This is a genomic window from Actinoplanes sp. NPDC051405, assembly GCF_055586185.1.
Genome location: NZ_JBVJIR010000036.1, coordinates 1 through 45960, shown reverse-complemented (window position 1 = coordinate 45960; position 45960 = coordinate 1). Strand labels below are relative to the sequence as shown.

Annotated in this window: 41 protein-coding genes and 1 pseudogene; 23 read left to right on the top strand and 19 right to left on the bottom strand. The window is 73.1% G+C overall.

The genetic code is table 11. The annotated features are described in order from the left end of the window. Nucleotides 1-398 precede the first annotated feature (398 nt). Complete coding sequence (locus ACZ6S4_RS43650; protein WP_465480525.1) at nt 399-989, bottom strand: carbonic anhydrase; 591 nt, start codon at nt 987-989, stop codon at nt 399-401. 308 nt (nt 990-1297) lie between these two features. Between ACZ6S4_RS43650 and ACZ6S4_RS43645 the strand changes: the two genes are divergently transcribed. Together ACZ6S4_RS43645 and ACZ6S4_RS43640 are read left to right on the top strand one after the other, a co-directional pair. Further along, a complete protein-coding gene (locus tag ACZ6S4_RS43645) occupies nt 1298-2242 on the top strand; it encodes an alpha/beta fold hydrolase (RefSeq protein ID WP_465480524.1) in 945 nt (314 codons plus the stop codon). Nucleotides 2243-2378: 136 nt separating this feature from the next. Continuing rightward, nucleotides 2379-4502 carry a HelD family protein gene (locus tag ACZ6S4_RS43640; protein ID WP_465480523.1) on the top strand — a complete coding sequence of 708 codons (2124 nt, stop codon included), beginning with the start codon at nt 2379-2381 and terminating at the stop codon, nt 4500-4502. Here the strand turns inward: ACZ6S4_RS43640 and ACZ6S4_RS43635 are convergent. After that, entirely contained in the window at nt 4499-5422 is a 924-nt protein-coding gene (locus ACZ6S4_RS43635) for an SMP-30/gluconolactonase/LRE family protein (RefSeq protein WP_465480522.1), read from the bottom strand. The two genes, ACZ6S4_RS43640 and ACZ6S4_RS43635, sit on opposite strands and share 4 nt — an antisense overlap. Nucleotides 5423-5557: 135 nt before the next feature. Between ACZ6S4_RS43635 and ACZ6S4_RS43630 the strand changes: the two genes are divergently transcribed. From ACZ6S4_RS43630 to surE, 6 genes and pseudogenes are all read left to right on the top strand, one after another. Further along, entirely contained in the window at nt 5558-6472 is a 915-nt protein-coding gene (locus ACZ6S4_RS43630; protein ID WP_465480521.1) for a cation diffusion facilitator family transporter, read from the top strand. A gap of 76 nt (nt 6473-6548) precedes the next feature. After that, entirely contained in the window at nt 6549-6860 is a 312-nt protein-coding gene (locus tag ACZ6S4_RS43625; protein WP_465480520.1) for a hypothetical protein, read from the top strand. A 44-nt stretch (nt 6861-6904) separates the two neighbouring features. Continuing rightward, entirely contained in the window at nt 6905-7921 is a 1017-nt protein-coding gene (locus tag ACZ6S4_RS43620; RefSeq protein ID WP_465480519.1) for a methyltransferase, read from the top strand. Nucleotides 7922-8023: 102 nt separating this feature from the next. Further along, nucleotides 8024-8287, top strand: a pseudogene (locus tag ACZ6S4_RS43615) (zinc-binding dehydrogenase); the annotation flags it as partial. Nucleotides 8288-8533: 246 nt separating this feature from the next. Beyond that, nucleotides 8534-9454, top strand: a complete 921-nt coding sequence (locus tag ACZ6S4_RS43610; protein WP_465480527.1) for a 1-phosphofructokinase family hexose kinase — start codon at nt 8534-8536, stop codon at nt 9452-9454. Then, a complete protein-coding gene (gene surE, locus ACZ6S4_RS43605; RefSeq protein ID WP_451915252.1) occupies nt 9451-10296 on the top strand; it encodes a 5'/3'-nucleotidase SurE in 846 nt (281 codons plus the stop codon). Before ACZ6S4_RS43610 ends, surE begins: the two co-directional genes overlap by 4 nt. A gap of 4 nt (nt 10297-10300) precedes the next feature. On the opposite strand, the gene ACZ6S4_RS43600 is transcribed toward surE, so the two are convergent. Together ACZ6S4_RS43600 and ACZ6S4_RS43595 are read right to left on the bottom strand one after the other, a co-directional pair. Next, nucleotides 10301-11536, bottom strand: a complete 1236-nt coding sequence (locus ACZ6S4_RS43600) for a serine/threonine-protein kinase (protein ID WP_465480518.1) — start codon at nt 11534-11536, stop codon at nt 10301-10303. Between the two features lie 76 nt (nt 11537-11612). Further along, on the bottom strand, nt 11613-11981 hold the full coding sequence (locus ACZ6S4_RS43595) for an STAS domain-containing protein (RefSeq protein WP_465480517.1): 369 nt from the start codon (nt 11979-11981) through the stop codon (nt 11613-11615). A 343-nt stretch (nt 11982-12324) separates the two neighbouring features. Between ACZ6S4_RS43595 and ACZ6S4_RS43590 the strand changes: the two genes are divergently transcribed. From ACZ6S4_RS43590 to ACZ6S4_RS43580, 3 genes are all read left to right on the top strand, one after another. Next, the gene (locus ACZ6S4_RS43590) at nt 12325-12822 is read left to right on the top strand and encodes a hypothetical protein (RefSeq protein WP_451915255.1); all 498 of its coding nucleotides are present in this window, start codon (nt 12325-12327) and stop codon (nt 12820-12822) included. 81 nt (nt 12823-12903) lie between these two features. Next, on the top strand, nt 12904-13479 hold the full coding sequence (locus tag ACZ6S4_RS43585; protein ID WP_465480516.1) for a YdeI/OmpD-associated family protein: 576 nt from the start codon (nt 12904-12906) through the stop codon (nt 13477-13479). A gap of 137 nt (nt 13480-13616) precedes the next feature. Next, entirely contained in the window at nt 13617-15170 is a 1554-nt protein-coding gene (locus ACZ6S4_RS43580) for a serine/threonine-protein kinase (RefSeq protein WP_465480515.1), read from the top strand. A gap of 15 nt (nt 15171-15185) precedes the next feature. On the opposite strand, the gene ACZ6S4_RS43575 is transcribed toward ACZ6S4_RS43580, so the two are convergent. Continuing rightward, nucleotides 15186-15515 (bottom strand): nucleoside triphosphate pyrophosphohydrolase family protein, encoded by a 330-nt coding sequence (locus ACZ6S4_RS43575; protein ID WP_465480514.1) that lies wholly within the window; start codon nt 15513-15515, stop codon nt 15186-15188. Nucleotides 15516-15542: 27 nt separating this feature from the next. Then, entirely contained in the window at nt 15543-16835 is a 1293-nt protein-coding gene (locus ACZ6S4_RS43570; RefSeq protein ID WP_465480513.1) for a vanadium-dependent haloperoxidase, read from the bottom strand. Between the two features lie 171 nt (nt 16836-17006). Between ACZ6S4_RS43570 and ACZ6S4_RS43565 the strand changes: the two genes are divergently transcribed. Beyond that, nucleotides 17007-18011 carry a hypothetical protein gene (locus ACZ6S4_RS43565; protein ID WP_465480512.1) on the top strand — a complete coding sequence of 335 codons (1005 nt, stop codon included), beginning with the start codon at nt 17007-17009 and terminating at the stop codon, nt 18009-18011. Nucleotides 18012-18217: 206 nt separating this feature from the next. Here the strand turns inward: ACZ6S4_RS43565 and ACZ6S4_RS43560 are convergent, their stop codons facing one another. Beyond that, complete coding sequence (locus tag ACZ6S4_RS43560; RefSeq protein WP_465480511.1) at nt 18218-20020, bottom strand: bifunctional metallophosphatase/5'-nucleotidase; 1803 nt, start codon at nt 20018-20020, stop codon at nt 18218-18220. Nucleotides 20021-20162: 142 nt separating this feature from the next. Here ACZ6S4_RS43560 and ACZ6S4_RS43555 point away from each other — a divergent pair, with 142 nt between their 5' ends. From ACZ6S4_RS43555 to ACZ6S4_RS43535, 5 genes are read left to right on the top strand one after another with little or no spacing between them, the layout of a single operon-like run. Next, the gene (locus ACZ6S4_RS43555) at nt 20163-20999 is read left to right on the top strand and encodes a hypothetical protein (RefSeq protein ID WP_465480510.1); all 837 of its coding nucleotides are present in this window, start codon (nt 20163-20165) and stop codon (nt 20997-20999) included. Next, entirely contained in the window at nt 20996-21577 is a 582-nt protein-coding gene (locus tag ACZ6S4_RS43550; RefSeq protein ID WP_465480509.1) for a DUF4129 domain-containing protein, read from the top strand. The genes ACZ6S4_RS43555 and ACZ6S4_RS43550 overlap by 4 nt, the downstream gene beginning before the upstream one ends. Continuing rightward, on the top strand, nt 21574-22914 hold the full coding sequence (locus ACZ6S4_RS43545) for a DUF4350 domain-containing protein (protein WP_465480508.1): 1341 nt from the start codon (nt 21574-21576) through the stop codon (nt 22912-22914). The genes ACZ6S4_RS43550 and ACZ6S4_RS43545 overlap by 4 nt, the downstream gene beginning before the upstream one ends. Beyond that, nucleotides 22911-23885 carry an AAA family ATPase gene (locus tag ACZ6S4_RS43540; protein WP_465480507.1) on the top strand — a complete coding sequence of 325 codons (975 nt, stop codon included), beginning with the start codon at nt 22911-22913 and terminating at the stop codon, nt 23883-23885. Before ACZ6S4_RS43545 ends, ACZ6S4_RS43540 begins: the two co-directional genes overlap by 4 nt. Nucleotides 23886-23892: 7 nt before the next feature. Beyond that, entirely contained in the window at nt 23893-25212 is a 1320-nt protein-coding gene (locus ACZ6S4_RS43535; RefSeq protein ID WP_465480506.1) for a DUF58 domain-containing protein, read from the top strand. A gap of 4 nt (nt 25213-25216) precedes the next feature. On the opposite strand, the gene ACZ6S4_RS43530 is transcribed toward ACZ6S4_RS43535, so the two are convergent. Continuing rightward, nucleotides 25217-25633 (bottom strand): hypothetical protein, encoded by a 417-nt coding sequence (locus ACZ6S4_RS43530; RefSeq protein ID WP_465480505.1) that lies wholly within the window; start codon nt 25631-25633, stop codon nt 25217-25219. Between the two features lie 4 nt (nt 25634-25637). Then, a complete protein-coding gene (locus ACZ6S4_RS43525) occupies nt 25638-26633 on the bottom strand; it encodes a stage II sporulation protein M (protein ID WP_465480504.1) in 996 nt (331 codons plus the stop codon). Between the two features lie 40 nt (nt 26634-26673). On the opposite strand from ACZ6S4_RS43525, the gene ACZ6S4_RS43520 reads away from it, so the two are divergent. After that, complete coding sequence (locus ACZ6S4_RS43520) at nt 26674-27624, top strand: RDD family protein (RefSeq protein WP_465480503.1); 951 nt, start codon at nt 26674-26676, stop codon at nt 27622-27624. On the opposite strand, the gene argS is transcribed toward ACZ6S4_RS43520, so the two are convergent. Further along, nucleotides 27621-29279: an arginine--tRNA ligase gene (gene argS / locus ACZ6S4_RS43515; protein ID WP_465480502.1), complete on the bottom strand. Its 1659-nt coding sequence runs from the start codon at nt 29277-29279 to the stop codon at nt 27621-27623. The genes ACZ6S4_RS43520 and argS overlap by 4 nt on opposite strands. Before the next feature lie 195 nt (nt 29280-29474). On the opposite strand from argS, the gene dhaL reads away from it, so the two are divergent. Both dhaL and ACZ6S4_RS43505 read left to right on the top strand, forming a co-directional pair. Continuing rightward, on the top strand, nt 29475-31175 hold the full coding sequence (gene dhaL, locus ACZ6S4_RS43510) for a dihydroxyacetone kinase subunit DhaL (protein ID WP_465480501.1): 1701 nt from the start codon (nt 29475-29477) through the stop codon (nt 31173-31175). Beyond that, nucleotides 31172-31591 carry a protein-tyrosine phosphatase family protein gene (locus ACZ6S4_RS43505; protein WP_465480500.1) on the top strand — a complete coding sequence of 140 codons (420 nt, stop codon included), beginning with the start codon at nt 31172-31174 and terminating at the stop codon, nt 31589-31591. Before dhaL ends, ACZ6S4_RS43505 begins: the two co-directional genes overlap by 4 nt. Nucleotides 31592-31675: 84 nt before the next feature. Here ACZ6S4_RS43505 and ACZ6S4_RS43500 read toward each other — a convergent pair whose 3' ends face one another. Beyond that, complete coding sequence (locus ACZ6S4_RS43500; RefSeq protein ID WP_465480499.1) at nt 31676-33736, bottom strand: methyl-accepting chemotaxis protein; 2061 nt, start codon at nt 33734-33736, stop codon at nt 31676-31678. Nucleotides 33737-33978: 242 nt separating this feature from the next. On the opposite strand from ACZ6S4_RS43500, the gene ACZ6S4_RS43495 reads away from it, so the two are divergent. Continuing rightward, nucleotides 33979-35205 (top strand): aminotransferase class I/II-fold pyridoxal phosphate-dependent enzyme, encoded by a 1227-nt coding sequence (locus ACZ6S4_RS43495; RefSeq protein ID WP_465480526.1) that lies wholly within the window; start codon nt 33979-33981, stop codon nt 35203-35205. A 15-nt stretch (nt 35206-35220) separates the two neighbouring features. On the opposite strand, the gene ACZ6S4_RS43490 is transcribed toward ACZ6S4_RS43495, so the two are convergent. From ACZ6S4_RS43490 to ACZ6S4_RS43470, 5 genes are all read right to left on the bottom strand, one after another. Further along, nucleotides 35221-36030: a class I SAM-dependent methyltransferase gene (locus tag ACZ6S4_RS43490; protein WP_465480498.1), complete on the bottom strand. Its 810-nt coding sequence runs from the start codon at nt 36028-36030 to the stop codon at nt 35221-35223. Nucleotides 36031-36090: 60 nt separating this feature from the next. Next, nucleotides 36091-38664, bottom strand: a complete 2574-nt coding sequence (locus tag ACZ6S4_RS43485; RefSeq protein WP_465480497.1) for an AAA family ATPase — start codon at nt 38662-38664, stop codon at nt 36091-36093. A 110-nt stretch (nt 38665-38774) separates the two neighbouring features. Further along, a complete protein-coding gene (locus ACZ6S4_RS43480) occupies nt 38775-39980 on the bottom strand; it encodes a sensor domain-containing phosphodiesterase (RefSeq protein WP_465480496.1) in 1206 nt (401 codons plus the stop codon). A gap of 33 nt (nt 39981-40013) precedes the next feature. Then, nucleotides 40014-40931: a phosphotransferase enzyme family protein gene (locus tag ACZ6S4_RS43475; protein ID WP_465480495.1), complete on the bottom strand. Its 918-nt coding sequence runs from the start codon at nt 40929-40931 to the stop codon at nt 40014-40016. A gap of 40 nt (nt 40932-40971) precedes the next feature. Further along, on the bottom strand, nt 40972-41952 hold the full coding sequence (locus tag ACZ6S4_RS43470) for a helix-turn-helix transcriptional regulator (protein WP_465480494.1): 981 nt from the start codon (nt 41950-41952) through the stop codon (nt 40972-40974). Nucleotides 41953-42014: 62 nt separating this feature from the next. Between ACZ6S4_RS43470 and ACZ6S4_RS43465 the strand changes: the two genes are divergently transcribed. Next, entirely contained in the window at nt 42015-42416 is a 402-nt protein-coding gene (locus ACZ6S4_RS43465; RefSeq protein ID WP_465480493.1) for a VOC family protein, read from the top strand. Here the strand turns inward: ACZ6S4_RS43465 and ACZ6S4_RS43460 are convergent. The 3 genes from ACZ6S4_RS43460 to ACZ6S4_RS43450 form a co-directional block, all read right to left on the bottom strand. Beyond that, a complete protein-coding gene (locus ACZ6S4_RS43460; RefSeq protein WP_465480492.1) occupies nt 42413-43234 on the bottom strand; it encodes a TrmH family RNA methyltransferase in 822 nt (273 codons plus the stop codon). The two genes, ACZ6S4_RS43465 and ACZ6S4_RS43460, sit on opposite strands and share 4 nt — an antisense overlap. Nucleotides 43235-43261: 27 nt before the next feature. Beyond that, nucleotides 43262-44806: an aldehyde dehydrogenase family protein gene (locus ACZ6S4_RS43455; RefSeq protein ID WP_465480491.1), complete on the bottom strand. Its 1545-nt coding sequence runs from the start codon at nt 44804-44806 to the stop codon at nt 43262-43264. 103 nt (nt 44807-44909) lie between these two features. Then, nucleotides 44910-45284 carry a VOC family protein gene (locus ACZ6S4_RS43450; RefSeq protein ID WP_465480490.1) on the bottom strand — a complete coding sequence of 125 codons (375 nt, stop codon included), beginning with the start codon at nt 45282-45284 and terminating at the stop codon, nt 44910-44912. Between the two features lie 54 nt (nt 45285-45338). Between ACZ6S4_RS43450 and ACZ6S4_RS43445 the strand changes: the two genes are divergently transcribed. Further along, nucleotides 45339-45960 (top strand): dihydrofolate reductase family protein (locus ACZ6S4_RS43445; RefSeq protein ID WP_465480489.1); only part of this gene is annotated, 622 nt, incomplete at its 3' end.

Genomic DNA, 45960 nt, shown 5'->3' with positions numbered 1-45960 from the left:
CCAAGGCCGCGGACGGGCACGGCCGGGGTGAGCCCGGCCAAGGCCGCGGGCGGGCACGACTCGGATCAGCCCGGCCAAGGCCGCGGACGGGCACGGCCGGGGTGAGCCCGGCCAAGGCCGCGGGCGGGCACGACTCGGATCAGCCCGGCCAAGGCCGCGGACGGGCACGACTCGGATCAGCCCGGCCAAGGCCGCGGACGGGCACGACTCGGATCAGCCCGGCCAAGCCCGCGGACGGGCACGACTCGGATCAGCCCGGCCAAGCCGCAGGCAGGCACGGCCGGGATGAGCCCAGCCAAGCCGCAGGCAGGCACGACCAGGATGAGTTCGGCCAGGCCGCAGGCACGGCCAGGCGTTGCTCCAGGCCGCCGCCGAGCGCGCCCGGAACGGCAGCCCAGTCAGCTGAGCAGTTCGACCAGGCCGGTGTCGAGGTCGTAGACCGCCCCCGCGACCCCCACCTTGCCCGCCGCAATCGCCGCCGGCACCCCCGCCACGTCCTGCATCCGCTGCACCGTCCGCGCCACGTGGGCCCGCATGGCCTTGGCCGTCACCTCGGGGTCGTCCAGCCCGACCGCCCGCACCGCAGGCTCGATCTCGTCCACCAGATACCCCACGTCCCCGTCCGGGCGGTCCCCCGCGCGCAGGGCGGTCACCGTAGCGTCCACCGCCCCGCACCGAACGTGACCCAGCACCATGATCAACGGCACGTTGAGCGCCGACACGGCGAAGCCGACCGAGCCGAGCACCGCGCGGTCGACCACGTGGCCGCCGGAGCGGACCACGCAGATCGAGCCGAAGGTCTGGTCGAAGATCGCTTCCAGCGGCACCCGGGAGTCGATGCAGCCCAGCACCACGGCATGCGGGAGCTGTCCACCGGACGCCGCCGCCGCCGCCGACACATCGTGGCCGTGCAGGGGCCGGCCGCTGACGAACCGGCGGTTGCCGGCGATCAGCTCCGCGAGCGCGTCGTCCGGCCGCACGATCCGCACCGGCGCTTCCAGCCGGTCAGTGCTGAGTGGGCCGGCCGGGACCGCTCCGACCATGGTCGATGGACTCGGGGCGGCTGCCGGGGGCACCGGCGCTGCCTGTTCCGCAGGTGAGGAAGCCGTCATGGCTCTGATTCTCTACGAGTGACCAGCCGGGGACAGCCTGTGCGAGGCAGATCACGTCGCTCCGCCCACCGACTGGGACGGGCCGGTCGGCGCAAGATCTTCCATAGGTCTGGCAATTCAGTCTTTCGCGCGTGATGCTTATTACCCGTGGGTACAACGGGGCCGTGCGAATCACGGAGGTGCCCATGTCCGAGCGTTCGGAGCTCACCCTCGCCGATGGCGTACGGCTGCATGTCGAGACCAGTGGCCCGGCCGACGCGCCGGTGACCGTGGTGCTTCTGCACGGCTGGTGTCTCGACCGGCGGACCTGGCATCACCAGAGCAAGGCGCTCGAGCAGGTCGACGCCCGGGTCGTCGCGTACGACGCGCGGGGGCACGGCCGTTCCTCCCCGACCCGGCTGCGCTCGGCCACGCTGGCCCAGCTCGGTGACGATCTCGCCGAGGTGCTCCGTGAGTACGCCCCGTCCGGGCCGATCGTGCTGGTCGGGCACTCGCTGGGCGGCATGACGATCATGGAGTTCGCCGACTCGTATCCGCGGGAGTTCGCCGGGCGGGTGGCCGGGCTGGTTTTCGTCTCGACCACCGCCGAGGGCGCCACCCACACCTGTTACGGCCTGCCCACCACCATCACGCCGGTCCTGCGGGCCGCCGAGGAGGCCGGTGCCGGTCTGCTGGCCCGGCTCGGTGCCTGGCGGCCGCACAACGCGATGCTGCCCGTGCTGCGTCCGACCGTGCGCTGGCTGCTCTTCGGCGACGACCACGAGCCCGGCGACCTGGAGGTCACCATGTCGGCGTTCGGGCGCGCCTCGCTGCGGTCCATCGGCGGTTTCCGGGCCTCGGTCGGTGCCCAGCACCGGCTGGACACCCTGGCCGCGCTCGGTGACGTGCCCGCCGCCGCGCTGGTCGGCGACCGGGACCGGCTCACTCCGCCACCTTGTGCCGAGTCGATCGCCGGGGCCCTGGCGGGCACCGAGCTGACCGTCTTCGAGGGCGCCGGCCACATGCTCATGATGGAACGCCCGGCCGAGGTCTCCGCCGCTCTGCTCGCCGTCGTCGACCGCGCGGCGAAGAGCACCCCGAGCCGCGCGCCGGCCCGCGCCCGGCGCACCGGCTACGACCAGGCGGCGTGATCGAGGCCGATCGAGCCGCCACGGGCGTGCCGCCGTCGACGCAGGTGCCGCAACAGGAGTAAGTTCGATTGCCCCCTGGCGCCGGTGCCGGGCGGCGGCAAGAGCACGCGGAGCACCAGCGGGGAGCACAACGGACTTGAGCGACGCCACCGTCCTGCAGCAGGAGATCGCCGTCGAGCAGCAGCACGTCGACCGGGTGTACGCCCGGCTCGCCGACCTGCGCCAGGACGCGTCCCGAGCCGAGAAGGAGGGCTATCAGCTCGCCGGCGTCGGCACCTTCGGCGCCCTGGTCGAGCGGGACGCCATGGTGTTCCACCGGGCCCGCCGCCGGCACGCCCTGGACGCCGAGTACGAGGGCCTGGTCTTCGGCCGCCTGGACCTGACCAGCGGCGCCGTGCACTACGTGGGCCGGATGGGCATCCGCGACGAGGAGTCGCAGTCGCTCGTCGTGGACTGGCGTGCGCCCGCCGCGGCTGCCTTCTACCGGGCCACGCCGGCCGACCCGCTGGGGGTGGTGCGGCGCCGGATGATCCAGTCGGCGCGCGAGCGGGTCACCAACATCGAGGACGACCTGCTCGACCCGGAGGCCGCGCCCGCCGACATGCGGGTGGTCGGTGACGGCGCCTTGCTGGCCAGTCTCTCCAAGGCCACCGGCCGGGGCATGCGCGACATCGTCGCCACCATCCAGCGCGAGCAGGACGACGCGATCCGCTCCCCCGCCTCCGGTGTGACCATCGTCACCGGGGGTCCCGGCACGGGCAAGACAGCGGTGGCGCTGCACCGGGCGGCGTACCTGCTCTATTCCGACCGCAGCCGGTTCGCCGGCGGCGGCATCCTGGTGGTCGGCCCGTCCGGGGTGTTCGTCGACTACATCGCCACGGTGCTGCCGTCGCTGGGCGAGGACACCGCGACGCTGCGTTCGCTCGGTTCGCTGGTCGCCGGGTACGACGCCACCCGCACCGACCCGACCGCGGTGGCCGCGCTCAAGGGCTCGCTGCGGATGCGCCGGGTGCTGGAGCGCGCCTCGCACGACGCGGTGCCGGGCGCCCCGACCGAGCTGCGGCTGCTCTACCGCGGTGCCCTGCTGCGCCTGGACGCCGCCGACCTGGAGCGCATCCGGCGCAAGGCGCTGCCGCGGGGTGCCCGCCGCAACGAGGTCCGCGGCACCGGCTTCGACCGGATCTTCGACGCGCTGTGGACGCAGGCCAAGGGCTCGGTCAAGACGCTGCCGGAGAAGCAGGAGTTCGAGGCGGAGCTGGCCGACCGCACCGACTTCCGGGACTTCCTGCGGGCGTGGTGGCCACGGTTCACCCCGATGCGGGTGCTGCGCTGGCTGGCCGAGCCCGCCCGGCTGCGGGGGTACGCCAACGGACTGCTCTCGCGGGAGGAGATCGCGCTGCTGCAGGGCTCGTTCGACGGGCTGGCCGAGCACGGGCCGACGATCGCCGACGTGGCGCTGCTGGACGAGCTGGACGAGCTGATGGGCCGTCCGCGGCAGCCGGCGAAGAAGAACCGCAACCCGTTCCACGTCCGCGACGGGGTGCAGGAGGTCAGCACGTACGCCGACCGCCAGTCGCTGAGCCGCGCGCAGATCGTCCGCGACGAGGACTACCGCGACTACGCCCACGTGGTGGTGGACGAGGCGCAGGACGTGACCCCGATGCAGTGGCGGATGATCGGCCGGCGCGGCGCGTACGCGTCCTGGACGATCGTCGGCGACCCGGCGCAGACCGCCTGGTCCGGCGACGCCGAGGAGCTGGACCGGGCACGCGACCGGGCGCTGGGCTCGCGGCGCCGCAACACGTACTCGCTGACCACGAACTACCGCAACTCGTCGGAGATCTTCGCGGTCGCCGCCCGGGTCATCCGCACGATCATGCCGGACCTGCCGCTGCCCTCGGCGGTGCGCAGCACCGGGGTGGAGCCGGTGGACCTGGTCGTTGGGGCGGCACAGCTGCCGGAGGCGGTCCGCGAGGCGGCCGAGAAGCACCTCTCCGACGTCGACGGCACGATCGGCGTGATCACGCCGGTGCTGCGCCGCGACGAGATGGCCGGGTGGGTGGCCGGGCTGCCCGAGCGGATCCAGGTGGTCACGGCGTTGCAGGCCAAGGGCATGGAGTACGACGCGGTGGTGCTGGTCGAGCCGGCCGAGATCGCGGTCGACGCCAGCGGCACCCGGACCCTGTACGTGGCCTTGTCGCGGGCCACCCAGCGCCTGACGACGGTGGGGACCCGCGACTGGCACGGTACGGCTCGTTAGGGGCGCTTGACCCCGACCGCGGTGTATTCGGTCTCCGGCGTGGCCGGCGTGGTGAAGCGGGCGTTCGGCAGGTAGAAGTACTTGCCGTACTCCGCGATGGTGGTGGGCACGTCGAAGCGCGGGTCGGTGGTGCGGCTGACCACCGTGCCCTTGGTGGCGCGCTTGTCGAGCTGGATCCGGGTGATCACGTTGAGCCTGTTCTGCACCACGTAGAGGGTGCTGCCACGCAGCCACAGGCCGTCACCGTTGGGCACGGACTCACCGCCGAGGTCGATCTCGGTGGTGCGTCCGCTGTACGACGTACGGAAAAGCTTGCCGGTGTTGGACTGCACGATGATCAGCCCCCGGCGGTCGGGAGTCGGCGCGATGCCGTTGGCGTTGTTGCCGGTCTGGTAGGTGATGTCGCCGGTCAGCGGCACGCGGACCGCCTCGGCGGGCAGCTTGCCGTGCCGGCCCAGCGGCAGCTTGAACAGCACCGGGTTGGCGGAGTCGGTGTACCAGGCGGCGCCGCCGGTCAGGGTCACATCGTTGATGAACGACGGGACGGTCTGCAGCGTGTAGGACTTCAGCACCGCGCCGGTGGCGGCGTTGATCACGCGGGCGTTGCCGCCGTTGCCGCCGGCGACGAAGAGCCGCCCGCGGTCGTCGATCTTGAGGCCGAGCGACTGCGTGCCGGGGCCCTGGCTGATGACCTCACCCCGGCCGGTGCGCAGGCTGGCCCGGTAGATGTCACCGTCGACCCGGGACCCGAAGTACGCGTACGGGGCCTTGCCGATCGCGATGCCCTCGGGCTGGAAGCCGTTCGGCAGCTGGATGGTGGACTGCAGGGAGCCGCCGCGGTGGGCGGCCTCGGCGGGAGCGGCGCCGAGCACCACGGCCAGGGCGGCCGTGGTGACGAGTGCGAGAGTGCCTCTGGACAAGGGGTGATTCCTTCCAGGCGGGAACTTTCTGGCACCCCTCTGTACCCACGGAATGGCATTCAAGTTCAAGTTGCATACATAGCGATGTGAACATATATTGGCCGAGGCTCAGCGCGGCGACGGAAGGTAGGGCTCATGGGAGCCGGGCACGACCACGGAGGCCAGGCCTTGCGCGCCGGCGAGCGGCACCGCACCCGCCTGTGGTGGGCGGGCGGGCTGCTGGCCGCGTTCATGCTGGTCGAGGCGGCGGCCGCGCTGTCCACCGGCTCGCTGGCCCTGCTCTCCGACGCCGGGCACATGTTCACCGACGTGCTCGGCATCGCCATGGCCCTGGCCGCCATCCACGCCGCCGGCCGGGCCGCCACCGACTCCCAGCGCACCTTCGGGCTCTACCGGCTCGAAGTGCTGGCCGCCCTGGCCAATGCCCTGCTGCTGACCGGCGTCGCGATCTACGTGCTCATCGAGGCCGTGCGGCGCTTCTCCGATCCCCCGCACGTGCCGGCCGGCGCGATGCTGATCGTGGCGACCGGTGGTCTGCTGATCAACATCGTCGCCTTCCTGCTGCTGCGGGCCGGGGCCAAGGAAAGCCTCAACGTCCGCGGGGCGTATCTGGAGGTGCTCGGCGACCTGCTGGGCTCGGCGGGCGTCATCGTCGCGGCCGCGATCATCGCGGTCACCGGCTGGTCGTACGCGGACCCGATCGTGGCCGTGGTCGTGGCCCTGTCGATCCTGCCCCGTACCTTCGCCCTGGGTCGCGCCGCGGTCCGCATCCTCGTGCAGGCCGCCCCCGAACGCCTGGACGTGGGCGACGTACGGTCGCGGCTGGCCGCCGTACCGGGCGTCTGCGACGTCCATGATCTGCACGTCTGGACATTGACCTCGGGCATGGATGTCGCCTCGGCCCACCTGAGCCTGGAGCCCACCGCCGAGCTCGGCACGGTGCTGGCCACCGCCCGCGAGGCTCTCCACCACGACTTCGCCATCGATCACGCGACATTGCAGGTCGAACCGGTCGGGGCGGGTGGCCCGTGCACCCCGGCGGGTTGGTAGCAAGCCGTTCGAAGCACTCCGGAAAGGCGCCCGGCTCCCTACACTCTTTGTGACGCCAACCACAGAGGGGATCGCCATGACGCAATCCGTCATCCACCAGCCCCGGGTGGCCTGGGAGGCCGCCCGCGCATTCGTCCGGATGGCCGCCGGGCCGGGCTACGACGCGTACGCGGGCCAGGTGCTCAGCCGCCTCGGCACCGAGATGTACGGCGAGCTGGCCAACACCCGCCAGCGCCTGCTCGAGGCGTCGGTGCAGAGCAGCGACAGCGACCGGTTCACCGCCGACATCGAGGCCGGCCGCTGGCGGGTCCGCCTGGAGGACCTGCTGCGCAACGACCCGTCGCTGGTCACGCCGCTGCGCGAGCTGACCGAGGCCGCCGCCCGATAACTACCCGGGCGCGCCACGAGCGCCCCTTTGCCATGATCTGCGTCATGTTGACGCCGACACCCCTGATGGACCTCGTCACCGGCTTCTGGAGTTTCAAGACTTTCGCCGCCGCCGTCGAGCTCGACCTGTTCACCCGGCTCGCGGGCGGCCGCACCCTGACCGTTGCCGCCGCCGAGCAGGAACTGGGCCTGCCCGATCGCCCGGCCGACCTGCTGCTCACCGCCTGCGCCTCGCTCGGGCTGCTGGAACGGGCCGGCGACGGCTACCGCAACACCGCGCTGGCCGAGGAGTTCCTGGTCCGCGGCAAGCCGTACTACTTCGGCGGGCAGGTCACCTACTGCGACCACCGCACCTATCTGCCGTGGCACCGCATCGGCGAGGCGCTGCGCACCGACCGGCCGCTGACCTGGGATCCGGACACCCAGGAGTCGATGTTCACGACCGCGGACCCGCAACTGCTGGCCACGTTCTGGGAGGCGATGTACTCCACGTCGATCTTCACCGCGCGGGCGCTGGGCGGTGCGGTGGACCTGGCCGGGCGGCAGCGGCTGCTGGACGTGGGTGGCGGCTCCGGGGCGTACCCGATCGAGCTCTGCCGGCAGCAGCCGGACCTGACCGCCACCGTGCTGGATCTCCCGCATGTCGTCGAGATCGCCGCGGGCAAGATCGAGCTGGCCGGGCTGGCCGACCGGATCACCACCCGGGCCGGCGACTTCCTCGCCGACGCCGCACTGCCCGGCGGCCACGACACCGTGCTGTTCAGCATGATCCTGCACGACTGGGACGAGGCGACCAACCGGGAGTTGCTGGCCAAGGCCTACACGGCCCTGCCGGCCGGCGGCCTGGTGATCATCTCCGAGCTGCTGCTCGACGCGGACCGCACCGGACCCGCACCGGCCGCCCTGATGGGGATGAACATGCTGGTCGAGACCGTGGGCGGCCGAAATTACTCGGACGCGGAGTATGCCGACTGGCTGACCGGCGCGGGCTTCGGCCAGGTCCGGACGGCCCGCTTCGACGCGCCGGGAGCCAACGGGGCGGTGCTCGGCGTCAAGCCGTGAGCAGCACCTCACCGACCAGCCGCAGACCGGCACGGACGTGACGGCGGCTACGCCGAGATCGTGTACGCGCGCACCAGCGGGCTGGACCGCGTACCGGACGGAATGCCGGCCGCCGGGATCGCGCCGCTGCTCCGCGCCGGACTGACCACCCTCTCCGCGCTGCGGCAGATCGACGCGCGGCCCGGCGCGCTCGTGGCCGTGCAGGGCATCGGCGGTCTCGGCCACCTCGCCGTGCAGTACGCCGCCCGGCTCGGCTACCGGGTCGTGGCGGTCGCCCGCGGCACCGGCAAGGAGAAACTGGCCCGTGAGCTGGGGGCGGACGAGGACATCGACAGCACGGCCGCGGACCCGGGGGCGGCGCTGCGGGCGCTCGGCGGGGCAGCCGCGATCATCGCCACCGCCGCCAGCGGGTCGTCGATGACCGCGCTGGTGCCCGGCCTCACCGGCACGGCCATCGACAACGAGGACAACCTGGCGTTCAGCCGGCGGCACGCGGATGCTGGCCGGCGGCGCCCGGTTCCGCCTGGTCCTGGACGTGACCGCCTAAATCAGCGATCACGCCCGCGGCGCGGGCCCGTCCGCAAGACTGTGCTCATGAGCCACAAAGGCGTCATGGTTTTCGTGCCTGCGCCCCAGCTGACCGTGACGCTCGAGCAGCAGCACGACAAGGCGGAGCTGCACGTGCACCCGGGCGGGCAGGGCGTCTGGCAGGCCCGGATGATCACGCTGCTGGGGGCGCAGGTCACCCTCTGCTCGGCCACCGGCGGCGAGGTCGGACGGGTGCTGGAGCCGCTGTTGAAGTTCCACGGCGTGACGCTGAAGACGATCAAGCGCGACTCCGGCACCGGCTGGTACGTCCACGACCGGCGCAGCGGCCAGCGCCAGGAGCTGGCCGAGGACCCGGGCCAGCCGTTGTCGCGGCACGAGATGGACGAGCTCTACAGCCTCGCGCTCGCCGAAGGGCTGCGGGCGGGCATCGCCGTGCTCAGCGGGCCCGCCCACCCGTCGGTCGTGCCCGCCGACATCTACCGGCGGCTCGCCACCGACCTGGGCGCCAACGGCTGCAAGGTCATCGTCGACCTGTCCGCGGCCCACCTCGCCGCCGCGCTCGAAGCACGCCCGCACGTGGTCAAGGTCAGCCACGAGGAACTCATCCGCGACGGCATGGTCAAGGACGGCACCACCGAGTCGCTGACCCGCGCGCTGCACAAGCTGCACGACGACGGGGCCGAGATGGCTCTCGTCTCGCGGGCCGACGAAGGCGCGCTGGCGCTGATCGAGGACCAGGTGTACGAGGTCGACATGCCGAAGATGATCGCCGCCGAGTCCCGCGGGGCCGGCGACTCGATGACCGCCGGCGTCGCGGCGGTGCTCGCCCAGGGCGGCACGCTGTGTGACGCCGTACGCACGGGCGCCGCGGCCGGCGCCCTCAACGTGACCCGCCACGGGCTCGGCACCGGGCGCATCGACGCCGTCCAGGTGCTGACCGAGCGGGTGAGACTGACGCCCGTCGACACGAAGGTGCCGGTATGACGACGCCACGGATCCTGATCACCAACGACGACGGGATCGACGCTCCCGGGCTGCGCCACCTGGCCCGGGCCGCCGCCCGCCAGGGCCTCGACATCGTGGTCGCGGCGCCGCTGACCGAGGCCAGCGGCACCAGCGCCGCCATGACGGCGGTGGAGAAGAACGGCAAGATCGTGGTGTCGCAGCGGGAGCTGCCCGGGGTGCGCAACGTGCCCGCGTACGCGGTGGCGGCCTCCCCCGCCTTCATCGTGCTGCTCGCCCTGCGCGACGCCTTCGGCCCGCCGCCGCAGATCGTCCTGTCCGGCATCAACCGCGGCGCCAACGCGGGCGCCGCGGTCGTGCACTCCGGCACGGTCGGCGCCACCCTGACGGCCTCGCACGCGGGACTGCACGGCCTCGCCGTCTCGCTGGACGTGCTCTCCCCGGCCAACGGCACCGCGGCCAGCGGCGGCCAGGCCATCGCCGACCTGGAACACGCCGACGACGAGAACCGGCACTGGGACAGCGCCGCCGGCCTGGCGATGAAACTGCTGCCCACGCTGACCCACACCCCGCCGGGCACGGTGCTCAACCTGAACGTGCCGGACCTGCACGTGGACGGCATCCGCGGGCTGCGCCGGGCCACCCTGGCCAGATTCGGTCAGGTGCAGATGAGCATCGCGGAGGCCGGCGAGGGCTTCGTCCGCACCGCGGTGCAGGCCGCCGACGAGCCGCTGGAACCGGGCACCGACCTGGCGGCGCTGGCCGAAGGCTTCGCGGTGGTCACCCCGATCCGGTCACCGGCCGAGGCCACCGACGTGAAATTCAACCTCGAGTCGATCGTCGTGCAGACGCCCGCGATCTGACGCCTCAGTTGACCGAGGGCTCGGGCAGGGTGACGCCGTCCAGGATCCGCCAGAGGTCCAGCGCGACGTCGACGCTCGGTGGGCGGTCCTCGGGGCGCTTCGCCATGCAGGCGCGGACCAGATCCCGCAGCTTGGGCGGCAGGCCGGGGATGGCCAGGACGGGCGTCGGCGCGAGGTGACCGACCCGGCCGGCGGCCACGATCATGGCCGCGACCGCCGGAGGGTACGGGGAACGGCCGGTCAGCATCTCGTAGAGCAGCACGCCGAGGGTGTAGACGTCGTCGGCGGGGCGGGCGAACGCTGTCTTCGGGTGTGAGGGCAGGGCGTTCGCGTCGCCGCCGCGGTCGAGGCCGCCGCGCTTCGGGCCTTCGTGCCGCGGGCCGATGCTCTCCAGGCCGTCGCGGCTCAGGCCGTCGCGGCCCAAGCTCCCGCGGCCCAGGCTGCCGTGGTCGGAGCGGTCGCGGCTCAGGCCGTCGCGGCCCAAGCTCCCGCGGCCCAGGCTGCCGCGGTCCGAGCCGCCGCAGTCCGGGTCGCCGCGGTCGAAGCCGCCGCGGTCCGGGTCACCGTGCCTTGCCGATCCTCGGGCCAGGTCTCCGTGACGGGCGACACCGTGATCCGGACCACCATGCCTGGGGCCACCGTGCTTGGGGCCGCCGCCGTGGACTGACGCGCCGCGGGTGGGCGACTCGCGGGAGGGGCTGCGGCGGATCACGACCGGGTGGGCGCCGGAGTCGCCGGTGCGCAGCGCGGCCGTGGCCAGGCCGAAGTCGATGATCTTGATGCCGGCCGGGCTGACCATGATGTTGCGGGCGGTCAGGTCACGGTGCACCACGCCCCGCCGGTGCGCCACGGCCAGCACGTCAGCGGCTGTAGCAGCGATCCGGACGGCCTCCGGCCATTCCAGCCGCCCCCGGGCCAGCCGCTCGGTGAGCGGCACCCCGGCCAGCAGTTCCAGCACCACGTACGGCACCACACTGCCGTCGGGCAGCGGCGCCTCGCCGTACTCGAAGACCCGCGGCACGCTCGGGTGGCGCAGCCGGTCGGTGATCAGCGCCTCGCGCCGGACGTCCTCGCGGGCCTGCACGTCGTCGGCCAGGCTCGGGGCCAGCACTTTCACTGCCAGCTTGCGACCCTGGCGGGCGTCGACGGCCGAGTAGACGGTCGAGACACCGCCCTGGCCGATGGCGCCGATCAGCACATATCGCCGGAGGATGGCGGTGCCCATCGGAAGTTTCGCCACGCAGGGCACTATCCCCTACCGCCGAGCACCCGGACAAGCCGCCTCAGGAAGGCTTAACTCCCATGATCACTCGCGGTCAGGCACCGGACACGAGGGGCTGATGTGAAGGCTCTTCACAATCCGCGCACGGCTGCGGTGCGCCGAAGAGGCCGAGCAGGCCGGTGACCCAGAGCTGGCGGTGCGCGAACCGGCTGGGACGCGTGACGACCAGCTTGACGCCGCTGACGCTGGCCAGCTGGAACGCCGCGACCAGGGCACTGATGCCGACGGAATCGATGAAGGTCACGCCGTGCATGTCGAGCTCGATGCGCTCGGGACGCCCGGCGGCGAGCTGACCCGCCACCGCGTCCTTGATCTCGTACGCGTTCTCGACGTCGATCTCACCCGCCGGGGAGATCTCCACCACCCCTGCGGGGAGTGTCGACGTCGTTATCGACAGCGTCACGCCACTACCTCCACCCGCCCGGGATGCCCCGAGCGTCTTCTCCTCTGCACGACGGCGGCCGTACCTGATGCCGCTGTCGTCGGGGGCGGCGATGACTACCCCCGGTCGGGTTCGGTGAAACTGCCCGAACCGTAGTGCGTGAACCTGGCAGGCACCTGTGTGCCCCGTGTGAACCGACGCAAGCGTACCCAGCGACGTCCACCGTTTTATCCGACGTGACGCTGTCCACATCCGACTGACGTCGCCCGTTCACCGGTACGTTTGCCTTTCGTGGCGCTTGGGCACGTTCGACAAGTCGACGACCCACCCGCCGGCACCGGCGATCGCAGGAGGTACCGAGGAGATGCTCTCTCGTAAGAACACTGCCGAGCGCACAGCCGCGCAGGCCTGGGACTACTTGTCGTCCGCGATGGCGGGCGCCGGCGAGAGCGCCAAGGACGCCGGCAAGCACACCGCCGACCTGGCGAGCGCCAAGGCGGCAGTCGCCGCGGCCACCGCCACCAAGCTCGCTGACAAGGCGAGCAAGCAGAGCGGCAAGCTCGCCGGCAAGGCCGGCAAGAAGAGCAGCAAGCTGGCCGACAAGGCCGCCGCCAAGCTCGCCGAGGTGAGCGACGAGGCGTACGAGCGCGCCAACCTGGCCGCGAACGCGCTGGCCGGCCGCAAGCCGGGCCTGCCCTGGGGCCTGCTCATCGGCGCCGGCCTGCTCGGCGTCGCGCTGGGCTGGGCCGCGGCGACCACCGCCCGGGCCGCGCTGGAGCGCCAGGCGGAGAACGAGCAGCTGGAGTTGGCCGAGTCCGAGCCCGACGCGGTGGTAGTAGTCACACCGACCTACGACAACTGACCGGCGGCGGCCGCCGGACGGAGCCCTTTGCCGCCCGGCGGTCGCTGTTTTCTGTCGGACCCCGCGCCTAGGCTCTTCGTCATGGAGCCCGTCTTCTTCGCCGACGCCGCCGAGCTGCGTGGCTGGTTCCTGAAGCATCACGCCGACGCGCCCGAGCTGCTGGTGGGCTACTACAAGAAGCACACCGGCAAGCCCACGGTGCGGCACACCGAGGCGATCGAGCAGGCGCTGTGCTTCGGCTGGATCGACAGCATCGGGCGCCGCATCGACGACGAGCGCTACCAGGTCCGGTTCACCCCGCGGCGCAAGGGCAGCGTGTGGAGCGCGGTCAACGTGGCCAAGATCGCCGAGCTGACCGCGGCGGGGCTGATGCATCCGGCCGGGCTGCACGCCTTCGAGTCCCTCAAGCCCGAACGGGTAGCGGTGTATTCGTACGAGCAGCCCGCCGACGCGGTGCTCGACGCTGAGCAGACTGCCCGGTTCGAGAGCGAGGAGGCGGCATGGAAATGGTTCTCGGCGCAGCCCGCGTCCTACCGCCGGGCCGCCGTGCACTGGGTGGTCGGCGCCAAACGGCCGGAAACCCGGCAGCGGCGCCTCGATCAGCTGATCACCGACTCCGCGGCGGGCCGGACGGTGCCGCCGCTGACCCGCCGATGAGCCGGCACCACCCCCGCCGGCAACCGACCGACCTCGCCTGGAGGTGACGTGAATCTGTACAGTTGGCCCCGGCTCGCAGCCGGGCCCCCGTTCCGCGTCATCCGTCCGTGGCGACACCCGAGTAGATAGGTCCGCTGGTGCTCAGTTCGGGAAGTCTCCTGGACAACCGCTACCGGTTGGACGAGCGCATCGCCACGGGTGGCATGGGTGACGTGTGGCGCGGCACCGACGTGGTGCTCGGCCGCACGATCGCCGTCAAAGTGCTGCGCAGCGCCATGCTGTCCGACCCGGAGTTCGCCGCCCGCTTCTACGGCGAGGCGCGGATGATGGCTGCCTTCCGGCACCCCGGCGTCGTCGAGGTGTACGACTACAGCGCCGGTGACGCCAACGACGAGGACAACTGCGCGTACCTCGTGATGGCGTACGTCGACGGCGAGCCGCTCTCGGCCCGGCTCAAGGAGCAGGGCCGCCTGGGTGTCGCCGAGACCATGTCGATCGTGGCGCAGGCGGCCGAGGCCCTGCACGCCGCCCACGAGAACGGCACCGTGCACCGCGACGTCAAGCCGGGCAACCTGATCGTCAAGCCCAACGGCACGGTGATCCTGGTCGACTTCGGCGTGGCCCGCTCCGCTGCCGTGACCAGCGTGACCGGCCTCAACGCCATCGTCGGCACGGCGCTGTACATGGCGCCCGAGCAGGTCGCCAAGGGCAATGTCACCCCGGCCACCGACGTGTACGCGCTGGGCGCGGTCGCATACCACTGCCTGGCCGGCCACCCGCCGTTCGACGGTGACAACGCTCTGCAGGTGGCGCTGCGCCACCTGGAGGACGACCCGGAGCCGCTGCCGGAGACCACCGTGCCGCCGGCCGTCCGCGAGCTGATCAGCCGGGCGATGGCCAAGCACCCGGAGGACCGCTTCGCCGACGCGGCCGAGTTCGCCGCGGCCGCACTGGCCGCCGCGGGCACGCTCGACTGGCGCTCGCAGACCGGCACGTCCATGACGGGCACGGCCCTGCGCCGCCCGACGATGCACGGCCCGTCGACCACCGGCACAGCGTTGGGTGGCGCCGGCCTGGCCGGCGCTGGAATGGGCGGTGCGGGTCTGACCGGCACGGGCCTGGGACAGACCGGCACGTCGATGAGCGGCACCTCGCTGACCAGGCCGATGAGCCCGGCCGCACCCCGCCGCACCATGCCGGGCCAGCGCAACCTGCTCGAAGCCGCGCCCCCGGTGCAGGCCCCGCCCCGCAAGCGCGGCCGGACGAAGAACGAGCTCGCCGTCCTGCTCACCGTGATCGGCCTGTTCATCCTGGCCGGCGGTCTGGCCCTGGCGATCGCTCTGCAGAGCGGCGACGCCGACGCGGACCAGAAGCCGAACACCATCGTGCCGACCGAGTCGGCCTCAGCCGACGACGAGACCGAAGCGCCGGTGGAGCCGACCAAGACGACCGAGGCTCCCCGTCCGGTGAACCCGCCGGCCAACACCCAGAAGCCCACTCAGAAGCCGTCCGTCAGCAAGTCGGTGTCGACGTCGGCCTCGACATCCACCTCCGCGACCCCTGACAAGACGACAACGCCACCCGTGACCGAGCCGGCCACCACCACCCCGGCGGCGCCCACGACCACGCCGCCACCGCCGGAAGGTGGCGGCGGCGGCGAGGACGGCGGCGGCACGGGCACCGGCAACTGACGAGGCGGACCCCGCTCAGCGATCGTCGCCGCTGCCGCTCAGCACGCCGCGGTCCTGCCGGCTGGCCAGTTTGGCCAGGTTGGCCTTCGCGATGTCGTCCAGTGCGAGGTCGAGGTAGTCGGCCAGCACCGCGACGTACCAGAGCACGTCACCGAGTTCCTTGGCGATGTCGTCCCGGTCGATCCGGGACTCGTCGCTGTCCAGGTCGCGGACCCACTTCTTGAACTTCTCGGCGACCTCCCCGGATTCGCCGACCAGGCCGAGGACCAGGTGGAGCAGCTCGTTCTTCTTGTCGCGGGGAGCGGCGGTGCGGAGGGCGCCGCGCTGGTACTCGTCCAGGTCCATGGTGGGTCATTATGGCCACCCCGGCGATCAGCGCGGACAAGAGCCGACGTGGGTGCTCCCATGGACCCGCAGCAACCGCGTGGCCAGCACCTCATCCGCAATGCCCCGGCCTATCCCCTGACCGGCCCGGTCGCTGAACGCGAAATGCTGCCCGCCGAACACCCGCGAGCGCCCGGCCTCCGCCGCAGCCGCTGAGAAGCTCGGATAGCCGCGGGCCTGCCCACCCGGCGCAGTGTCGCTCACGTGCGTGAAGCGCACATTGTCCGAGCAGAAGAACCCGGCCAGCACCACAGCCGCCGTGTTGCTGTACGAGCTGTGCCCCGACGTCCACTCCGGGCTGCCTCCGACAGAACCCGCCCGCGCCGACCACGTCGGGTTCGCCGTGGTCAGCGGGTTGCCGTCGGTGTCCGCCTCGCGGATCGCCGTCGTCGGCCGCCAGTGCCGGTACGTCTCCTTGGTCCGCACGGTCGTCACGGTGGAGTCCGCCAGCGCCATACTCACCAGCGCCGTCATCCTGGTGCCCTGGGCCAGCGACAGCTCGCCGCCGACTGTCAACGCGATCCGCAACCATTCGCCCGGTGGCTGGTCCGAACCCACCGGGACCGACCAGAACTGGTACGTCGTCAGCAGCTCCGGTGCCGGCACATTGGCGTCTCCCAGCACCGCGACCTCGGCGAACGCCGCCGCGTACTCGACGCTGGCCAGGGGTGGCGGCGGGCCGGGGACGTACGCGGCCGGGTCTCGGACGGCGAAGGGGCGCACGTCGCGGTACTGCACCCCGGACCACTCCGCCCGGAACACCCCCGGTCCCGTCCCCGCCGGCTGGGTGCGTACCGGTGATGAGCCGTCGTCGGCCCGCGCCCGCACGACTGCCCGGCCCACCTCGTCACCCCACCGGGCGCCCGCCGTCCGGCGGTGTCCGGGGTGTACGCGCGCCAGGTCGGCGTCGCGCTGGGTGTCGTACGCCGCGGTCCGGGCCGGGTCGACCGCCACCAGCACCGCGTGCGCCGCTGACACCGCCGCCGCGTACGGGTCGGCGTCGTGCGGGCCCGGGCCGCGGATCAGCGCGTGGTGGCGGGCCGGCTCTTCACGGCCGGCGACGATGCCGTTGACCGCGTCGTACATCGCCACGTTGAGCATCGCGTACCAGCGGGCGGCGTCGGCGTCGCTCGCCCGGGTGGTGCGTACCGCTTGGAATGCCGCCTCGTTCCAGGCTCGCACCCCGTCGAATCCCGCCGCCGGGCCGCTGTCGGCCCGGGCCGGGGTGGTCAGGCCCGCGCAGAGCAGGCCGGCTGTCGCCGCGACAAACAGTTTTCGCATGATGCGCCTCCCGATACGGTTCGACCCTCCTCCTCCATCCATCGATGTCCATCGAATGAGTCGGGAACACGACGCGGCGCCGGGCGAGTGTTCTCAAGTACGGCGGCGGTGGACCGATGGGAAGGGCTCTGGCACGGCACTGCTCCCGAGCCGCCCCCGGAAAGGCCCCGCATGACCACTCAGGTTCCCCCCGGCCCCGAGAACTCGGTCGCGCCCCAGGACTACCCACAGTTCACAACCGGCTACGCGCAATATCCGCCCCAGCAACCGGCCGGCGGCGGCTACCCGGCCGTCTCGTACCCGCAGCAGGGTGCGGCCGGCTACCCGGAGCCCGTACCGTATCCGCAGCCCGGCCTGGCGCAGGCCGCCGCCTCTTCCCCGCCCTCGGCCTATCCGACCGCACCGCCGTGGGCGACCGCCGGGCAAGCGCCCGCTCCGCCCGCGCCGTGGGCCACCGCCGAGCAGGCGCCCGCACCGACCGCGCCCCAGGCCGCGCCGTGGGCGGTCGCCGGGCAAGCGCCCACTCAGGCCGCACCGTGGGCCACCGCCGGGCAGACGCCCACTCAGGCCGCACCGTGGGCCACCGCCGGGCAGACGCCCACTCAGGCCGCACCGTGGGCCACCGCCGGGCAGACGCCCGCTCAGGCCGGGCCGAGCGCGCCGCCGGAGCAGCCGCTGCCGCAGTACGGCGGCCTGCTGGTCCCGTTCCCCGACGAGATGCGGCACGCCTCCCGTGCCCAGGCGCCTGCCGTGTGGCCGGTGGCCGTCTTCACCATGCTGTTCGGCATCCTCGGGGCCATCTCCGCCAAGCGCCGCGCCGATCAGGCGCGGCGGTCCCGCAACAGCACCGCCCCGTACTGGATCACCTTCGTGATCTCCCTCGTGGCCGGCGCCTTCTGCTCCTTCGTGGCCTCGGCGGTGCTGGTCGGCCCGCTCGTCACCGAGCTCCGGGAGAACCAGCGGCTGGAGGCCGTGCAGCGCAACGTCGTCGGGGACGGCCAGCTCAAGGACGCCCGGATCAACGTCACCGCGGCACGGTGCCGGCCCGTGGGCGAGCGTGACGTCGAAGGCATGCGTGACTACCTGTGCCGGCTGACCCTCGACGACGGGCACACCGCCACGCTGACCTTGACCGCCGACGAGGCCGGCCAGTGGCACTCGGGACCGGGCCGCTGAGCCGGCGCTGAGCCTCCCGGCCGAAAGAGCGGCCGGCACCGACCCTCCCGGCCGAAAGAGCGGCCGGCACCGACCCTCCCGGCCGAAAGAGCGGCCGGTGATGAGCTTCCCGGCCGTAACAGTGGCCGGCCGGGATGGGGTGGGTGGGCCGTCGTGATGTTCCGGGGGGAACATCACGACGGCCTCCTGTTGTCAGCAGCCCTCGGTCAGAAGACCGGGACGCCCGCGCGGACCAGACGCCAGTTGGCGACGAAGAAGTCAGCCGGGTTGATCTCGCCCTTGGCCTGCGCCCAGTCGATCAACAGCTGCCGGATCTCCTGCTGGGCGTTGTAGACCTGGGTCTTGACGATGCCCGGGAAGTTGCCGCCGCCGCTGCGCCGGTAGTTGTTCACCGCGACCACGAACTGGGCGTCCGGCGCGACCGCGGCACCGGCGATCTCCAGCCGGGTGATCCGGTCACCGACCGGGCGGCTGATGTCGATGTCGTAGTCGACGCCGGAGAACACGTCGTAGTTGTAGTCCGGCACCGCCGGGTCGCTGATCGTCGCCGGGTCCGGCGTGGCGCCCACCGGCAGCGTCACGAAGTACTTCGCCGAATACTCCAGGTACGCCTTCACCTCGGCCCCGGTCAGCACCACGGCCTCGAGCGTGTTGTCGAAGACGTACAGGCCGGCCACGTCCCGGATCTTGACGTCACCCTGCGGGAACACCGCCGTCCGGCTGAACGGCGCGGCGAGCGAGAGCACCGGCAGGGACGCGTACGCGGTGCCGGCCAGCGCCGCGGTCACCGTCTCGGTCTGCACCTTGTTGATGAAGTCCAGGATCGGCGTGTCCTTGTACCGCGACTCGACCGTGGTCAGCTCCACCGTGGAGGTGGCGACGACCTGGTTGACGTACGCGACCGTCTTGGCGTGCTGGGCCTTGACCACGGCCAGCACCCGCGGGTCCTCGGTGACCGTGTTGGTGTTGAGCAGGTCGGACTTCTTCCCGGTGATGGTCCACCGGCCGCGGTCGCGGGTCAGCGTGAAGTCCATCCGGCTCAGCCGCTGGCCCCACTTCGACGGCTCCGACAGCAGCACCTGGGCACCGGTCTGCTTGTTGGTGACGAAACGCTGCGGGACGTTGGCGTGCGCGTGCCCGAACAGGATCGCGTCGATGCCCGGGACCTGCTCGGCGATGAGCGCGCTGGGGTTCTCGTTCGGCAGCTCGGGGCCGTAGCTGGACGTGCCGCTGTCGCCGCCGTGCGCGGAGATCAGCACGATGTCGGCGCCGCGGGCCCGCATGACCGGCACCCACTTCGCGGCCGTGGCGATCATGTCGGCGAAGACCAGCTTGCCCTCGACGTTGCCCTTGTCCCAGATGGCCACGCCGGGGTTGGTCAGGCCGAGGATCCCGACGCGCAGCGTCGGTGCGCCGTGCCCGAGGGAGACCTTCTTGATCACGTACGGCGTGAAGGCCGGCCGCTTGGTCGTCGCGTCGAGCGCGTTGGCGGCCAGCGCTGGGAAGCCCAGCTGGCGGATCCACAGGTTGAGCAGTGGCAGCCCGTAATTGAATTCGTGATTGCCCAGCGTGACGGCGTCGTAGTGCAGCACGTTCATGGCCTTGGCCATCGGGTGCTTCTCACCGGTCGAGGTGATCGGCTCCTGCTTGGCGTAGTACGTGGCCAGCGGCGTGCCCTGGATCGTGTCGCCGGCGTCGAGCACCAGGGTGGCCTTGCCCCGGCGCTCGGCCCGGATCTGGTTGACCAGGGCGGCGAGCTTGGCGACACCGACGTCGTTGTGCGCGCTGTCGTCGTACTCCAGGTCCTTGTAGTAGTCCCAGTTGTAGACGTTGCCGTGGGTGTCGGAGGTGCCGAGCACGGTCAGGTCGTACGTCTTCGGGTGGTGGCCGTGACCGGGACGTGTCGCGGGAGCGGCGCCGGCCGCGTCACCGAGCACGAGCGGAGCGGCGGCACCGGCAGCTGCGGCGGCGAGAACGCCACGCCGCGAGACGCCTGCGGGAAGGGTCATCAGGAACCTTTCGAGGGGAAAATTGCACGCGCCTCGTGGGCGCCCACGAGGCACCATAACCGCCGATGCATTTCCAGGCGAGAGCTGCCCAGGGACCCGGCAGATGTCACGGGACCGGCGGGCATCTCGTAGGATCGCCGCCATGCCTGCGCAGCCGGAACTGCCGCTGCGTCCGATGACGCTCGGTGAGTTGCTGGACGCCGCCATGGCCCTGCTGCGGGCCCGGGCCCTTCCCCTGCTGGCCACGGCCGCCGTCCTCGGCCTGCTGGAGCAGTCCCTGCTGGTGCCGTTGCGCACCGCCGCCTTCGTCACCGCGCCCTACTACGGTCCGGCGCGCGGCCACTTCGGGCAGTGGTGGATCGTCACCGCCCTCGGGTTCGCCACCGAGACCGTCATCCTCACGCTGCTCGGCGCCCTCGCCGCGGCCGCCGCTGCCCCGGCCCTGCTCGGCCGGGCGGTACGCCATCGTGAGCTCTGGTCGCGCACCCGGCCACTGTCCACCATCAGCGTCGCCCTCGTGCTCGGCGTGGCCGGCGGGGTCGCCCTGTTCGCCGGATTCGTGCCCTGGCTGATCCTGTACGGCCTGTTCAGCCTCACCTCCGCGGTCCTGGTCATCGACCGCGCCGGCAACCCGTTCAGTGCGCTCTGGCGCTCGGCGCGGCTGACCACGCGCGGCGCCTTGCGGGGCTTCTGGACCCTGCTCAGCGCCTATCTGACCTGGTTCGTCATCCGGTTCGCGCTGGGCAGCGGGTGGGTGTGGGTCCTGACCCAGCTCAGCGGCGGCGAGCCGGCCTGGCTGACCTGGCTCACCCCGGCCGCCTGGGTGCTCGCCAACGCCGTGGCCTACTCCGCGCTGGCCTGCGTCGCCGCCGTGCTGCTGCTGGAGACGCGGATCCGCACCGAAGGGCTGGACATCGCCATCGGCCGGGCCCGCAGCCGCGGCGAGGACGACTCCGCCGCCCTGGTGTACGCCCGGTGACCCGGGTCTGGGACGAGTTCGCGGCGGCGGTCTTCGACGTCGTCCCGCCGCAGGTCCTGCTCCTGATCCTGCTGGCGATCGCAGGGCTGACCGGTGCGCTCTGGTACTGGTACCCGGCGTGGGTGCCGACCCGGCTGCCCCGGATGCCCCGCCTGCGGATGCCCCGCTGGCGGCTGCCGCGCTGGCGCCGTACCCGGAAGCCGAAGGCCGCCCGGAAGGCCAAGACCAAGGTCGAGCCGGTCTTCGCCCCGACCGTCGTGCTGGCCGACGGCACGCTGCTGGCCGACCGGCTGGCGGCCGAGGGCCGCTATGCCGAGGCCATCCGGCAGCGGTTGCGCGACGTGGTCGGCGACCTCACCGCCGCCGGCGTGGTGGCGCCCCTGCCCGGCAACACCGCCGCCGAGGTCGCGGCGGCTGCCGCCACGCAGCGCCCGGCCGTCGCCGGCTCACTCGCCGGGGCCACCGACCTGTTCTCCGAGATCTGGTACGGCAACCGCCCCGCCCTGCCCGCCCACGACGAACGCATGCGCGCCCTCACCGGTGACGTCCGGATGCGGATGCGCGGGGTGCCGTCGTGAAGTCACGCCGCTGGCTGCGTTTCGCCCTGCCGCTCGCCGTCGTCGCCGGGCTGGCCACGATGACCGGTGTCGCGCACGTGGTGCAGCAGCCGGACCCGACCGATGCCTCTTTCCTCTCCCCCACCAGCGACGAAGGTGACGGCGCGCGGCTGCTCGCCGACGCCCTGACCAGCGCCGGGGTGCGGATCACCGTGCACCGCACCAGCGCCGACGCGATCTCCGACGCCGAGGTGGGCGGGCCGGTCACGCTCTTCGTCACCACCCCTGGGCTGATGCACCCGTCCTACCTGCCACGGCTGGCCGCGCTGCCGGAGCAGGTCCGCGTGGTCATGGTCGCGCCGGGCAAGGACCAGCTGACCGCGGCCGGTCTCTCCGTTCCGGTGGGCGGGCCACGCTGGACGGCCACGGCGCCGCAGCCGGGCTGCTCGACGGACTACGTGAACGCCGCCGGCCCGGCCGCGGTGCAGCGCCTGCGGTACGACGTCTCCGCCTACGAGGCCGTGCGCTGCTACAACGACGGCCTGGTGGAGTTCCGCAGCGCGCGGGTCGCGATGACACTGGTCGGCGCGGCGGACCCGTTCCGCAACGACCGGGCCGACGAGCACGGCAACCGGGCGCTGGCCCGCGGCCTGCTGGCCCGCAGCCCGACGGTGATCTGGCTCGACCTGCACGAGCGCGAGCCGGCCCCGGACGACGGCGCCGGCCGGCCCCCCGAGCCCGAGCAGCCGGATCCCGGCACCGACGGCGACGACCAGGGTGACGACAGCGGCGAACGCCCCGACGACGACCTCCCCGACGAGGAGCCGACCGGTGAGCCGCAGGACGGCGGCGACGCCGATCCGGCCCAGGCCGGCGGTAGCGGCGTCTCGGAAAGCCCGCTGGCCCGGGCCTTCCCGCCGGCGGTCTGGGCCACCCTGGCTCTGCTGGCTCTCGCCGCGCTAGCGCTGGCCGCGGCCTCCGCGCGCCGGCTCGGCGCCCCGGTGGCCGAGCCGCTGCCGGTCCGGGTCCGGGCCGCCGAGACCGTCCGCGGCCTGGGCGGGCTCTACCAGCGGGCCGGGGCGCGCAGCACATCGCTGGCCACTCTGCAGGGCGCGGCCCGGGTGCGGCTGGCCGAGCACTACGGGCTGCCCGCGGACGTCCCGGCCGACGAGGTGGCGGAGCGCGTCGCGGCCACCGTCGGCCAGCCGGTGCTGGAGGTACGGCACATGCTCAGCGGCGGTGTCGAGGACAGCGACGAGGAGCTCGCCCGCGCCGCGACGACCGTGCAGAACCTGGTCCGCTTCGTGACGGGGCAGCAGAACTGGCAACAGGGAACAGACGAGGGGAATCTGACGTGACGTCTTCCGCAGGAGTGGAGGCCATTGCGGCACGCGACGCGCTGCAACGCCTCCGGGTCGAGGTCGCCAAGGCGGTCATCGGCCAGGACGCGGTGGTCGGCGGTGTGGTCATCGCGCTGCTCTGCGGCGGCCACGTGCTGCTCGAGGGCGTACCCGGGGTGGCCAAGACCCTGCTGGTGCGGGCTCTGGCCGCGGCGCTGGACATGGACACCAAACGGGTGCAGTTCACCCCGGACCTGATGCCCGGTGACGTGACCGGCTCGCTGGTCTACGACGCGCGGACCGCCGCGTTCAACTTCCGGCCCGGGCCGATCTTCACCAACCTGCTGCTCGGTGACGAGATCAACCGGACCCCGCCGAAGACCCAGGCGGCGCTGCTGGAGGCCATGGAGGAACGCACGGTCAGCACCGACGGTGAAACCCGCCGGCTGCCCGAGCCGTTCATCGTGGTCGCCACCCAGAACCCGATCGAGTACGAGGGCACGTACCCGCTGCCGGAGGCGCAGCTGGACCGGTTCCTGCTGAAGCTCACCGTGCCGCTGCCGCAGCGCGAGGAGGAGCTCGGTGTGCTCAAGGCGCACCACCACGGCTTCGACCCGCGGGACTTGAAGGCCGCCGGGGTCGGGCCGGTGGCGACTGCCGCCGACCTGGCCGCGGGCCGGGAGGCCGCGCGCCGGGTCGCCGTCGCCGAGCCGGTACTGGAATACATCGTGGACCTGTGCCGGGCCACCCGGGTGTCACCGGCGCTGGAGCTGGGCGCGTCCCCGCGCGGTTCGACCGCGCTGCTCGCGGTCGCGAAGGCCCGCGCCTGGCTGAGCGGCCGCGAGTACGTGCTGCCCGACGACGTGAAGGCCTTCGCCATCCCGACCCTGCGGCACCGGGTACGCCTGCGCGCCGAGGCCGAGCTGGACGGCGTCTCCACCGACTCGGTGCTGCGGACTGTGCTGGGCGCCGTGCCCGCGCCCCGCTGAGCCGACCGTGATCACCAGGCGTTTCGCGCTGCTGCTGGCGCTGGGCCTCCCGCTGCCCGCGCTGCTGCCGGGCCCGTGGCTGCTGACCGCGGCCGTGCTGGGGCTCGCCGTCGTGGCGGCAACGCTGGACGTGCTGGTCGCGGCGCCGCTCACCGGGGTCACGCTGCGCCGCTCGGGCGAGGCGACGGTGTGGCTGGGCGAGACGACCACCATGGCGCTGACCGTGGGCAACGCCGCCCGGCGGCCGATGTGGCTGCGGCTGCGCGACCGCTGGGTGCCGTCCGCCGGCGCCGACAACACCGAGCACCGGCTCAACCTGCTGCCGGGTGAGGAACAGGAGCTCACCACCACGCTCACCCCGACCCGGCACGGTGACCGGCGGGCGGTGCGGGTGACGCTGCGCTCGTACGGGCCGCTCGGGCTCGCGTACCGGCAGCGGCGGCAGAAGTGGGACGAGGCTGTCACGCCGGAGTCGACGCTGCGCGTGCTGCCGCGCTTCCCGTCCCGCCGGTTGCTGCCGGAGAAGCTGGCCAAGCTGCGCATCTTCGACGGCGCCGTGGTGACCCGCGGGCGCGGCCAGGGCACCGAGTTCGACGTGCTGCGCGAGTACGTGATCGGCGACGACGTGCGCTCGATCGACTGGCGGGCCAGTGCCCGTACCCATGACGTGGTGGTCCGCACCTGGCGCCCGGAACGTGACCGCCGGGTGATCTGCGTGCTGGACACCGGCCGCACGTCGGCGGCCCGGATCGGCGACGAGCCCCGCCTCGACGCCGCCATCGACGCGGCGCTGCTGCTGGCCGTACTGGCGTCCAAGGCCGACGACCGGGTCGACCTGCTGGCGCTGGACACGGCGGTCCGGGCCAAGGTCGAGGGCGGCGGTCACCGCACCAAGCTTCCCCGGCTGATCAGCTCGATGGCCGCCCTGGAGCCGGCGCTGGTCGAGACGGACTTCGGGCTGGCGGCCGGCGACCTGCTGCGCCGCGACCACAAACGCTCGCTGGTGGTGATCTTCACGGCGCTGGACGCGGCCCCGATCGTCGAGGGCCTGCTGCCGATGCTGTCCCGGCTGACCACCCGGCACCGGGTGGTGCTGGCCAGCGTGCGCGACCCGGAAACCGCCCAGCTGGCTGAACTGCCACCGGAAGGCGCCATCGCGGCGGACGTGCACGTGGCCGCGGCGGCGGAGCTGGCGCTGGCCGAGCGCGGCCGGGTACGGGCGCTGCTGGAACAGCAGGGGGTGCTGGTCGTGGACGAGCTGCGCGAGAACTTCGCCTCGAAGGTCGCCGACGTCTACCTGATGCTGAAAGCGGCCGGGCGCCTCTGACCGCTCAGTGGGCGGCCAGGAAGGCGGCCACGGCACAGACCGCCGCCGCCACGGTCCGGCCGCGGTCGATCAGCAGCAGCCGGTGCAGCACGTCCCGGGACCAGCCCTGGCCCAGCCGGCCGTGCGCCGGCGCCGCGCCGAAGGCCGTGAGCAGCCCGGCGATCGCCGCAGCGAGCACCGAGACGAGCGTCCAGGCGTCCGGTCCGGCCAGCACCGCCCAGCCGCAGGCCACCACCAGCAGGCCGTAGACGACCACCACCACGGGCGTGATCCGGCGGCCGTGCGCGTCATGGATCTCCTGCCAGGCGGACTCCGGCGCGTCGGCCAGCGCCGGATACACGACGCAGGACACTGTCAGCTGGAAGCCCAGGTGCAGCGCGGCCGCCGCCAGCAGGAGCGGCGCGGAGGAAGAGGAGTCCACCGGGCTAAGCGGTCGGGACCGGGGTGACCGAGTGCTCCGGAGCCAGGTCACCGGTCTCGCCGCGACGGTGCGCCGCCCCGCCCACGCCCAGCGCGTACGCCATGAAGGCCACCCACACCACCGCCCCGATCCCGATCCGCAGCACCGTCGGCAGGCCGGACGGGGTCACGTACGCCTCCAGCAGTCCGGCGACGCCCAGCGTCACGGCCAGGCCCAGTGCGACCAGCATGCCGCCGCGGGCGCACTCGGCCAGCGCCTGGCCGCGGGTGCGGTGCGGGCCGGGCGCGATCCAGGCCCAGCCGATCCGCAGGCCGACCCCCGCGCCGACGAAGATGCAGGTCAGCTCGAGCAGGCCGTGCGGGAGGATGAAGCCGAAGAAGGTGTCCGCGTGGCCCGTGTAGATCATCACGCCGCCGGACATGCCCAGGGCGAAGATGTTCTGGCCGAGGATGTAGATGACCGGCAGGATCAGCACTCCCGAGGCCAGGCACTGCGCCGCGATCAGGGCGTTGTGGGTCCAGACGCTGGCCGCGAAGTTCTGCGCCTGGAACTCGCTGTAGTAGCCGACGAAGTCCTGCTCGGCGTAGCGCCGCAGCTCCTGACCGGTGCCGAAGGTGCTGATCACGTCCGGGTGGGCGGAGAAATACCACATCAGGGCCCAGGCCACCAGCACGTCGACGACCATCACCGTCAGCCACCAGCGGCGGGCCTGGTAGAGCTGGGCCGGGAACGCCGAGGTGAAGAAGCGCCGGACGGGCTGCCAGGAGAAGCTGCGGCCGCCGGTGACCGCCGAACGGCCGGCGATGACCAGCTGGGACAGCGAGGCCAACAGGATCGGGTCCGGTGAGTGGCTGCGGACCACGGACAGGTGGGTCGCCGCCCGCTGGTAGAGCAGGACCAGCTCGTCGGCCTCGGACGGGGACAGCCGCCGGCGGCGGGCCAGCACCTCGAGCCGGTTCCACTCCCCGCGGCGCTCGGCGACGTACGCGTCCAGGTCCACCGGCGCAGCGTAGCCAACGCCGATCGGGTTAACTACCCGCATGACTGTGGCGGTGCCGGCGAGCGGCGGGAGCGACGAGCCGATCGTCAACGGGGAGGCCGTCGAGGTCGACGTACGCCCGGCCCGGGTCGGCTCGCGCGGCCTGGCGCTGATCATCGACATCGCCATGCAGCTGGTCTTCGTCCTGCTGACGGTCATCCTCATCGGGATCGGCACGTCGGTGCTGCCGCCGGGCGTGGCCGACGGTGCGTTCATGCAGGCCGCCTTCACCATCGGCGTCATCCTGGTGTTCATCGCCTACCCGACGATCGCCGAGACGCTGACCAACGGCCGCAGCATCGGCAAGCGGGCGATGGGGCTGCGGGTGGTCCGGGTCGACGGCGGCCCCATCCGGCTGCGGCACGCGCTGACCCGCACCCTGGTCGGCGTGGCCGTGGAGTGGCCCGGCCTGCTGTTCCCGCCGCTGACCTGGGCGGTCGCGCTGACCACCATGATCTTCTCGGCCCAGGGCCGGCGGCTGGGCGACCAGGCGGCGGGCACGTTCGTGATCCACGAGCGGTCCCCGGCGCCGTGGGGCTGGGTGCCGTCGATGCCGCCGCAGCTCGCCGGCTGGGCGGCCGAGCTCGACCTCAGCGGGCTCGACGACGAGCTGGCCCTGGCCACCCGGCACTACCTGGCCCGGGCCGGCGAGATCCGGCAGCCGCAGAACGGGCGCTTCGCGCACACCCTGGCCCAGGAGGTCGCCGAGAAGATCTCCCAGACCCCACCGCCCGGCACCCCGCCCTGGATGTTCCTCAGCGCGGTGCTGGCCGAGCGCCGCCGCCGGGCCGGCCGGCGGGTGCACACCACCCGCGCGCTGACCCAGCGGATCTGGCCCGGCTTCGGCCGGCTGGACTGGGCCCAGCCGGCCGTCACCGACCCGACCTGGGACCCGGCGGGCGCCAACCGGCCGCTGCTCGGCGTCGTCAAGGAGGAGGGGCGTCCGCTCTAGAGCCGCTCCGGTGTCTCGATGCCGAGCAGGTCGAGGCCCTGCCGCAGGGTCCGGCCGGTCAGCTCGCAGAGGCCGAGCCGGCTCTCCATGATGCCGACCGGCGCCTTCAGCACCGGGCACGCCTCGAAGAAGGCGCTGAAGGTCTGGGCCAGCCCGTGCAGGTAGCCGGCCAGCCGGTGCAGCTCCAGCGACCCGGTCAGCCCGGTCACCACCCGGGCGAAGCCGAGCAGTTCCAGCGCCAGGGCCCGTTCGGCCGGGGCGGTGATCCGGATCGGTCCCGGCGCCGCCTGCGCCTTGCGCAGGATGCCCCGGGTCCGGGCGTACGCGTACTGCAGGTACGGCCCGGTGTTGCCGGTCAGCGCGAGCATCCTGTCCCAGTCGAACACGTAGTCCGACATCCGGTCGCCGGACAGGTCGGCGTACTTGACCGCGCCGATCCCCACCGCCCGCGCCACCTCGGCCGAAGGGGCCAGCGCCGCGGCCCGGGTGACCGCCTCGTCCAGCACGGCCGCCAGCTTCACCGAGTCGCCGGAGCGGGTCCGGAACATCTTGCCGTCGGTGCCCAGGATCGAGCCGAAGCCGACGTGTTCGGCCCGTACGCCGGCCGGCAGCCAGCCCGCGGCCGCCGCCACCGCGTAGACCATCGCGAAGTGGGTGCGCTGCGGGGCGCCGACGACGTAGAGCAGCCAGGTCGCGCCCAGGTCACCGGTCCGGTACCGCAGGGCGGCGAGGTCGGTGGCCGCGTACCCGTAACCGCCGTCGCTCTTGCGCACGATCAGCGGCAGCGGATCGCCGCCCCGGCCGGTGAAGCCCGGCGGGAACGCGCACAGCGCGCCCTCGCTCTCCCGCAGCAGGCCCCGCGCGGCCAGCTCAGCCACCACGGATTCCAGCCTGTCGTTGTAGAAGCTCTCGCCGATGAAGTCCCGCGGGCCGAGTGTCACCCCGAGCCGGTCGTACGCGGCCAGCAGATACCGCTGTGACGCCGCGACGAAGTGCCGCCACTGCCGCAACGTGTCCTCGTCACCTGCCTGCAGCGCCACCACCCGCTGCCGCGACCGGGTCCGGAAGTCCTCCTCGGCGTCGAACCGGGCCCGCGCGGCCTGATAGAAAGCGGTCAGATCGGTGATCTCGTCGGCGTCCCCGCCGCCCAGGTGCTCGATGAGCATGCCGAACGCCGTACCCCAGTCACCGAGGTGGTTGGCCCGCACGACGTCGTGACCGAGCCACTCGAGCAGCCGGGCGATGGCGTCACCGATGACGGTCGAGCGCAGGTGCCCGACGGTCAGCTCCTTGGCGATGTTCGGCGACGAGTAGTCGACGACGATCCGCTCGGGACTCGTCGTGGGCGGCACCCCGAGCCGGGCGTCGGCGGCGAGATCGTTGGCACCGGCGGCGATCACCTCGTCGGTCAGCCGCAGATTGAGAAAGCCCGGACCGGAGATCTCGGCGGTGGCGACCCCGGCCAGGTCGGCCGCGGCCAGCACCCGGGCCGCGATGTCGCGCGGCGGCCGGCCGAGCGGGCCGGCCAGCGGCAGCGCCGCGCCGGACTGGAAGTCGGCGTGCCGGGAACGCCGCACGGCCGGATCGACGGTCGCCTGCGCGACCTGGGCGAACGCGGGGGCGAGCCGGGCGGTGAGCAGAGCTTCGAGATTCATGACGACCCATCGACTGGTACGCGGAGACGGGTCGACAGGTGCCGGGGCCACTCGCGCCGGCGGGATCGACCCGCCGGCTGGAGGCACGTGCTAACGCAACCGGAGGGGGCTCATCCGGCGTCGCTCGCTGTAGTTGCTGTGCACGGCAGCGATGTTACCGGGTCAATCCGCGGGCTGGGGAGGAGAATGATCCGGGTGAAGAAGCTCATCAATGCCGTTGACGATGTCGTCAGCGAGGCCCTGGACGGACTCACGCTCACCGCCGCCGGCATCGCCCGCCTGGCCGGCTCGACCACCGCTGTCCGTACCGACATCGACCACGTCCGCACGGCCGGGCACGTCGCCCTGCTCTCCGGCGGCGGGGCCGGGCACGAGCCGGCCCACGCCGGGTACGTGGGCGCCGGCATGCTGACCGGGGCGGTCGCGGGTGACGTGTTCACCTCGCCGTCCGTGGACGCCGTCCTGGACGCCATCCGGGCGGTGGCCACCCCCGGCGGCGTCCTGCTGATCGTCAAGAACTACACCGGCGACCGCCTCAACTTCGGGCTCGCCGCCGAGCTGGCCCGGGCCGAGGGCGTCGACGTGGCCACCGTCGTGGTCGCCGACGACGTCGCGCTGGCTGCCGAGGGAGGCGCCGGCCGCCGGGGCCTCGCGGGCACCGTGCTGGTCCACAAGGTCGCGGGCGCGGCCGCCGCGGCCGGTCTGCCGCTGGCCGAGGTGGCCCGCCGGGCCCAGCGCGTCGCGGACACGGTCGGCACGATGGGCCTGGCCCTCAGCGCGTGCACCGTGCCCGCGGCCGGCCAGCCCGGCTTCCTGCTCGACGCCGACGAGGCCGAGTGGGGCCTGGGCATCCACGGCGAGCCCGGGGTGGAACGCGCCGCCCTGCAGGAGGCTCACGACGTGGCCGAGCGCCTGGTCACCGCGATCGCCGACGACCGCGGCGTCGCCCCCGGTCAGCCGGTCGCGCTGCTGGTCAACGGTCTCGGCGCGACCCCGCCGATGGAGCTGTCCATCGTGGCCGACGCCGCCGTCCGGCAGCTGCGCAAACGCGGCAACCCGGTGGCCCGGCTCTGGGCCGGTAACTTCCTCACCGCGCTGGACATGGCCGGCGTCTCGGTCAGCCTGCTCGCCGTCGACGAGGAGCTGCTGACCGCGCTGGACGCGCCGACGACCGCGCCGGCCTGGCCGCACACCATCCCGGCGGCCGAGGGTGCGGTCATCCCGGCGCCGGCCCCGGCCGAGGGCCCGACCGGCACGCTGCCCGCCGACGACCCGGTGCGCCAGGCCCTGGAGGCGGTGGCGGAGACGCTGGTCGCCCACCGCGACGAGCTGACCGACCTGGACCGCGAGGTCGGCGACGGCGACATGGGCATCAGCATGGCCCGGGGCGCGGCGGCGGTGCTGGCGGAGTGCCCCGAATACCCCGGCGAGCAGGGCCCGGCGGCGGTGCTGCGGGCCACGTCGGCGACCGTACGGCGCAGCGTCGGCGGCACCTCCGGCCCGCTGTACGCGATCCTGCTGCTGCGCGCGGCGGCCGCCCTGGAGGAAGCCGGCCCGGACGACCCGGCCCGCGCGTGGTCGGCGGCGCTGCGAGCGGGCACCGACGGCGTCCGCGAGGTCGGCGGGGCCGAGGTCGGCGACCGTACGATGGTCGACGCCCTGGCCCCGGCCGCGGAGGCGATGGCCGCGGCGTTGCGCGACGGCGCCTCGGGCCGGGACGCCCTGGCCGCCGCGGTGGACGCGGCCCGCAACGGCGCGCAAGGTACGACGGCGATCCGGGCCCGGCTGGGCCGGTCCAGCTACCTGGGCGACCGGGTGATCGGCCACCCGGACCCCGGCGCCCGCGCCGTGGTGCTGTGGCTGTCGTCCGTGGCGTCGTCCCTGCCCCCGGCATGACCTGGGATCCCGCCGCCGGGATCCTGGCCCTGCCGTCCGGGCGGCTGGTGCGCGGGCGGGGACTCCGCCGGCCGCTGCCGCCCGGGCCGGTCCCGGAGTTCGGGGTGTACCTGCTCGGCGCCGAACCGGCCCCGGTGGCGTGGGAGAGCCGGTGGCTGCGCTGGCCCGACTTCCGGCTGCCGGCCGACCGGGCCCAGGCGGTGAAGCTGCTGGGCGAGGCCTGGGAGCGGGCCGCGGACGAGCGGGTGGAGATCGCCTGCGGCGGCGGCCGGGGGCGCACGGGTACGGCACTGGCCTGCCTGGCCGTGCTCGACGGCGTGCCCCCGTCGGAGGCGGTGGCTTACGTCCGCGCCGGCTATCACCGCGGGGCGGTCGAAACGCCGTGGCAACGCCGCTACGTCCGGACGTTCCCCTGATGTGGTCCACCGGCCGGCCGGCGGCGATCGGCCCGGCTCGGCCCGGCGCGGCCGGCTCGGCTCGGCGGGCCGCCGAGGCCGGGCCTAGGTGGCCGGTAGGGCGGCGCCCTCGATGAGGTCGGCGACGTAGCGGTCGACCCGCTCGGCCAGGGCGTCGTCCGGGATCATGAACTGCAGGCCGGCCTCGCCCGCCTCCTCGCCCGTGCCGAGGCTGACCACCCGGGCCGGGATCGCTTCGGGCAGCGGGCCCAGGCCCTCGATCCGGACGGCGTCGCCGATGCTCAGCGGGCTGCCCGGGTCCAGGCCCACCCGGATACCGCCGCGACTGACGTTGATCAGCTCGGTCGTGTAGGTGTCCCCGGCCCGCTGCACCCGGACCGTGCCGGACATGGTCACCCGGTCGCTCTCCCGGCGTTCGAGCTGCGCGGACAGGCCCGACATCTCCTCGACCCGGCCGATCGTGCGGCCCATCTGGTCGGCCAGCCGGCCCACCACCGTGCCCTGGTCGGCGGCGACCGCGCGCAGCGACGTCGCGGCGTCGCCCACCCCGGCGATGCCGGCGACCATCGCGGCGATGGTGTCGGCCATCTGCTGGGTGTCGCGTTCGAGCTCGCTGATCGTCCCGGCGATCTGCTCGGTCGAGACGGACGTGCTGTTGGCCAGCTCCTTGACCTCGTCGGCGACGACGGTGAAGCCCAGCCCCAGCTCCCCCGCCCGGGCGGCCTCGATGGTGGCGTTGAGGGCCAGCAGCCGGGTCTGGCCCGCGATGCCCTTGACCAAAGTGGCCGTCTCGGCGACCCGGCGCAGGCTCTGCTCCAGCGAGGCGATCACGTCCTCGGCCCGGCGGGCGTCGGCCACCACCGCCTCGGTGGCCGCGCCGGTGGCCGAGATGCCGCTGTCGATGGTCTCGGCCGCGCGCCGGACGTCGCCGACCTGGTCGGTGACCCGGCGCAGTTCCTCGGCGATGACCGTGGTCGACCCGTCGATGATGTGCTGGGCGCGGTCGCGCAGCCGCAGCTCGGCCTGCCGCTGATGCTGGAAGCTGGTCCGCAGCTGCTCCTCGCGGACGACCTGGGCGCGGGCCAGCTCCTGCTCCTGGGCCAGCATCCGGGACCGCGCGGTGGTCAGGGCCAGGCCGATGTCACCGAGCTCGTCCCGGCCGGCCGGGACCGGGCGCGGCTCCAGGTCACCATCGGCGATCGCCGTGACGCCGCGGACAGCCAGGGCGACATCGTGCCGGGTGCGCCACAGCACGCCGACGGCGAACCACGCGGCCAGAACAAAACCGCCGATGGTGACGCAGAGGACGATGAGCCGTTCGCGGGCGAAACCGTCCACCCGGACCTCGAGCAGGTCGTCCAGGACCTCGGCGAGCGGGCCGACCGCGCCGGACATGGCCGTCGCCACCGGGCCCACGTCGGCCGGGCCGGGCCGGCCCAGATTGTCGGTGAGCTGGCCGGCCAGCGTGGTCATGGCGTCGGCCGCGGCGGCGATCTCGGTCAGCCGGCCGTCGAGCCCGTCCATCGCTGTGTTGGCGGCCGCGGTGCTCACGTCGTACCGCAGGTTGTCGGCCGCCGTGGCCAGCTCCCCGGCCCGGACCGCCTGGGTCGCGATGGCGTTGGTCCCGCCGGTCAGATCGGCCGCGGCGATCTTGGCCGCGGCCAGCAGCGCCTTCGGCAGCTGCACGATCTGGGCGTCCATGACGTAGAACGAGTCCAGGTCCGGGTCCAGGATCAGATTCGAGTTGTTGCCGGCGTCGGTGATCAGCCCGGCGAGCGCCGTGGCCAGCGCGAACCGCTGGATCGGCTTGGGCCCCAGCCGCCCCGGCACGGCCCGCACGGAGTCGTCGAGCCGCAGCTCGGGATGGGCGGCCACGGCGGCCCGGACCCCGGCCAGGTCGGGTTCCTTGGCGGCGACCGTGTTCGCCAGCGCCAGCAGAGCCGGCCGGACCACCTCGAGGCCCTGCCGTTCGGCCTCGCTGAAGGCGATCTGGGCCCGGGCCTCGCGGACGTAGGCGGACGTGGCCACGATCCCGGGGATCATCAGCACCAGGATGAGGGCGGCCAGGCGCGTGCTGGTGCGCATCCGGTCCGCGATGGGCAGGACCGGGCGCAGCAGCGCCGGGGCGGTGGATTCGCTCTGCATCGCCGGCTAGAGCCGATCCCGGTACGCCGCGTGCTCGGCCCCCACCGTCATCCGCATGCCCCGATTCCACCATGCGAAAGCCTCATGATCGGGCGAAACGGCGCAGTGGGCGGCACCTGCTTCACTGATGCGCTCGCCCGACGTGACGGTCCCTGCATTCTGCATCGCACTGGTTCATCCGCGAGCCGCCCGGGTACGGCTTGCATGATTCGTTATGTGAGAGGGGTTCACTCGTGCCGGCAATGACGCACGACATCGAAGACCTGCGCCTGCACAGCCGCATGTACGACGCCGTCATCGACGAGATCGACGGGCGCCGGATCCGGATCGGCCAGGACTGGCTGGTCGACTGGGCCTCCTGCAACTATCTGGGCCTGGACCTCGACGAGGAGGTCATCGGCGCGGTCGAGCCGCAGCTGCGCAAGTGGGGCACCCATCCGAGCTGGTCGCGCATGCTCGGCAGCCCGCAGCTCTATCCGCAGCTCGAGGAGCGCCTGAGCGACCTGCTCGGCGCCGAGGACGTCCTGCTGCTGCCGACCATCTCCCAGATCCATCTCGGGGTCATCCCGGCGCTGGCCCAGCAGGGCACGTTGATCATGGAGAGCCGGGCGCACAAGACCATCTACGACGGTTGTGTCTTCGCGCGAGGGCAGGGCGCGACGCTGCGCCGCTTCCGCAGCGGCGACACCGACGAGCTCGCCCGGCTGCTCCGGGAGGCCACCGCCCGGCCGGTGATGGTCTGCATGGACGGCGTCAACAGCATGACCGGCGACATCCCGGACCTGAAGACGTACGCCCGGCTGTGCCGGGAGTACGGCGCCGTGCTGTACGTCGACGACGCCCACGGCATGGGCGTGATCGGTGAGCGCAGTCCCGTCGAGCAGTCCCCGTACGGGCTGCGGGGTAACGCCATCGTCAAGCACAGCGGTGAGACGTACGACGACATCATCCTGGTCGGCGGCTTCTCCAAGGCCTACTCGTCGCTGCTGGCGTACCTGGCGTTGCCGACGGCGGTGAAGGACAGGCTGAAGGTCGCCGCGCCGACGTACCTGTATTCCGGCCCGTCCCCGGTGGCGTCGCTGGCCACGGTCATGGCCGGCCTTGACGTCAACGACAAACGCGGGGACGAGCTGCGCACGCACCTCTACCGGCTGACCATGAAGCTGCTCTCGCACGTCCGGGGCCTCGGTGTGCACACCCTGAACAAGGACGACACCCCGGTCGTGGAGATCCCGATCTCGCCCGATCATGACCTGATCGCCGTCTCCGAGCGGCTGTGGCGGGCCGGGCAGTACGTGACGCTGGCGCCGTACCCGGGGGTGCCCCGCGACGAGATCGGCTTCCGCGTCCAGCTCACCGCGGCGCACACCGAGGCCCAGGTCGACGCCCTCAACGACGTGCTGACCGAGCTGGCCGGGGACGGGGCACTGCGGGCCGCCGTCCCTCAGCAGCGCCGGCCGGTCGACTGACCGGGCACGGCCCGTTCAGACGCGGGTGGCCAGCACCTCGACGTACGCGGACGGGACCTTCGTGGTGCCGTCCGTGGCCACGTCGTACCGGGTGATCAGGTCGACCAGGTCGGCGTGCAGCAACTTGCCGTCCTCGCCGAGCGCCTCGAAGGCCTTCAGCGTCGGCCCGTAGTGCGCCCGGAAGTAGTCGGCGAAGTCCTCCGGGGACCCGAACCGGAAGACGAACTCGCGCCGGGTCACCCGCAGGTCGCGGACCCGGTCGCCGAAGAGTTCCCGCAGCCGCGGCTCGTTGCCCCATTCCACGGGCGCGCGCACGCCGGGCGGCGGCGGGACGCGGCGGCCGACGGTGCGGAAGAGCTCGCCGATGAAGCCGTCCGGCGTCCAGTTGGCCAGGGCGATCGTGCCGCCCGGCCGGCACACCCGGGTCAGTTCGGCGGCCGCGCGTTCCTGGTCGGGGGCGAACATGACGCCGACGACGGACAGGACCGCGTCGAACTCGCCGTCGCGGCCGGGCAGGGCCTCGGCGTCGCCCTCGACGAAGCCGACCGGGAGGTGCTCGGCGTCGGCCCGCGCCCGGCCGCGGTCCAGGAGTTCGGGTACGTAGTCGACGCCCGTCACCGTGCACAGGCACCGGGCCGCCGCGATGGCCGCGTTGCCCGTACCGGTGGCCACGTCGACGACCCGCGACCCGGCGGACAGGTCCGCGGCCTGCACGAGCGCCTCGGAGATGGGTTGGATCAGGGCCGCGACCGCGCCGTAGTCGCCGCTGGCCCAGGTCTTCTGCTGGCGTGCTTTGATGCCGTCAAGGGCAAGTGAACTCGTCATGCGGCTGACGCTAGGAGCGGCGGGCCGGGGTTCGCGTGGGGAGTTCTCCCCATGTTGGCGTCAGCGAGGTGCGAGCAGACCGAGGCGGCGAGCGGCCGCGGCGGCCTGGCCTCGCGACGGTACGCCGAGCTTGCCGAGCACCGCCGACACATGATGGTCGACGGTCTTCGCCGACAGTGTCAGCCGCGCGGCGATGTCGGCGTTGCTCAGCCCTTCCGCGAGCAGCGTCAGCACCTCCCGCTGCCGGGCGGTCAACCCGGTCGGATGGGCGGCCGTGGTCGGACGAGGCCCGCGCGGCACCTTGGCGCCCTTGTCCCGCAGCTCGGCGCGCAGCCGCCGGGCCGTGCCGACCGCGCCGAGACCGTCCACAATGCGCAGCGCCTCGGCGATCGCCTCCTCGCCACCGCAGCTCAGCGCCTCCGCCCGGGCGTACGCGCAACCCCGCCGCTCCCATTCGGCGGCGGCACCCCGCCAGTCCCCTTCGATCAGCAACCTGTACGGCAGCGCGATCAGCTCGGTGACCGGGATCGGCTCCCCGGCCCGCCACTGCCAGTAGGCGAGCTGTCCCGCGAACCAGGCATGCCCGACCCGGGCCGCCACCGCGTACCCACGTCGTGCCTCGGCGGCCGCGCGGGCCGGATCTCCGGCGATCCAGTAGTACTCGGCCAGCCCGGTCGAGACCGGCCCGACGAACTGCACCTCGTCCGCCTCGTAGGCCGGCCCCTCGGCCTTGAGCAGGATGTCGACGGCATCCGGGTCGCCGCGGCGTGCCCGCAGCTTGCCGAGCGCGACCTGCGCGGTGCTGCGGGAGGGCCCGGGACGCTCCGGACCGGACATGGCCGTCTCGGCGTCGGCCTGGGCGCCGGCCCAGTCGCCGCGGGCCAGCAGCATCGCGGCCCGGTAGCCGAGCAGGTGCCGCACGTAGCCGTCCAGGTCCCGGGCCTCGGCGAAGTCCAGCACCCGTTCCAGCACGTCCTCGGCGATGTCGAAGTCGCACCACTCGACCGCCTGGCAGGCCTTGTTGGCCAGGGCCCGGGTGGCGTGGTCGTCGAGCCCGGCCGCGGCGGCGAGCGTGTGGGCCCGTTCCAGCTCCGCGCCGCCCTGCACGGGGTCGTGTTCCTGTCGGGTCGAGCCCACGTTGACCAGGGCGTGCACCTCGGTGTCCAGGTCGCCGAAGTGCCGGGCCAGGTCGATGGCGCGTTCGCCCCACTCGATGGCGGTGGCCTCACCGGCGAGCATGTGCAGCTGCGACAGGTTGCTGTAGGCCATCGCGAGCTGCGGTCCGGGCGCGATCGACTCGAGCACCTCGACCGCCCGGACGCCGGCCTGCCGGGCCTGCCGGGTGTACCCCCGCCACCAGCTGAGCCGGGACACCCAGCGCAGGTTCTCGCCGATCCGTACGGTGTCACCGGCCTGCTCGCGCAACGTCAGCGCCTGCCGCCGGGCCTCCAGCGCCTCCACGATCTGCCCGGCCAGATAGGCGACGGTCGCGTACGCCTCCAGCAGCTCGGCCCGCTCCCCCGCCGTCGCGCCGGCCGCGTGCCGCAGCGCCAGCTCGTAGTGGGCCGCGGCCTGCTTGTTGGCACCCACCCCGGCAGCCCGTACGGCGGCCACGGGTGCCCAGCGCAGCACCGCGGCGGCGTCCCCGGCGTGGTGGGCGTGGTGCACGAGCCGGGCCGGGTCCACGCCGGCCCGGGCGGCGAGCTGGGCGAGCACGTCGGCGTGCAGGGCGGCCCGGCGCACCGGCGACAACTCCTGCTCCACGGCCCGGCGCAGCAGCTCGTGCCGGTACGCGACCCCGTCCGCCGTGGCGCTCAGGACGCCTCCGGCCAGGCATTCCTCCACTCCGGCGCCGCGTGACGCGAGCAGCGCGGGCTCGGCCTGGGACGGCACGACAGCCACGAAACCGGCGGCCTCCCGGCCCTCCGGAGACAGCGCGGACAGCCGGGACAGCACCAGGTCGCGCACGGTGGCGGGCACCGCGGAGTCGGTCGCGGCGAGGACCTCGGTGACCAGCAGGGGGTTACCGCCCGTCACCGCGTACACGGAGGAGGAAGCCCGGCCCGCGCGGCGGGCGAGCTCGTCGACCGCCTGGACCGACAGCGGGGCCAGCGGAAACCGACGGACCAGGGTCCGCGGCAGGCCGGCCAGGACGGTCCGCAGCTGGTGGTCGGGACCGATCTCGTCATCACGGTACGTGAGAACGAGCAACACCCGCAGCACCGCCAGCCGACGCCCCAGGAACGCCACCAGGTCGAGGGTCGCCTCGTCGGCCCAGTGCAGGTCCTCCATGACCACCACGGGCCGGCGGCGCTGCCGGGGACCGTCGAGCGCGTCGAGCAGGGCGTCGAAGACCGCGCTGCGCTCCCCCGCGGCCATCCGTTCCCGCAGCGCACCACCCACCTCGCGGGCGATGTCGTGCAACGGCCCGAGGGCCCGCGGGGTGAGCAGCGGGTCGCAGGCGCCCCAGAGCACCCACGCGCGCGGCCCGGTAGCAGCGGCGAAGGCGGAGGCCAGACTGGACTTGCCGGCACCTGCCTCACCGGAGACGACAGCGATCCGCCCGCCGCCGGCCGTGTCGGCCAGCAGCGCGTCCAGTTCGGCGAGGGGGCCGTCGCGCTCCAGAAGGTCCATCGCGGCCGAGCGTACTGACGCGCGGCGGTCCGGCACTGCCGACAACCGGACAGTCTTGGCAGCTCAATGGGGCGGACCGGGGCGTTCCGGCCACGGGTCCGCCGCCGCGGTCAGCCGAACGCAGGCGCCGGCTCGGCCACGGGGTAGTCGTCGCGCAGTTCCTCGGGGGTGGTGGCGCGGCCGAAGTGCCAGCCCTGGCCGAGGCCGGCACCGAGCTTCGCCAGCGCCGCGGCGTCCGCCTCGGTCTCGACCCCTTCGGCGACGACCTGGGCGCCGGTGGCCCGGGCCAGGTCGACCAGGGAGTGCACCACCACGGAAAGCACCGGGTCGTCGCTGAGCCCGGTGACGATGCTGCGGTCGAGCTTGATGACGTCGGGCGCGGTGATGACGATGTGCCGCAGCGAGGAGAAGCCGGCGCCGACGTCGTCGATGGCCAGCCGCATGCCGCGGGCCCGCAACGGCGCCAGCACCGCCTTCAGGGCGTCGTAGTCCTCGATCGGTTCGTGCTCGGACAGCTCCAGCACCACCCGGTCGAGCGGAATCCGGGCCAGGAAGTCGGCGCAGTCGTCGGTGAACAGAGTCTCCGGCGACACGTTCATGGCGACGTAGCCGTCCACCCGGTCGAGATGCTCCCCGGCCCGCCGCAGGGCCTGCACCTCGAGGCGTTCGCGTTCGCCGATCAGGTCAGCGTCGGCGAAGCACAGGTCGGGCGCGAGGTTCCACTCCCGCGGGAACCGGCTCAGCGCCTCGGTGCCGACCCGCCGCCGGGTGACGAGGTCGACGATGGGCTGCAGCAGCACGAGCGGGCCACCGGCGTCGATCACCGGCCGCAGCCGGCCCTCGATCTCGGCGTTGCGTTTGCGCTCCCGCACCCCCGGCTCGATGATCACCGAGGCGGCCCGGGACAGCACCTCCATCAGAGCCTTGTCCCGCTTGCTGAGCTCCTTGTCGGCGGCGAACCCGGCGGCGCAGAAAGTGCCGTAGACGGTGCCGTCACTGAGCACCATCGGCACCGAGACGAAGCTGCGGATCCGCGGCATCCGGGCCGAGGGCAGCTTCATGGCCGCCGGAAAATCCTTGACGTTCGGCATGACCGCGGGCAGCTTGCCATCCATGATCGCCTGGCAGAAAGTGGTCTCCTGCGGCTGGGTGTTGCCGTCCCGGAACACCCACGGCAGCGGCGACTCGACCACCTCCAGGTGCTGGGTGGTGCCGTCCATCCGGGTCATGAAGGCCAGGCTGAGCCCCAGCGACTCCCGGGCGGTCCGCAACAGCTCCGCGACCTGCTGCTCCGCCTCGCTGCGTTTGTGCCGCACGATCGCCTCCTCGGTCGAACCCGACTGCCCCTCTCATCGGTCGGCGAAGCCCCCAGCTGAGACTCCGACCCGCCGCCCCGCGGCGCGCAGCTCGGTCAGGTTCTGCTCGACCCAGCCCTCGGTCAGCGATTCGGTGCCGACCATCGCCGGTTTCGCGTACAGGTGGAAGTGCAGGTAGTCGATCCGCAGCAGCACGCCCAGCCACGGCACCGCCGCCTCGTCGGCGGCCCGGAACGGGCGCACCGTGCGGTAGCCGGCCAGGAACGCCGGCCAGTGCGGCGTCCCCGCGACCGGGGCGAGATCGGCCGCCCGGAAGCCGTCCGCCGCCCGGTCCAGGTCGAAGAAGAGGATCCGGTCGCCGTCCTGGTGCACGTTGTCCAGGGTCACGTCGCCGTGGCAGATCCCACGGTCCAGCTCCGCCCGGCGCACCCGGCGGCCCGCCTCCCCCGCCAGCCCGGCGATCAACGCCCGGTCGGCGGCGTCGGGCACCCGGGCCAGGACGTCGTCGACCAGCTCGCCCACGTCGACGGCCGGCGGGCCCGGGAAGCCGGAAGCGGCCTCGTGGAACGCGGCCGTGGCGATGCCGAAACGGTGGTAGAGCTCGTCGGTGCGCGGCTTCGGCGGTTTACTGCCGGGCACCCATTCCCACAGCGTGAAGGCCCGCGGACCCTCGGCCGCCGTCAGCGCACCGGCCGGGCGGCCGTCGAGCAGCGGTACGCCCTGAGCAACGCCCGGCCCTACGTGCGCGGCCAGTGCCACTTCCCAGGCGGCGGACCCGTACCCGGCCCGGTAGAGCTTGAGCACCCGCGGCCCGTTCGGCGTGTCCAGCCGGTAGACGTCGTTGACGAGCGAGCGCAGGAGTACGCAGCGGGTGACGTCGAGCCCGTACTCCCGGGCGGCGATTCCGGCCAGCGCGGTGGGGTCGACTATCGAGCGCAGGGTGGGGACCATGCTGCGACCGTACGGTCGCACCCCACTCCCGGCGACCGGGTTATCCACCGCCTGGAGTGGTGCGGGCGGCCGCCGCGAGGCGTTCGGCGAGGGCGGCGATCAGTCCCCGCAGCTCGTCCGGGCGCTCGATCACCAACGGCCGGTCCAGCGACGCCAGCACCCCGGGAATCCAGTCAAGCCGCTCGGCCCGCAGCTCGGCCCGCACCCACCCACCGCCTTCCGGATCCGGGTCGAGCTCCGCCACCCCTGCGGGCAGCCGGCTCCGGATGTGCTCGACCGTCGCCTGGATCCGCACAGTCACCCGGTGCCGGTACGGCGCCCCAGCCAACCCGGACAACACCCGCCGCACCGGGTCCACCCCGGCGGGCGCCTCGAACGAGCCCGGCAACGTCCGAGCGTCCGCGATGCGGTCGAGCCGAAACGTCCGGTCGGCCCCGAGGTCCGGGTCGACGCCCGTGACGTACCACCGCCCAGAGTGCGCGACCAGCCCGTACGGATGCACCGTCCGCGCACTGCGCCGCCCGTCACCCCCGGTGTACGTGATCGCGACCGGCCGGCAGTGGCGCACCGCATCCGCGACCGTGAGCAGCACAGCGGTCTCCGGCAGGGCGAACTCGCCGGGCGCGGCCGTGAAGGCGAGCGACTCGAGCACGGTGTCGAGCTTGCGGGCGAGCCGTTCCGGCAGCACCCGCCGGATCTTGGCCGCCGCCGTCTCGCTCGCTGTGCCCGTGGTCGTCGCCAGGCCCGTACGGCGGCCGGCGATCAGGCCGAGCAGCACAGCGAGCGCTTCGTCGTCGCTGAGCATCAGGGGAGGCATGCGGAAGCCGGAGGCGAGCCGGTAGCCGCCGTGCCGGCCGCGGACCGATTCGACGGGCACGTCCAGGTCGATCAGGTGGGCCACGTACCGCCGGACGGTGCGCGGGTCGACGCCCAGCCGGTCGGCCAGCTCCGTCAGGGTGCGGATGCCGCCCGACTGGAGCAGCTCCAGCAGAGTGAGGACCTGGGCGGTGGGTCGGGCCATGCGCGGAAATCTAGCGTGAATACTGGGCCGTTTCTGTCCAGTATCGGTTTTAGCGTGCCCTCATGAACATCGTCTCGATCCGCATCATCACCGCCGACACCGCGCGGCTGGTCGCCTTCTATGAGCAGGTCACGGGGGTGCAGGCGCGCTGGTTCACCGAGGATTTCGCCGAGTTGACCACCGAGCGGGCCACCCTCGCGATCGGCAGCACCCGTACTGTTGATCTCTTCGCGCCCGGCGCGGCCCGGCCGGCCGACAACCGCACCGTGATCATCGAGTTCCTGGTCGACGACGTCGATCTTGTCTACCGCGGCATCGCCGGCCGCGTCGACGAGGTCGTCGCCGAGCCCACCACGATGCCCTGGGGCAACCGGTCCCTGCTGGTGCGCGACCCCGACGGCAACCTCGTCAACTTCTTCACTCCGGTAACCCCGGCCGCCATCGCGAAGTTCGCCGGGAACTAGACGCGGCGCCGCTGGCGGGCGGCCTCGTACAGCGCCACGCTGGCCGCCGAGGCCGCGTTCAGGCTGCTGGCCGCACCCGTGATCGGGATCCGGACCATCCGGTCGCAGGCCTCCCGCCAGCCGGCGCTCAGCCCGTGCGTCTCGTTACCGACCGCCAGGACCGTCGGCCCGGTCAGGTCGTGCTCGGCGATCTCGACCGGGCCGCGCTCGTCGGTGCCGACGACCTGCACCGGTACGCCGTCCGCGCGCAGGTCACCGGCCCAGTCGAGGACCTCCCGGTGGCTCGGCACCCGCACCACCGGCAGCGCGAAGAGCGACCCGGTGCTGGCCCGGACCGCCTTCGGGTCGTACGGGTCCGCGGCGTGCCCGGTGACGACCACGCCGGTAGCGCCGAACGCGTCCGCCGAGCGCACCAGCGTGCCGATGTTGCCCGGCGTGGTGGGCCGGTCGAAGACCACCACCAGCAGGTTCGCGCCGGGTGTCAGGCGGGTCAGGTCGTCCGGCGGCATGCCCACCACGGCCAGCAGTTCCGGCGCGTCCTCGTCCTTGCCGCCCAGCTCGCGCATCAGCTCGGCGGCGACCACGGCCCGCGGCGCTCCGGCGGTCTCGATGACCTCGCGCCCCCACTTGGACAGGCCGGGCCCGTCCGAGGCCAGCAGGGTGCGGATCTCCCAGCCGCGTTCCACCGCCAGGGAGATCGGGCGGACGCCCTGGACCAGGAACTCACCGGCGCGCTGCCGCTTGTTCCGGTTGGTCAGCAGGGCCTCCCACTGCTGGAACGTGGCATTGCGCGTGCTGATCCGCATCGTCCTGGGCATGGCGTCCAGTCTGGTGCAGCCCGGCGCTCACATGTCCGGCGGGTAGCTGCTGTAGTCGGGGAAGTTGCCGTACAGGCGCTCGCCGGGCTCCCCCACGGTGACCGCGTGCACGAGCAGGTCGCCGCCGACGAACGCACCCTTCCAGGAGGCGCCCCGGCCACCGAAGCACTCGTCGCGGTCGCCCCGCGAGCGCGGCCGGTTGATGCCGACCTTGAAGGCCTGCACGTCCTGGGCCAGCTTGGCCGCCAGTTCCTCGTCGTCCACCGCGAGGCTCGCCACCAGGGCACCGTTGCTGGCGTTCATCGCCGACAGCAGCTCGTCCTCGGTGTCCACCACGATGATCGTGTCGACGGGACCGAACGGTTCGGCGTGCATGAGCCGGGACCGTCCGGGCGGGGCCAGCAGCGCGGCCGGCGCCACGTACGCGCTGGTGTCCTGCCCGTCCAGGAACCGGCCCGCCGAGCTCGCGCCCCGGTGCAGCGGCACCGCGCCGCCGCGGATCGCCTCGTCGACCTTGCGGCGCAGCTCGCCCGCCTTGGCCGCGCTGATCAGCGGCCCGAAGTCCAGCTCCGGCAGCGGATCGCCGGGCGCCTCGACGGCGAGCGGATGCCCGAAGCGGACCGCCTTGACCACCGGCAAATACACGTCCAGGAACGCGTCGACGAGCTCCCGCTGCACCACGAAACGCGGGTACGCCGTGCAGCGCTGCTTGCCGTACTCGAAGCCTTTACGCAGGTGCCCGGCGAGCAGGTCCCACTGGGAGAACTCCCAGATCCCCCACGCGTTGAGGCCTTCCTGCTCGATGAAGTGCCGCTTGTCGGAGTCCAGCAGGGCCGCCGCCACCTTGCCGCCGTTGGAACGGCCGCCGACAAACGCGACCGCGCCGATCTCCGGCGCGCGGACCAGCACCTCCGAGAGCTCCTCGCCGCTGCCGGAGAGCAGCGTCACGGGCAGCCCGGCCCGCACCATCAGCGCGTGGGCCAGCGTCAGGCACACGGCGCCGCCCTGCGACGGCGTCTTGGCGACGACCGCGTTGCCGGCCAGCAGCTGCACCAGCTCGGCGTGCACGAGCACGCTCATCGGGTAGTTCCAGGAGGCGATGTTGCTGACCGGTCCGGGCAGCGGTTCCCGGCCGGCGACCTGCCGGTCGATCTGCTCGGCGTACCAGCGCACGCCGTCCAGGGCCCGGTCGACGTCCGCGCAGGCCAGCCGCCACGGTTTGCCGATCTCCCAGGCCAGGATCAGGGCCAGCAGGTCGCGGTGCAGAGCCAGGGCCTCGACGGCGGCCGCGACGCGGGCCTTGCGTTCGGCGAGCGGCGTCGCCGACCAGATCCGGTGGGCCGCGGTCGCGGCCCGCACGGCCTCGGCCGCGGTGCCGGCATCGACCTTGGCCAGGTGCGTGAGCATGGTGCCGTCCACGGGGGTACGCAGCTCAGCCGGCGTGCCGACGTCATGCCACTTGCCGGCGTAGAGGTTCCGCAGCCGATCGGCCGTGAGCGCCTCAGGCGCGGCGGCCGCGACCCGGGCGAGGACATCGGACCAGGCTGTTCCAGGGGCGAGGGTCAGGCTCATGCCTCACTGTGCGAAGCGCGGCACCCTGATCACCATCCGGATGTGACGTCGCGGGCGGGCCTTCTTGCCCAGCGCGCAACTATGCCGGATTTTCTGCCGCTCCTCACCAGCTCCGGGCGGAAAGAACGAGCCGATATCCGTCCGGGTCGGCCACGGTCACTCCCCACTTGTCCCAGTAGTCGCCCTGGGACACCCGGGTGCCGCCGTTCGCCTCCAGCCGGGCCACCACCTCCTCGTCGACCGGCCCGGCCAGGTAGAGCACCAGCAGGTCCTGCTCGGTCGGCGCCGGCTCGCTCGACGATCCGCCGACCAGCTCGAGGTGCCAGGCCGCCCGCGGCCAGCCGAGCATGACGATGTCGTGCGGACCCGAGCCCTCGTAGAGCACCTCCAGCCCGAGGCCGTCGACGTAGAAGCGGCGCACGGCGGCGAGATCACGGCACGGCCGGGCCAGGCGTACGGAAACCAGCGGATCGATCATCCGATCACCCTGCACCCTGAACCCGGATTGAGCACAAGCGGCAGACTGACGGGCATGGCCAAGCTGCTCTACTCCGTCACCATGTCGCTGGACGGCTTCATCGCCGGGCCGGGCGGGGACATGTCGTGGCTGACCCCGTACCTCGGGCCCAATCCCTATGTGGACGAGCTGATCGGTGACATCGGGTCGCTGCTGGTCGGCAACCGCACGTTCCGCGGCGACGACCCCTACAAGGACACGCCCGCCGAGGGTGAGGCGTTCGGCGGGGGCTGGTCCGGGCCGCAGATCGTGCTGACCCACCATGTGCCCGGGACCGCCTGGCCGGGCATCACGTTCGTGAGCGACTTCGCCGAGGCGGTCCGGCAGGCGAAGGAGGCGGCCGGCGACAAGTACGTGAACGTGCTCGGTGCGGACGTCGCCCGGCAGTGTCTGGCGGCAGGCGTGCTGGACGAGGTGCTGACCTGTGTCGCGCCCGTGCTGCTCGGGGACGGGGTGCGGCTGTTCGAGCAGCCGGGTGGCCGTACCGTCGGGCTGGAGCGCATCCACCTCTCGGGCGTGCCGCTCGCGTCCCTGCTGCGGTTCCGGGGGGGGGGGGGGGGGGGGGGGGGGGGGGGGGGGGGGGGGGGGGGGGGGGGGGGGGGGGGGGGGGGGGGGGGGGGGGGGGGGGGGGGGGGGG

What these genes read in the sequence shown, in the direction of transcription:
- ACZ6S4_RS43520 (WP_465480503.1), top strand. Translation starts at nt 26,674, where the DNA reads ATGACTGTGGCGGTGCCGGCGAGCGGCGGGAGCGACGAGCCGATCGTC.
- ACZ6S4_RS43560 (WP_465480511.1), bottom strand. Translation starts at nt 20,020, where the DNA reads ATGACCCTTCCCGCAGGCGTCTCGCGGCGTGGCGTTCTCGCCGCCGCA.
- ACZ6S4_RS43575 (WP_465480514.1), bottom strand. Translation starts at nt 15,515, where the DNA reads ATGGACCTGGACGAGTACCAGCGCGGCGCCCTCCGCACCGCCGCTCCC.
- ACZ6S4_RS43450 (WP_465480490.1), bottom strand. Translation starts at nt 45,284, where the DNA reads ATGATCGATCCGCTGGTTTCCGTACGCCTGGCCCGGCCGTGCCGTGAT.
- ACZ6S4_RS43610 (WP_465480527.1), top strand. Translation starts at nt 8,534, where the DNA reads ATGGTTTTCGTGCCTGCGCCCCAGCTGACCGTGACGCTCGAGCAGCAG.
- ACZ6S4_RS43465 (WP_465480493.1), top strand. Translation starts at nt 42,015, where the DNA reads ATGAACATCGTCTCGATCCGCATCATCACCGCCGACACCGCGCGGCTG.
- ACZ6S4_RS43585 (WP_465480516.1), top strand. Translation starts at nt 12,904, where the DNA reads ATGGAGCCCGTCTTCTTCGCCGACGCCGCCGAGCTGCGTGGCTGGTTC.
- ACZ6S4_RS43470 (WP_465480494.1), bottom strand. Translation starts at nt 41,952, where the DNA reads ATGGCCCGACCCACCGCCCAGGTCCTCACTCTGCTGGAGCTGCTCCAG.
- argS (WP_465480502.1), bottom strand. Translation starts at nt 29,279, where the DNA reads ATGAATCTCGAAGCTCTGCTCACCGCCCGGCTCGCCCCCGCGTTCGCC.
- ACZ6S4_RS43620 (WP_465480519.1), top strand. Translation starts at nt 6,905, where the DNA reads ATGTTGACGCCGACACCCCTGATGGACCTCGTCACCGGCTTCTGGAGT.
- ACZ6S4_RS43555 (WP_465480510.1), top strand. Translation starts at nt 20,163, where the DNA reads ATGCCTGCGCAGCCGGAACTGCCGCTGCGTCCGATGACGCTCGGTGAG.
- ACZ6S4_RS43645 (WP_465480524.1), top strand. Translation starts at nt 1,298, where the DNA reads ATGTCCGAGCGTTCGGAGCTCACCCTCGCCGATGGCGTACGGCTGCAT.
- ACZ6S4_RS43625 (WP_465480520.1), top strand. Translation starts at nt 6,549, where the DNA reads ATGACGCAATCCGTCATCCACCAGCCCCGGGTGGCCTGGGAGGCCGCC.
- ACZ6S4_RS43630 (WP_465480521.1), top strand. Translation starts at nt 5,558, where the DNA reads ATGGGAGCCGGGCACGACCACGGAGGCCAGGCCTTGCGCGCCGGCGAG.
- ACZ6S4_RS43495 (WP_465480526.1), top strand. Translation starts at nt 33,979, where the DNA reads ATGACGCACGACATCGAAGACCTGCGCCTGCACAGCCGCATGTACGAC.
- ACZ6S4_RS43590 (WP_451915255.1), top strand. Translation starts at nt 12,325, where the DNA reads ATGCTCTCTCGTAAGAACACTGCCGAGCGCACAGCCGCGCAGGCCTGG.
- ACZ6S4_RS43485 (WP_465480497.1), bottom strand. Translation starts at nt 38,664, where the DNA reads ATGGACCTTCTGGAGCGCGACGGCCCCCTCGCCGAACTGGACGCGCTG.
- ACZ6S4_RS43460 (WP_465480492.1), bottom strand. Translation starts at nt 43,234, where the DNA reads ATGCCCAGGACGATGCGGATCAGCACGCGCAATGCCACGTTCCAGCAG.
- ACZ6S4_RS43455 (WP_465480491.1), bottom strand. Translation starts at nt 44,806, where the DNA reads ATGAGCCTGACCCTCGCCCCTGGAACAGCCTGGTCCGATGTCCTCGCC.
- ACZ6S4_RS43500 (WP_465480499.1), bottom strand. Translation starts at nt 33,736, where the DNA reads ATGCAGAGCGAATCCACCGCCCCGGCGCTGCTGCGCCCGGTCCTGCCC.
- ACZ6S4_RS43570 (WP_465480513.1), bottom strand. Translation starts at nt 16,835, where the DNA reads ATGCGAAAACTGTTTGTCGCGGCGACAGCCGGCCTGCTCTGCGCGGGC.
- ACZ6S4_RS43565 (WP_465480512.1), top strand. Translation starts at nt 17,007, where the DNA reads ATGACCACTCAGGTTCCCCCCGGCCCCGAGAACTCGGTCGCGCCCCAG.
- surE (WP_451915252.1), top strand. Translation starts at nt 9,451, where the DNA reads ATGACGACGCCACGGATCCTGATCACCAACGACGACGGGATCGACGCT.
- ACZ6S4_RS43490 (WP_465480498.1), bottom strand. Translation starts at nt 36,030, where the DNA reads ATGACGAGTTCACTTGCCCTTGACGGCATCAAAGCACGCCAGCAGAAG.
- ACZ6S4_RS43475 (WP_465480495.1), bottom strand. Translation starts at nt 40,931, where the DNA reads ATGGTCCCCACCCTGCGCTCGATAGTCGACCCCACCGCGCTGGCCGGA.
- ACZ6S4_RS43505 (WP_465480500.1), top strand. Translation starts at nt 31,172, where the DNA reads ATGACCTGGGATCCCGCCGCCGGGATCCTGGCCCTGCCGTCCGGGCGG.